Origin of the sequence: Streptomyces sp. NPDC005485, from assembly GCF_040606085.1 — a bacterium.
Taxonomy (GTDB): domain Bacteria; phylum Actinomycetota; class Actinomycetes; order Streptomycetales; family Streptomycetaceae; genus Streptomyces.
Genome location: NZ_JBEXDZ010000056.1, coordinates 1 through 52463, shown reverse-complemented (window position 1 = coordinate 52463; position 52463 = coordinate 1). Strand labels below are relative to the sequence as shown.

38 protein-coding genes are annotated in these 52463 nt (G+C 73.9%); 20 read left to right on the top strand and 18 right to left on the bottom strand.

The window, feature by feature from the left end:
* Window positions 1–60: 60 nt before the first annotated feature.
* Together ABZS97_RS20395 and ABZS97_RS20390 are read right to left on the bottom strand one after the other, a co-directional pair.
* Entirely contained in the window at window positions 61–987 is a 927-nt protein-coding gene (locus tag ABZS97_RS20395) for an ornithine carbamoyltransferase (protein ID WP_356139679.1), read from the bottom strand.
* A gap of 49 nt (window positions 988–1036) precedes the next feature.
* Complete coding sequence (locus ABZS97_RS20390; protein ID WP_356139678.1) at window positions 1037–2398, bottom strand: helix-turn-helix domain-containing protein; 1362 nt, start codon at window positions 2396–2398, stop codon at window positions 1037–1039.
* A 278-nt stretch (window positions 2399–2676) separates the two neighbouring features.
* Between ABZS97_RS20390 and ABZS97_RS20385 the strand changes: the two genes are divergently transcribed.
* Window positions 2677–5694, top strand: a complete 3018-nt coding sequence (locus tag ABZS97_RS20385; protein ID WP_356139677.1) for a BTAD domain-containing putative transcriptional regulator — start codon at window positions 2677–2679, stop codon at window positions 5692–5694.
* Window positions 5695–5848: 154 nt separating this feature from the next.
* On the opposite strand, the gene ABZS97_RS20380 is transcribed toward ABZS97_RS20385, so the two are convergent.
* Both ABZS97_RS20380 and ABZS97_RS20375 read right to left on the bottom strand, forming a co-directional pair.
* Complete coding sequence (locus ABZS97_RS20380) at window positions 5849–6064, bottom strand: hypothetical protein (protein WP_356139676.1); 216 nt, start codon at window positions 6062–6064, stop codon at window positions 5849–5851.
* A 179-nt stretch (window positions 6065–6243) separates the two neighbouring features.
* Window positions 6244–6687 carry a hypothetical protein gene (locus tag ABZS97_RS20375; RefSeq protein WP_356139675.1) on the bottom strand — a complete coding sequence of 148 codons (444 nt, stop codon included), beginning with the start codon at window positions 6685–6687 and terminating at the stop codon, window positions 6244–6246.
* Between the two features lie 212 nt (window positions 6688–6899).
* On the opposite strand from ABZS97_RS20375, the gene ABZS97_RS20370 reads away from it, so the two are divergent.
* The 8 genes from ABZS97_RS20370 to ABZS97_RS20335 all read left to right on the top strand — a co-directional run bounded on the left by ABZS97_RS20370 (window position 6900) and on the right by ABZS97_RS20335 (window position 27849).
* Entirely contained in the window at window positions 6900–8324 is a 1425-nt protein-coding gene (locus ABZS97_RS20370; protein ID WP_356139674.1) for an MFS transporter, read from the top strand.
* On the top strand, window positions 8308–12105 hold the full coding sequence (locus ABZS97_RS20365) for an amino acid adenylation domain-containing protein (protein WP_356139673.1): 3798 nt from the start codon (window positions 8308–8310) through the stop codon (window positions 12103–12105). Before ABZS97_RS20370 ends, ABZS97_RS20365 begins: the two co-directional genes overlap by 17 nt.
* Complete coding sequence (locus ABZS97_RS20360) at window positions 12090–13154, top strand: MupA/Atu3671 family FMN-dependent luciferase-like monooxygenase (protein WP_356139672.1); 1065 nt, start codon at window positions 12090–12092, stop codon at window positions 13152–13154. The genes ABZS97_RS20365 and ABZS97_RS20360 overlap by 16 nt, the downstream gene beginning before the upstream one ends.
* Window positions 13151–17893 carry an amino acid adenylation domain-containing protein gene (locus ABZS97_RS20355; protein WP_356139671.1) on the top strand — a complete coding sequence of 1581 codons (4743 nt, stop codon included), beginning with the start codon at window positions 13151–13153 and terminating at the stop codon, window positions 17891–17893. Before ABZS97_RS20360 ends, ABZS97_RS20355 begins: the two co-directional genes overlap by 4 nt.
* On the top strand, window positions 17890–22017 hold the full coding sequence (locus ABZS97_RS20350) for an amino acid adenylation domain-containing protein (RefSeq protein WP_356139670.1): 4128 nt from the start codon (window positions 17890–17892) through the stop codon (window positions 22015–22017). The genes ABZS97_RS20355 and ABZS97_RS20350 overlap by 4 nt, the downstream gene beginning before the upstream one ends.
* A gap of 3 nt (window positions 22018–22020) precedes the next feature.
* Window positions 22021–25314 (top strand): amino acid adenylation domain-containing protein, encoded by a 3294-nt coding sequence (locus ABZS97_RS20345; protein WP_356139669.1) that lies wholly within the window; start codon window positions 22021–22023, stop codon window positions 25312–25314.
* Window positions 25311–27362 carry a beta-ketoacyl synthase N-terminal-like domain-containing protein gene (locus ABZS97_RS20340; protein ID WP_356139668.1) on the top strand — a complete coding sequence of 684 codons (2052 nt, stop codon included), beginning with the start codon at window positions 25311–25313 and terminating at the stop codon, window positions 27360–27362. Before ABZS97_RS20345 ends, ABZS97_RS20340 begins: the two co-directional genes overlap by 4 nt.
* Window positions 27363–27450: 88 nt before the next feature.
* Window positions 27451–27849 carry a DUF4440 domain-containing protein gene (locus ABZS97_RS20335; RefSeq protein WP_356139667.1) on the top strand — a complete coding sequence of 133 codons (399 nt, stop codon included), beginning with the start codon at window positions 27451–27453 and terminating at the stop codon, window positions 27847–27849.
* A 20-nt stretch (window positions 27850–27869) separates the two neighbouring features.
* Here ABZS97_RS20335 and ABZS97_RS20330 read toward each other — a convergent pair whose 3' ends face one another.
* The 3 genes from ABZS97_RS20330 to ABZS97_RS20320 all read right to left on the bottom strand — a co-directional run bounded on the left by ABZS97_RS20330 (window position 27870) and on the right by ABZS97_RS20320 (window position 29509).
* Window positions 27870–28625 (bottom strand): alpha/beta fold hydrolase, encoded by a 756-nt coding sequence (locus ABZS97_RS20330; RefSeq protein ID WP_356139666.1) that lies wholly within the window; start codon window positions 28623–28625, stop codon window positions 27870–27872.
* Between the two features lie 127 nt (window positions 28626–28752).
* Window positions 28753–29244: a hypothetical protein gene (locus ABZS97_RS20325; RefSeq protein WP_356139665.1), complete on the bottom strand. Its 492-nt coding sequence runs from the start codon at window positions 29242–29244 to the stop codon at window positions 28753–28755.
* Window positions 29245–29263: 19 nt separating this feature from the next.
* On the bottom strand, window positions 29264–29509 hold the full coding sequence (locus ABZS97_RS20320; protein ID WP_356139664.1) for a hypothetical protein: 246 nt from the start codon (window positions 29507–29509) through the stop codon (window positions 29264–29266).
* 298 nt (window positions 29510–29807) lie between these two features.
* On the opposite strand from ABZS97_RS20320, the gene pssA reads away from it, so the two are divergent.
* The gene (gene pssA / locus ABZS97_RS20315; protein ID WP_356139682.1) at window positions 29808–30638 is read left to right on the top strand and encodes a CDP-diacylglycerol--serine O-phosphatidyltransferase; all 831 of its coding nucleotides are present in this window, start codon (window positions 29808–29810) and stop codon (window positions 30636–30638) included.
* Here pssA and ABZS97_RS20310 read toward each other — a convergent pair.
* A complete protein-coding gene (locus ABZS97_RS20310) occupies window positions 30613–31068 on the bottom strand; it encodes a (2Fe-2S)-binding protein (RefSeq protein WP_356139663.1) in 456 nt (151 codons plus the stop codon). The two genes, pssA and ABZS97_RS20310, sit on opposite strands and share 26 nt — an antisense overlap.
* A 41-nt stretch (window positions 31069–31109) precedes the next feature.
* Window positions 31110–33221, bottom strand: a complete 2112-nt coding sequence (locus ABZS97_RS20305; protein WP_356139681.1) for a molybdopterin cofactor-binding domain-containing protein — start codon at window positions 33219–33221, stop codon at window positions 31110–31112.
* A 212-nt stretch (window positions 33222–33433) separates the two neighbouring features.
* Here ABZS97_RS20305 and ABZS97_RS20300 point away from each other — a divergent pair, with 212 nt between their 5' ends.
* The 3 genes from ABZS97_RS20300 to ABZS97_RS20290 all read left to right on the top strand — a co-directional run bounded on the left by ABZS97_RS20300 (window position 33434) and on the right by ABZS97_RS20290 (window position 38302).
* Window positions 33434–33871 carry a DUF3052 domain-containing protein gene (locus ABZS97_RS20300; protein ID WP_356139662.1) on the top strand — a complete coding sequence of 146 codons (438 nt, stop codon included), beginning with the start codon at window positions 33434–33436 and terminating at the stop codon, window positions 33869–33871.
* 55 nt (window positions 33872–33926) lie between these two features.
* Complete coding sequence (locus tag ABZS97_RS20295; RefSeq protein ID WP_356139661.1) at window positions 33927–34835, top strand: glycosyltransferase; 909 nt, start codon at window positions 33927–33929, stop codon at window positions 34833–34835.
* A 365-nt stretch (window positions 34836–35200) separates the two neighbouring features.
* Window positions 35201–38302, top strand: coding sequence for a BTAD domain-containing putative transcriptional regulator (locus tag ABZS97_RS20290; RefSeq protein ID WP_356139680.1), 3102 nt, complete (start codon window positions 35201–35203; stop codon window positions 38300–38302).
* Here the strand turns inward: ABZS97_RS20290 and ABZS97_RS20285 are convergent, their stop codons facing one another.
* The 5 genes from ABZS97_RS20285 to ABZS97_RS20265 form a co-directional block, all read right to left on the bottom strand.
* Window positions 38303–40030 (bottom strand): bifunctional 3'-5' exonuclease/DNA polymerase, encoded by a 1728-nt coding sequence (locus ABZS97_RS20285; RefSeq protein ID WP_356139660.1) that lies wholly within the window; start codon window positions 40028–40030, stop codon window positions 38303–38305.
* Between the two features lie 72 nt (window positions 40031–40102).
* Window positions 40103–40840 (bottom strand): Clp protease N-terminal domain-containing protein, encoded by a 738-nt coding sequence (locus ABZS97_RS20280; protein WP_356139659.1) that lies wholly within the window; start codon window positions 40838–40840, stop codon window positions 40103–40105.
* Window positions 40841–40910: 70 nt separating this feature from the next.
* Window positions 40911–41537: a LysE family translocator gene (locus ABZS97_RS20275; RefSeq protein ID WP_356139658.1), complete on the bottom strand. Its 627-nt coding sequence runs from the start codon at window positions 41535–41537 to the stop codon at window positions 40911–40913.
* Between the two features lie 70 nt (window positions 41538–41607).
* Window positions 41608–43728 carry an FtsX-like permease family protein gene (locus tag ABZS97_RS20270; protein WP_356139657.1) on the bottom strand — a complete coding sequence of 707 codons (2121 nt, stop codon included), beginning with the start codon at window positions 43726–43728 and terminating at the stop codon, window positions 41608–41610.
* Window positions 43722–44462: an ABC transporter ATP-binding protein gene (locus ABZS97_RS20265; protein ID WP_356139656.1), complete on the bottom strand. Its 741-nt coding sequence runs from the start codon at window positions 44460–44462 to the stop codon at window positions 43722–43724. Before ABZS97_RS20265 ends, ABZS97_RS20270 begins: the two co-directional genes overlap by 7 nt.
* Before the next feature lie 113 nt (window positions 44463–44575).
* Between ABZS97_RS20265 and ABZS97_RS20260 the strand changes: the two genes are divergently transcribed.
* On the top strand, window positions 44576–45691 hold the full coding sequence (locus tag ABZS97_RS20260) for a DUF2786 domain-containing protein (protein ID WP_356139655.1): 1116 nt from the start codon (window positions 44576–44578) through the stop codon (window positions 45689–45691).
* A gap of 12 nt (window positions 45692–45703) precedes the next feature.
* Here the strand turns inward: ABZS97_RS20260 and ABZS97_RS20255 are convergent, their stop codons facing one another.
* A complete protein-coding gene (locus ABZS97_RS20255; RefSeq protein WP_356139654.1) occupies window positions 45704–46264 on the bottom strand; it encodes a DUF4232 domain-containing protein in 561 nt (186 codons plus the stop codon).
* Between the two features lie 150 nt (window positions 46265–46414).
* On the opposite strand from ABZS97_RS20255, the gene ABZS97_RS20250 reads away from it, so the two are divergent.
* Window positions 46415–48637: an FUSC family protein gene (locus ABZS97_RS20250; protein WP_356139653.1), complete on the top strand. Its 2223-nt coding sequence runs from the start codon at window positions 46415–46417 to the stop codon at window positions 48635–48637.
* On the opposite strand, the gene ABZS97_RS20245 is transcribed toward ABZS97_RS20250, so the two are convergent.
* From ABZS97_RS20245 to rpmB, 3 genes are all read right to left on the bottom strand, one after another.
* Window positions 48615–49154, bottom strand: a complete 540-nt coding sequence (locus tag ABZS97_RS20245; protein ID WP_356139652.1) for a hypothetical protein — start codon at window positions 49152–49154, stop codon at window positions 48615–48617. The two genes, ABZS97_RS20250 and ABZS97_RS20245, sit on opposite strands and share 23 nt — an antisense overlap.
* Before the next feature lie 152 nt (window positions 49155–49306).
* Window positions 49307–49612 (bottom strand): 30S ribosomal protein S14, encoded by a 306-nt coding sequence (rpsN, locus tag ABZS97_RS20240; protein ID WP_356139651.1) that lies wholly within the window; start codon window positions 49610–49612, stop codon window positions 49307–49309.
* Window positions 49612–49848: a 50S ribosomal protein L28 gene (gene rpmB / locus ABZS97_RS20235; RefSeq protein ID WP_356139650.1), complete on the bottom strand. Its 237-nt coding sequence runs from the start codon at window positions 49846–49848 to the stop codon at window positions 49612–49614. The genes rpsN and rpmB overlap by 1 nt, the downstream gene beginning before the upstream one ends.
* 72 nt (window positions 49849–49920) lie before the next feature.
* Here rpmB and rpmG point away from each other — a divergent pair, with 72 nt between their 5' ends.
* From rpmG to ABZS97_RS20210, 5 genes are all read left to right on the top strand, one after another.
* The gene (gene rpmG, locus ABZS97_RS20230) at window positions 49921–50085 is read left to right on the top strand and encodes a 50S ribosomal protein L33 (protein ID WP_093835800.1); all 165 of its coding nucleotides are present in this window, start codon (window positions 49921–49923) and stop codon (window positions 50083–50085) included.
* Between the two features lie 5 nt (window positions 50086–50090).
* Window positions 50091–50348, top strand: coding sequence for a type B 50S ribosomal protein L31 (locus tag ABZS97_RS20225; RefSeq protein WP_356139649.1), 258 nt, complete (start codon window positions 50091–50093; stop codon window positions 50346–50348).
* Window positions 50349–50352: 4 nt separating this feature from the next.
* On the top strand, window positions 50353–51498 hold the full coding sequence (locus ABZS97_RS20220) for a GTP-binding protein (protein ID WP_356139648.1): 1146 nt from the start codon (window positions 50353–50355) through the stop codon (window positions 51496–51498).
* Window positions 51499–51501: 3 nt separating this feature from the next.
* The gene (gene rpsR, locus ABZS97_RS20215; protein WP_356139647.1) at window positions 51502–51738 is read left to right on the top strand and encodes a 30S ribosomal protein S18; all 237 of its coding nucleotides are present in this window, start codon (window positions 51502–51504) and stop codon (window positions 51736–51738) included.
* A 287-nt stretch (window positions 51739–52025) separates the two neighbouring features.
* Window positions 52026–52289 carry a DUF397 domain-containing protein gene (locus ABZS97_RS20210; RefSeq protein ID WP_356139646.1) on the top strand — a complete coding sequence of 88 codons (264 nt, stop codon included), beginning with the start codon at window positions 52026–52028 and terminating at the stop codon, window positions 52287–52289.
* The last annotated feature ends 174 nt before the right edge of the window (window positions 52290–52463 follow it).

Genomic DNA, 52463 nt, shown 5'->3' with positions numbered 1-52463 from the left:
GGGCTGGAGGAATCCAGCCCGTCAGGCGTTTGTGCGTGCTTTTGCTTGCTGCGTTTTCCGTCAGCCCTCGGAACCGACCACGCACCACTCCAGCACAGCCATCGCGGCCGTCATCTTGTGGTACGCCTGCCGCCAGGCGATGCTGCGCGGGCCGTCCAGCACCGCGTCGGTGACCTCCTGGCCGCGCACCGCGGGAAGGTCGTGCAGAAACACGGTGTCGGGGCCGCCGAAGCGGTCGAGGAACGCGTCGTCGATCCGGAACCCGGCGAAGTCGTCGAGCCAGTTCGGGTTCGCCTTGGGGACACCCATGGTCTGCCAGCGGCTGGTGTACACCGCGTCGGCCGCTCCCTCGACCTCGTCGAGACTCGCGACCTGGGTCACCTGCGCCTTGCCGCCCGCGAGTTCGTCGGCGAGGTCCAGCTTGTCCTTGGGCACCTCGTAGCCGCTCGGGCACAGCAGGGTCAGGCGCAGGCCGGGGGTGAGGGCGGTGGCCAGCGCGAGGGCGGCGCCGGAGCTGTTGCCCTCGCCGACGGCGAGCAGATGCAGCCCGTCCAGCGAGCCGAACCGCTCGGTGAGCGTGGCGAGGTCGGCGATCGCCTGGGTGGGGTGCTCGTCCAGGCTCAGCGCGTTGACGACCGCGAGGTCCGGGCTGCTGCCCAGCCGGCGTATCTCCTCGACGTCGCCGTTGGTGCGCACCACGAGCGCGTCCAGGTACTGCCCGAGCACCCGCGAGGTGTCCTCCACCGTCTCGCCGGTGCTGAGCTGGAGCTCGTTCGGCCCGTACGTGATGGTGTCGGCGCCCAGCCGGGTGGCGCCGCTCCAGAAGGAACTGCGCGTGCGCGTCGAGGACTTGGCGAAGTAGATGCCGACCTGCTTGCCGTCGAGGGACCTGCGGTCGACGCCGTCCTTGCCGAAGGAGGCGGCCCGCCGCACGATCCGGTCCAGCTCGGCGGGCGTGAGGTCGGCCAGGGAGATCAGGTTGCGCATGGGTGAAGTGCCTTTCATGGAGGAGGGGTTGAAGAGCTGGTGCGGTCTTTCAGTCGGCGGCGCCGACCAGGTCCGCCGTGGCGGGACGGTGGTCCTGGAGCAGTTCACGGACCAGGTTGAGGACGGCGAACCCGACGGGTCCGCCCGGCTCGGTGGGCAGTTGGCGGATCAGACCGCGCAGCAGCAGGCAGTGCACGTCGCGGGCGGTCTCGGCGAGCGTCGCGGCGCTCGCGCGGGTGGCGGCGTCCACCGTCCACGGGTCGGGGAGCGCGGCGAGCCGGGTCAGCAGGTCGGCCGCGCGGGGGTCCAGGCCGGCAAGGGCGGCGCCGAGCAGTTCGCTGAGCGCCGCGCCGCTCTCCGCGGTCTCCGGGGTGACCCCGTCGACCAGGAGGAGCGGGGTGGTCAGGGCGATGTCGAGGAGCTGCTCGGGGGAGTAGAGGAGCAGCCAGGAGGCGGCCGCCTCCAGTGCCTGCGGAATGCCGTCCAGGCAGTGGCAGATGTGGGCGAGGGTGGCGGTGACGGCGTCGGTGGGCAGGACGTCGGGGCGCATGTGGCTGACGTAGGACAGCATCAGCTCGGTGGCGGGGCGGCCCGGCAGGAGAGTGTCGCCCGGCCGGGCGGACGCGGTGTCGGGGAGCAGGGGCGCGGGCAGCGGGGCCAGCGGCAGCAGGCGTCCGCCCAGCGGCCGGCCGACCTGCCGGGTGGTGATGATGATCTTCAGCCGCTCGCAGGCGCGCAGCAGGTTCAGCAGCGCCGGTCCGGCGGCCGGTGACGCGTCGTGGCCGTCCAGCACGATCAGGGTGGGCTTGGAGCCGATGACGGAGGTCAGCTCCTCGTACCGCTCGCCGTCGCGGATCAGCGAGCGGACCCAGTCGGTCATCGTGGACTGCGGGCCGCGCTCGATGCCGGTGCCGGGTGCCTCGTCCAGGGCGACCCACAGCACGGGGATCCGGTCGCGGGTGTGCAGCAGCAGAGCCGCCTCCTGCGCGAGCCGGGACTTGCCCACGCCGGGCAGGCCGACCAGGGTCAGCAGCCGGTCGTGCTGTCCGTCCAACCGGCCGGTGAGCGCCTCCAGTTCGGCCCGCCGGCCGACCAGCGGGCGCAGTGGGGTGGGCGGCGCGGCCAGCTCCGCGCTGTAGAGGGACTGGAATACGCGCCCCGCCGAGTGGGCGTCGGCGGCGAGTTCGAGTTCGACACGGCGGGCATCGCTCATGCGCATGGCATTTGCCAGCAATTTGAGAGTCTCTTTACGAGGGTTCCGCACCCGGCCCTGTTCCAGGTCGCGTATGGCGCGCACGCTGACCGTGGAAAGCCCGGCGAGCTGTTCCTGAGTGAGGCCCGCCCGCCGCCGTGCATTCTGCAGCAGTCCATCAAGAGCGAGACTGAGACCGGGCGCAGACTCGGAATTCATTGTTGTCTCCTTGGTCCCCAAATGTCGTGGAAATGTATGGGCAGGCGACCGAGCTGCCGGGACATCCGGAACGGATCGTGTCCGGCCGGAATTTTCCCGGCGTGCGCACCCTTTCGAGCCTGTCGGCGAGGCTGGTGGCCCGCTGACGGAGTTGAGCTTCCGGTAAGGGGTTCCCGAACGATTCCCGGTGCAGTACCGCACCGTTACGCATCCGGCTACCATCAGCTCCGACCAGGCCAGAGCTGTGTGGGGACGCGGCGTCGAAGGGGGAGCGGTCGGTGACGACGGCGGCAGGGGAACAACTTCGGTTCAATATCCTCGGTCCGATCGAGGGGTGGTCGAATGGGGCGAGGCTGAGACTCGGCGGAGTCATCCAGGAACGGGTTCTGGCCACTTTGCTACTGGAGCCGGGAAAGGTTCTTCCGGTTTCCCGGCTTGTCGAGGCCGCTTGGGACGACGACCCCCCGGCGACCGCATCGCATCAGGTCCGCAAGGCAGTTGCGGACCTGCGAAGACGTATCCCGGACGGTTCCGAAGTCCTGCAGACCGAGGGCCCCGGCTATCGCGTAGTGATCGAGGAATCCCAGAACGACCTGTCCGAATTCGGTCTTCTCGTGCGGGCGGCCAAGGCGGCCGTGGCCGAAAACCGTTTCACCGAAGCCGTTGAATCGCTGCGCGGTGCCCTCGCGTTGTGGCGCGGCCCGGTGCTTTCCGGCGTGGGCGGCCCGGTGATCGACGCCGCCGCCACCAGCATCGAGGAACGGCGGCTGACCGCCTCCGAACAGATGCTGGAGCTGCGCCTCGCACTCGGTGAGGCCGTCGAGGTCATTCCGGATCTCCGGGAGCTGGTCGGCCGGCACCCGCTGCGCGAGACCCTGCGCGGCCAGCTGATGATCGCCCTGTACCGCGCCGGGCGGCAGGCCGAGGCGCTGGAGGAGTACGGCAAGGTCCGTGAACTCCTCGTCGAGGAACTGGGCGTCGACCCCGGCCCGCAGCTCACCAGGCTGTACGAGGGGATCCTGCGCGAGAGCCCCGAGCTGGCCGGACCCCCCGTGGCCGCGCCCGCCCCGCCACCGGCCCCGCTCCCGGCCGAGCCGCCCTGCACCCTGCCCTACGACCTCGCGGACTTCACCGGACGCGACCGCGAGCTGGGCGAACTGCTGCGCTGCGCCACGGAGAGAAGTGAGCAGGGGCCGCGGATCGTGGCCATCGACGGCATGGGCGGCAGCGGCAAGACCTCCCTCGCCGTACGGGCCGCGCACCGGCTCGCCGACGAGTACCCGGACGGTCAGCTCCACATCGACCTGCGCGGCTACACCCCGGGCGACCAGCCCGTCTCCGCCGGTACCGCGCTCGACAGCCTGCTGCGCGCGCTCGGTATCCCCGGGGACCGAATACCCGACGAGGTGGCCGGGCGCACCGCCCTGTGGCGCGCGACCTTGACCGGGAAGCGGCTCCTGATCCTCCTCGACAACGCGGCCGACGCGGACGGGATCCAGCCCCTGCTGCCCGTCTCCCCCGGCTGCCTGGTCCTGCTCACCAGCCGCGCCCGGCTGGTGGACCTCGACGGCGCGCAGTGGATCTCCATCGGCGTGATGCCCCCCGGGGAGAGCGCCGCGCTGGTCGCCGAGACGCTCGGCGCCGCCCGCGTCGCCGCCGAACCCGAGGCCGCCGCCGAACTCGCCCGGCTCTGCGACCACCTCCCGCTCGCCCTGCGGATCGCCACCGCCCGGCTGCGCAACCGGCCCCGCTGGACCCTGCAGTATTTGGCGGAACGTCTGCGCGACGAGACCCGCAGGCTCGACGAGCTCAGCTCCGGCGCCCGCAGCGTCTCCGCCACCCTCCGTCTGTCGTACCAGGCCCTGGACGAGGAGTGCCGTACGGCGTTCCGGACCCTCGCCCTGCATCCGGGCGGCGACATCAACGTCCACGCGGCGGGCGCCCTGCTCGGCTCCGGCATCTGGGACGCCGAGGACCTTCTCGAACGGCTCCTCGACGTCCATCTTGTCCAGCAGCCGGAGATCGGCCTCTACACCTTCCACGATCTGGTCCGCAGCTTCGCGCAGAGCCTCTTCGACCCGGCGGGCGACACCGCCGGCGAGGACGGCAGCGCGGTCGAGCGGCTGCTCGGCTACTACCTGACGGCGACCGAGACGGCCTGCGACGTCCTCTACCCCGGCCGCCGCCACCGCCCCACCGGCATCGACCACTCCACCGCCGAACTACCGGACCTGCGCGACGCCGAACGTGCTCAGGACTGGTTCACGCGGGAGCAGACGGCGTTGCTGGCGGCGGTCACCCTGGCGGAACGGCGAGGTCAGGACCGGTACGTGGTCTGCCTCGCCCGCAACCTCGTCTTCCAGCTCAACGCGCGTGGACAGCTGGAGGAGTTCGGCGCGCTCGGCCGGGTCTCGGTGGCCGCGGCGCAACGACTCGGTGACCTCGCGTTGCTTGGCATGAGCCTGTCCAACCTGGGGGTCGCCTGCTGGCGGCTGGGCCGGTTCACCGAGGGACTCGAGGCGGCCCGGGCCGGCCGCGACGTCGCCGCCCGGCTCGGCGACCGGCACACCGAGGCGCACAGCGAGAGCACGCTCGGCCAGTTCAACAGCCTGCTCGGCAACTTCCCCGAAGCCCTCGTCCACCTGGAACGGGCCACGGCCTACGAACGGGAGCTGGCCATTCCGCGCGCGGAGGCCGACAGTCTGACCCTCCTCAGCACGCTCTACGAACAGTGGGGGCGCTACGAGGAGGCCAAGGCGGCGGCCCTGCGCGCGGTGGAGCTGCGCAGCGGACTCGGCCAGTTCGAGAGCGTGTTCAGCGCACTCACCGACGTCGCCTTCGCGCAGATCGGCCTTGGTGAGTACGAGGAGGCCGCCCGCAGCCTGGAAAAGGCCCGGGAGTTGTCCGCGGACGAGGGCGATCCGGGCGACGTGGCGCTGATGCTGGCTCTGCTGGCCGACGTGGACGAGCATCTGGGCCGGCCGATCCGCGTTCCCGATCTCGCCGAGCGGGCCCTCGGCCTGGTCGCGGCCAACGCCTCACCGCTGCGCCGGGCCAAGGTGGAGAACATCGTGGGCCGGCTGCGCCGCAGACAGGGCGACCGGCAGGCCGCGCTCGCCCTGCACGCCCACGCCCACGAGCTCGCCTTCGGGATGAGCTACCGCATCGAGGAGGCCTACGCCCTGGCCGGTCTCGCCGACGGTACCGAGGATGCCGACGCCGCCGCTCGTCATCGTGCCGAGGCCGAGGAGCTCTTCGCCAAGCTGGGGGTCGCGGTGGACCGCCGTCGGCGCTGACATCGCTCGCCGCATATGCCGGAACGATTCTGCACCGGCACGGTACGGACATCGCACCGCACAGCACAGTGCCCCCGCCCGGGAGTTCGGGCGGGGGCACTGTGCTGTGTGTCGGGAAGCGGAGCGCCGGAGGCGGTGTGCCGAGGCGGTGGGATCAGCCGGCGACGATGACCGTGGGGCCCTGGCTGTCGGCGAGGACGACGGTCGGACCCTGGCTGTCGGCGAGGACGCTCGTGGGGCCCTGGCTGTCGGCGAGCTGGTGCTGCATGCCCTGCTGGATCTGGGTGACGCCCGCCTCGACCGAACCGCCGAGACCGAGGACCAGCGTCGCCGCGACGAGACCGATGAACCCAGCAAGCTTGCGTCCCATGATGTCCGCCCCTAAGTGGTGTTTGTGGAGTTTGCGGTGTTTTCCGCTTCCCGACACCACTGATGTTGCTGGCGGCCGTTCCCGGGCCGTTCCCCGTGCGTTACCGCCCCGCGGGAACGCATGCGGGAACGGCCCGGGAACCCCCACGGGATCGCCCCAGGAACGCCTTTGACCTGTGGTTACTCGCCCAGGCTGCAGCCCACCACGCGCGGCCCCGCCGCGGTCATGACCACCCGGGTACGGGCCGGTCCCGACTCATGGCCCGCCAGATCGAGCAGGGATCTGACGAGGGAACGCACTGCGGCCCGCGCGGACTCGTCCAGCGCCACCGCGGCGCCCTCCTCGCCCGCCGCAGCGGCCTCCCCGCCCCCCGCGACGGCGTCCCTATCCGCCGGATGCGCGGCGATACGGGCCACGCTGTGCATGCCGTTCACCGTCTCCGTCTCGACGCTGAACTCGGGCCCCTGCGGGGCCTCCTGATCCTGGGCGACGTCCGGCGGGGCCGGGACGTCACCGTTCGCACGCTCGGCCCACCGCTCCACGGTGGACAGGTCATGGAGCGCGTGCGACAGCTCCGCCCGGTCTTCCGCCCGATCCGGCGAACGGTCCCGTGTGTGCTTCACGGAAGTACTCCTTCTGCAGACAACGACCTCGCGACCGTGGCGCGCGAGCGTCCCGATCCCGTCCCGTTCCGTTCCCGCCGAATTCCCGTTCCGCCGTTCGCGATGGGAACGCGTCGGGAATCGACCGCCCCATCATGGCGCCCAATCGAACTCGGAAACGGACCACGACGGCCCGTATCCGACTGGCATGCGACCGTCCTGGGGGCAGCGCAGTGACAGCAACTCCACCCGTCGAACCTCCCGGCCGCTTCGCCGGCATGGGGCCGCTCATGCTGGTCTGGTCGGGGCAGGCGGTCTCGCTCGTGGGCAGCGCCGCGGTCCGGTTCGCCTTCGTCGTCGACGTCTGGTCCGCCGGTGAGCGGGCGAGCGCCGTCACCGTCCTGTCCCTGTGCGCCGTACTGCCGCAGGCCGTCCTCAGTCCCATTGCGGGTGCAATCGTCGATCGCATGCGCAAGCGGTCGGCGATGCAGCTGGCGGACGCCGGGGGCTTCCTCGTGGTGGGCCTGCTGGCGCTGCTCCACTACCTCGGTCAGCTGCAGTCGTGGCAGATCTACCCGGCCACCGTGCTGCTCGGCGCCTGCGCGGCCTTCCAGCTCCCGGCGCTCGCCTCGGCGGTGCCGCTGCTCGTTCGCAAGGACCAACTCGGCCGGGCCAACGGCCTGCTGGCCGGCGCCAAGAGCGCCGCGGGCATCTGCGGTCCCGCGCTCGGCGGGGTCCTGCTCGCCTTCTGCGGAATCGGCCCGACTCTCCTGATCGACCTGGTGAGTTACGCCTTCGCCCTGGTCGGCGTACGGCTGGTGCGGCTGACCGGGGACCGGCCCGCGCCGAAGCCGGAACCGGGCGCGCCGCGCCGCCGGATCACCGCCGAGGCCGGGGAAGGCCTGCGTTACCTCTTCCGGATGCCCAGCCTGCGCGACCTGATCGTCAACTTCTGCGTCGTCAACCTGGTCATGGTCTTCGGCTTCGCCCTCATCCAGCCCATGGTGCTGCTGCGCGCGGACAGCACGGCGCTCGCCGCGGTCAACACCGCGATCGGCGTCGGCGGGGTCGCGGGCGGTGTGCTGATGGCAGCCTGGGGAGGGCCGCGCAACCGGGGCCGCGGCATGATGCTCGGCATCGTCGGGATGTGCCTGTCCGCGCTGGTGGGCATGGCGTTCGCGGACGGTGTCGTCGCCTGGTCGATCGCGGTGCTGATCGGCGCGCTGCTGACGACCGTCGTCAACTCCCAGATGCACGCCATCGTGCAGACCAAGGTCCCCCAGGAGTGGCAGGGCCGGGTCTTCGGCGCGGTGATGTTCCTCGGGTACATCTCCGTCCCGCTCGCCACCGGCCTCGCGGGTCCGCTCGCCGACCACGTCTTCGAGCCGGCCGCAGCGCACGGCGGCGGACTGTTCACCGTCCTCGGCCCGCTCCTCGGCGACGGGCCCGGCAGCGGCATGGCGGGGATGTTCCTCCTCGCGGGCGTCGCCGGTATCGCGGTCGCCGTGTGGGGGCTGGCCAGCCGATCGATCAGGGACATCGACGTGCTGCTGGCGGACGCGGACACCCCCACGGATGACGAAGCCGAAACCGAAGCCGAAACCGCAGCCGCGGCCGAAGCGACTCAGGAAGGAGACCGGCATGAAGTGCGTGCATGAGCTCGTCGAGGAGCGGGTGCGGGCCTTTCCGGACGCCACCGCCCTGATCGACGGCGACGACCACCTGAGCTACGCCGAACTCGATGCGCGGGCCGCCCGGTTCGCCGGTCTGCTCGCCGGGCACGGCGTACGGCACGGCGACACCGTCGGCGTGTACCTGGAGCGCTCCGCCGAGCTGGTCGTGACCGTCCTCGGCATCCTCAAGGCGGGCGCCGCCTATGTGATCCTCGACCCCGGCTTCCCGGCGGCGCGGCTGCGCGCCATGGCGGCCGACGCGGCTGTCGGCGCGGTGGTGGCCCGCCGCGACACCCCCCTCGACGGGGTCGAGGGCCGCCCGGTGCACCCCGAGGACGCCCCGGCGGCGGCCCCGCTCCCGCCCGGCGCGGTACGGGTCCACCCCGACGACCTCGCCTGCGTGATGTTCACCTCCGGCTCGACCGGGCGCCCCAAGGGCATCGCCGCCCCGCACCGGGCGGTCGTCGCCACCCTCACCGGCCAGGACTTCGCCTCCTTCGGCCCCGGCGCCGTATGGCTGCAGTGCGCGCCGCTGTCCTGGGACGCGTTCGCCCTGGAGCTGTGGGGTCCGTTGATGAGCGGCGGCACCTGCGTCCTGCATCCCGGACGCCGGCCCGAGCCGTTCGTGATGGCGCGGCTCGTCGCCGAGCACGGCGTCACGTCCATGTACCTGTCCTCGTCGCTGTTCAACGTGATCGTCGACGAGTACCCGACCGCCCTCGCCGGTCTGCGCGAACTCCTCGTCGGCGGCGAGGCCTTGTCGCCCCCGCACGTGGCCCGCGCTCTCGAACGCCGCCCGGACCTGCGCCTCGGCAACGGCTACGGTCCCGTCGAGTGCATGGTCTTCCTCACCGTCCACCCGATCACCCCCGAGGACCTGCACACCGGCGGACCCCTGCCGATCGGCCGCCCGCTGGCCGGCAAGCGCCTGTACGTCCTCGACGAGGGCCTGCGCCCCGTCCCGGACGGCGAGCCGGGCGAGCTGTACGCGGCCGGCGCGGGCCTGGCCCGCGAGTACTGCGGCCGCCCCGGCCTGACGGCGGAACGCTTCGTCGCGGGAGGCGGTGAGACGCATCCGAGCTCGCCCCCGGCCTCCGCCTCGCCTGCGGCCTCCGCCTCGGCCGAGGGTCGTGGCGCGGCCACGGACTCCCGTTCGGCCTCCGTTGCGGATTCCGGACCCGGCTCGGGTTCGGGGTCGGCTGCCGGCTCAGGTCGGGGCTCGGCCTCCCGCTCGGGCTCCGGCACCGGTCCGGCCCCCGCCGCGGCCCCTGTCCCGGGCGAGCGCCTCTACCGCACCGGCGACCTCGTACGCCGACGCCCCGACGGTGTGCTGGAGTATCTCGGCCGGGCCGACAGCCAGGTCAAGATCCGGGGCTTCCGGGTGGAGCCCGGTGAGGTGGAGAGTGTGCTCGCCCGGCACCCCGGCATCGACCGGGCCGCGGTCGTCGCGCACGACCACCCGGCCGGGGACCGCCGGCTCACGGCCTACGTCGTCCCGCGCGCCGACACCCAACAGCCGCCCACGGCCGAGGAGTTGCGCACCTACGCGCAGACGGTCCTCGCCGACTACCTGGTCCCCGCCGCCTTCGTCGCCCTCGACGCGCTCCCGCTCACCCCGAGCGGCAAACTCGACCGCGCGGCCCTCCCCGTGCCCGTCGACACGGCACGCGGGCCTGGGGAGAAAGCCTCCGCCCCTGCCGTGGAGAGCGACACCGTACGCGCCCTGTGCGCCCTCTTCTCCCAGCTCCTGGACTCCGGCCGGGAGACAGACCCGGACGAGGACTTCTTCGAACTCGGCGGCCACTCCCTGCTGGCGGCCCGTCTGCTGGGCCGGGTCCGCTCGGTGTTCGGCGTCGAGATCGACATCCGTACGCTCTTCGAGGCGCGCACCCCCGCCCGGCTCGCCCCGCACGTCGACCGCGCACCCGCCGCCCTGCCCCCGCGGGCACCCGAGTCGGCGTCGGGCCCCCTGCCGGTCTCCGATGCCGAGCAGCGCCTGTGGTTCCTGGACCGGATCGGTGCGGGCGCCGCCTACAACCTGCCGATGCTGGTCCGGCTGCGCGGCGCCCTCGACCCGGTCGCCCTGAGCGACGCGCTGGCCGATGTCGCCGACCGCCACGAGGTCCTGCGCACCCTCTTCGACGAGGCCGACGGCGTGCCCGTACGGCGGGTGCTGACCGGGCCGGACGCCCGGCCGCCGTTCGCCCATCTGCACGTCGGGGCGGCCGAGTTGGACGACCGCGTCGAGCAGGCGGCACGCCGTCGCTTCGACCTGCGCACCGAACTCCCCCTGCGGGCCGTCCTCTTCACCGTCCGGGAACGCCCGGACGAGCACGCGCTGCTGGTGCTGGTGCACCACATCGCGGGCGACGGCTGGTCACTGCGCCCGCTGTTCGGCGACCTGTCACGCGCCTACGAGGCCCGGGCGCGGAGCAGCGGCCTCAGCGGCACCGACCTCGGCGGCACCACTCTCGCGCCGCTCCCCGTCCCGTACGCGGAGCACGCCCGCCGCCGTCTCGACCGGCTCGGCTCACCGGCCGACCCCTACTCCCTGATCACCAGGCAACTCACCTACTGGAAAGACCAGTTGGCCAATCTGCCCGTCGACGGACCGCTGCTGCCGCGCCGCCCGGAGCGGCCCGCCGTACCCGGCCCGGACGCCGGCGTCGTCGTACGGCGGCTGGACGCGGCGGCCCACGCCCGGCTCGTGGACTTCGCGCGGACCCGCGGCGCCACGCTCTTCATGGCCCTGCACGCCGCCCTGGTCACCGCGCTGGTGCGGGCCGGGGCCGATCCGGACACGGCCATCGGCGCACCCGTCGCCGCCCGGGCCGCCGCGGAGAGCGGCGTGGAGGAAGTGGTCGGGTTCTTCGTCAACCTGCTGACACTGCGCACCGACGCGTCCGGCGACCCCACCGCGGCCGAGCTGCTGCGCCGGGTCCGGGACGCCGACCTCGGCGCCTTCGCCCACCAGGACGTGCCGTTCGAGCATGTCGTCGGTGCGCTCAACCCGGTCCGGCTGCCCGGACGGCAGCCGTTCACCGACGTGGTGCTCGCGCTGCAGAACAACGCCCGCGCCGAGGTCGCGCTGCCCGGCGCCGAGGGCGGCGTCGAGCTGGTGCGCACCGGCGCCGCACGCTTCGAACTTCTCGTGGACGTCTCGGAGTCGACAGGACCGGACGGTGCGCCCGGCGGTCTCACCCTCACCTTCGAGTACCGGGCCGACACCCTGGAGGAGTCCTTCGTCGACTGGCTGGCCGAGGCGCTTCCCCAGGCCCTGGAAGCCGCCGTCGCCGACCCTGACGCCCGTGTCTCCGGGCTGGCCCTGCCCGAGCCGCCCCGCCGGGCGGGCCCGGGCGACCGGATCGCGGCCCGGGAGCGGCCCGCGCGGCCCGCCGCCCCCGGCGAGCCGCTCACCGCCCAGGAGAAGCGCACCGCCGCCGTGTGGTGCGACGTACTGGGCCTGCCCGAGGTCGGCCGGCACGACGACTTCTTCGCGCTCGGCGGCAACTCGCTGCGCGCGGTCCGGGTCGCGGCCCGGCTGAGCACCGACGGCCGGCCGGTGACCGCGGCGCAGATCTTCGCCGCGCCCACCGTCGCCGCCCTCGCCGCCGAACTGGAGCGGGCCGCCGCCGGCCCGGCACCCACCGCGGCCCCCATCCCCCGCCGGGCGCGCGTCCCGCGCAGGCCCGAGCAGCAGACACCCCACACGACACCCCACCGCGGCAACAGGAAGCAGGAGGACAGGCAGTGGACCTCAGCGTGATGTTCTTCGGTGCGGACAGCACCACCGCCGGCCAGACCCGCCACGAGCAGACCTACGAGGACATCCTCACCGTGGCCCGCGAGGCCGACCGGCTCGGTTTCCACGCCCTGTGGACGCCCGAACGGCACTTCCAGCAGGTCGGGCAGGTCTTCCCGAGCCCGCCGGTGCTCGGCGCGGCCCTCGCCGTCGCCACCGAGCGGATCGGTATCCGCGCGGGCAGCGTCGTCCTGCCGCTGCACCATCCGCTGAAGGTCGCCGAGGACTGGGCGGTCGTCGACAACCTCTCGCACGGCCGGGTCGGCCTGTCCGTCGCGACGGGCTGGCACTCCACCGACTTCACCCTCGCCCCCGGCATCTACGCCGACCGCCGCGCCCGCACCATGGACACCGTCCCCGCACTGCGGTCGCTGTGGGCGGGCGAGAGCGCCGAGTACCCGGACGGCACCGGGCGGCCCGTGAGCGTCGTGACGCAGCCGCGCCCCGTCCAGGACACCCTGCCGCTGTGGATCACCACCTCCGGCAACCCGGAGACCTGGGAGGCGGCCGGCCGGCTGCGCTGCGGGGTGCTCGGCGCGACCGTCGGACAGAGCCGCGACGAACTCGCCGACAAGATCGACCGCTACCGCGCCGCCTGCTCCGCCGCCCCCGACCAGCGGGGCACCGACGCGCACGGCCGCGTGACGCTCATGGCGCACACCTACGTCGGCGCCGACGACGCGGAGGTACGCCGCCTGGCCGCCGCCCCCCTCAAGAGCTACCTCGCGTCCTACCTGCGCCAGACCGCCGCCAACCGCACCGCGGATGCCGGCACCGCCGCGCTCACCGAGGAGAAGACCGCGATGCTCGCCGAGTTCGCGTTCGAGCGCTATCTGAGCTGGGGCAGCCTGCTGGGCTCGCCCGGCCACTGCGCCAAGATGCTCGCCGACCTCGCGGAACTGGGCGTCGACGAGATCGCCTGCTTCATCGACTTCGGCCTCGGCCGCGACGACGTACTCACCGGCCTGCGGCGGCTCGCCGAGCTGGCCGAGCTGAAAGAGGCCCTGCGATGACCGCCCCCGTTTCCACCGGCCCGCCCGCGTCCGTGCGCCCCCAGGCCCGCCCGTCCGCCGCCCCTTCCCTCGCCGACCGCTTCAGCGCGCTGGGCGGCGAGCAGCGCGTCCGGCTGCTGCGCCGCATGGTGGAGACCGGCCGCGTCCGCGAGATACCCGCAGTCGTCCCGCCGCGCGACCCCGCCCGGCCCGTGCGGCTCAGCCCCGCGCAGCAGGACCTGTGGGTGTACGAGTCGCTGTATCCCGGCACCCCGGCGCTCAACCTGTGCTGCGCCTACCACTTCGACGAACCCGTCGATCCGGCCCACCTGGAGTCCGCGCTCTCCCTCATCCAACGCCACCACGACATCCTGCGCACCCGCGTCACCGAAGGCCCGGACGGCGAACTGCACGTCGACTTCCCCGACACCGGCGCGTTCGTCCTGGAACGCGAGGACCTGCGCGGCACCGGCACCACGGTCGGCCAGGCCTTCGACACCTTCCGGCGCCGTCCCTTCGACCTGGGGCAGGACCGGCTGATGCGCGGCCGCTTCGTGCGCGTCGACGAACGCCGTACGACGCTGATGCTGAGCGTGCACCACGTCATCGCCGACTGGTGGTCCTTCGACGTGCTCCAGACGGAGTTCGCCGAGGCCTACCGGGCCGTGCGCGAGGGCACCGCGCCGCGACTGACCCGGCCGGCCGTGCAGTACGCCGACTTCTCCTCCTGGCAGGGCGAGCTGGAGGAGGCCGGGGTCTTCCGCGAGCGGCTGGACTTCTGGCGCCGCTACCTGGCCGACCTGCCCGCACCGCTCACCGCCCCCGGCTACGGCGCCGCCGCGGACGACCCCGAGCGGGACCTCGACGGCATCGTGCACGTCGAGTTCGGTCTCGACGCGCCCACCGCGGCCGCGATCCGCGCCCTCGCCCGAAACTCGGGCACCACCGTCTACGTCGTCCTGATGGCCGCGTTCGCCGTGCTCGCGCACCGGGTGACCGGCGCCGAGGACATGGTCCTGGGCACGCCGGTCGCCAACCGTTCCGCCAAGGGTCTGGAACGGGTCATCGGGTACGTCATGAACGCCGTGCCGACCCGTTGGCGGGTGCGCCCCGACAGCGCGTTCGCCGATCTGCTCACGACGTTCGCCGCGGACTTCCCGGACCTCGTGGCCAACGCCGACCTGCCGGTCGGCCGGATCGTCGCGGCCACCGCTCCCGAGCGCAGCATCGGCCGCTCCCCACTGTTCCAGTGGGTGTTCATGCACCTCAACCAGCAGCCCAGCGTGTCAGCGGTACGGGAGTTCGCCGAGCCGGAGCGCATCCACACCGGTGGCGAGCACGACCTCGTCGGCGTCGTGAAGGACGACGGCGACGTCATGATCGGCAGCTTCGAGATCCGTACCGACACCTTCTCGCCCGACGCGGTGACCCGCTGGGCCGAGTGCTACGTCGAACTTCTCCAGCGCATCACCGCCGAACCCGCCCTGCGCGTACGGGACATCGACCTGGTCCCGGCCGCACTGCGTGACCGTCTGCTCGACGCCTCGGCCGGACCCGCCGCGCCCGCGCCCGCCTCCCTGCCCGAGCTGGTGGCCCGCCAGGCCGCCCGCACCCCCGACGCACCGGCCCTCGACACCGGCACACAGATCCTCACGTACGCCCAACTGGCCGCCCGCGTCGACCGGTTGGCAGGCGAGCTCGCCCGGCGCGGCGCGGGACCCGGGCACCTCGTCGCGCTCGCGCTGCGCCGCGGCAGCGACTGGCCGGTGGCCGCGCTGGCCGTCCAGCGCACCGGCGCCGCCTATCTGCCGCTCGACCCCGACCATCCCGCGGAGCGGTTGCGCCGCGCCCTGGCCGACGCCGGGCCCGTGCTGCTGATCACCGAGGCCGGGTCCCCGCCTCCTGAGACGGATGTGCCGGTGCTGGTGCTGGACGACGCCGACGAGGGCGCTCCGTACGACGGCCCGTACCCGGACCCGGCCACCGCCGCCTACGTCATCCACACCTCCGGCTCGACCGGCGTACCCAAGGGCGTCGTCGTCCCGCACTCCGGGCTCGCCGCGCTCGCGCAGACCCTCGCCGGCCGCTTCGCCCTGGCGGCCGACAGCAGGGTGCTCCAACTCGGCCCGCCCACCTTCGACATCTCGGTCGCCGACCTGTGCATGGCCTTCGGCTCCGGCGGCACGCTGGTCCTGCCGCCCGACGGGGTCCTCGTCGGCGCCGACCTCGGGAGCGTGCTCACCCAGCGGCGCGTGTCCTGCGCGATGGTGACACCGTCCGTGCTGGCGACCGTGCCCGACGGGCCCTACCCCGACCTGCGGGTCCTCGCCGTCGGTGCGGAGGCCTGCCCGGCGGACCTGGTGGCCCGCTGGGCGGTCGGCGGACGCCGCTTCCACAACGCCTACGGGCCCACCGAGGCCACCGTCGCCGCCACCCTCTCCGGGCCGCTGGCCGCCGACGGCACACCCCCGCCGCTGGGCACCCCGGTGGCCGGCGCGGACGTACGCCTGCTCGACGCGCGGCTGCGCCCGGTGCCGCCCGGCGTGCGCGGCGAGCTCTACCTGTCGGGGCCGCTCGCCGACGGCTATCTGCACCGGCCCGGCCAGAGCGCCGAACGGTTCGTCGCCGACCCCTACGGGCCGCCCGGCAGCCGCATGTACCGCACCGGCGACCTCGCCTGGCGAGACGACGACGGCACCACCCACTACCTGGGCCGCACCGACGACCAGGTGAAACTGCGCGGCCTGCGCATCGAGCCCGCCGAGATCACCGCCGCGCTCGTCGAACACCCCGGCGTCAGCCGGGCGGTGGTCGTCGTCCGCGAGGGAGCGGGCGGCAGGCGCCGGCTCGTCGGGTACGTCGTCCCGGTCGCCGGGCACGTCCTGGACGCGGACGCCCTGCTCGGGTACGCCGCCGAACGGCTGCCCGCCGCGTTCGTCCCGGCCGACGTGGTGGTCCTCGGCGCCCTGCCGCTGACACCGCGCGGCAAGATCGACCGGGCCGCCCTGCCCGCACCCGCACCCCGGACCCCGGCCGCCGCGCCGAACGGTCGCAGCGCCTCCGCGGCCGCCCTCGCCGGTCCCGTGCGGACGCTGTGCGCGCTGTTCGCGGAGGTCCTCGGCGTCGAGCGGACCGACGCGGACGGCGACTTCTTCCGGCTCGGCGGCGACAGCATCATGGCCATCCAGCTCGCCGCCCGCGCGGTGGCCGCCGGTCTTGTCCTCGCCCCGCGCGACGTCTTCACCGCCCGCACCCCCGTCCGGCTGGCCGCCCTGGCCCGCCCGTCCGCCCCCGAACCGCACGCCGAACCCGACATCGCCGAGGGGCGCCTCCCGCTCACCCCGGTCATGCACTGGTGGCGCGAACAGGGCGGCCCGCTCGGCGCGTTCACCCAGTCCATGGCGGTTCCGGTCCCGGCCGGCACCGACCTGGAGCGGATCCGCTCCGCCGTGCGCGACCTCGCCGAACGGCATGCCGCCCTGCGCCTGCGGCTGCTGCGCCACGACCACGGCGGCTGGGAGCTGGAGGTGGGCCCCGGCGACGGCGGCGCGGCTGCTCGCACCTCGCGCCTTGCCGTCCCCGAAAGCGCGGAACCGGCCGTGACTGCCGCCGAGCTGGCGCGCACCGCCGTACTCGACCCGGAACAGGGGGAGATGCTGCGGGCGGTCTGGCTCGACGCCGGCCCCCGTCGTGCCGGGCTGCTGCTGCTCACCGTGCACCACCTGGCGGTGGACGGGGTGTCGTGGCGGGTGCTGGGGCCGGAACTGGCCAAGGCGCTGGAGACCGGGGCCGGGGGGTCCGCCGCTTCGGCCGGGTCCTCGGCGGCCTCGTTCACCCGGTGGGCGCGGCTGCTGCCTGCCGAGGCGCACCGAGCGGTCGATGAACTGCCCTGGTGGAAGGCGCAGTTGGCCGACACAAGGGCAGGGATCGCCAAGGCGGTCGGGGCCGGTGCGCACCGGTCGACCGTCACCGTCGAGCTGGACGCCGAACTGACCAGGAACGCGCTCGTCACCCTTCCCGGAGCCTTCCACTGCGGTCCGGACGCCGTCCTGCTCACCGCGCTGGTGCGGGCGGCCGTCCGCCGGCGCGGGAACGGATCGGCGCTGCTCGTGCATCTGGAGGGCCACGGCCGCGAGGCGCTGTCGGCGCCCATTGACGTCTCCGGGACCGTCGGCTGGTTCACCACGCAGTACCCGGTGCGGCTCGACCCCGGTGCCGCGACGGACGGGCGCACGGCGACCGACGCGCTCAAGCGGGTCAAGGAGCAGCTGCGGGCGGTACCGTCCGGCGGCCTCGGCTGGGGTCTGCTGCGCTACCTCCACCCCGAGGCGGGCCCCGAACTGGCCGCGCTCACCGCACCCGACGTCCGCTTCAACTACCTGGGCCGGTTCGCCGACGGGGACACCGCGGGCGGCCGGCTGCTCGACCCCGGCCCCGACGCGGTCCCGCTCGCGCACGCCCTGGAGATCGACGCCCTGGCCCGGGAGACGGACGGCGAACTCCGCCTGGAAGCCACCTTCTCCTACGCGGACGGCGTGTTCACCGAGGCGGCGGCGGGCGAACTGGCCCGGCTGTGGATCGAGGAGCTCACCGCCCTGGTGGCGGACTCCGCGGACGGCGAGGACTCCGGCCACACGCCCTCCGACTTCCCGCTCGTCGACCTGACCGTGGACCAACTCACGGCCCTGGAGGACGACTTCGGGTTCGACGGTGACGAAGCTTTCGAGTTCGACGCCGGGGACGGGGTGAGCGCCCGATGAGCGGAAACGTCGTGGACGTCCTGCCCCTCTCCCCGGCGCAGGAAGGACTGCTGTTCCACACCCTCAAGGACACCGCCGGACCCGACCCCTACCTGGTCCAGGCCCGGTTCCGGCTCGGCCCCGGCGTCGAGCCGGCAGCGGTACGGGCCGCGGTGACCCAGCTCCTCGGGCGCCACCCCAACCTGCGCGCCTGCTTCCGTCACGAACGGCTCGACCGGCCCGTGCAGATCATCCCGCGCGCGGTCAAAGTGCCGTGGCGGGAGACGGACCTGAGCGGTCTCGCCCCTGCCGAGTCGGCCGCACGGACCGAGGAACTGCTGCGCGAGGACGCGGCCCGGCGCTTCGACCCGGCCCGGCCGCCGCTGGTGCGCGCGGTGTTCGCCCGCCACGACACGGGCGCCGAACTCCTGCTGTCCTTCCACCACATCCTGCTCGACGGCTGGTCGATGCCGGTCCTGGAGGAGGACCTCGCCGCCCTGATCGCGGGCCGCCCGCTGCCGCCCGCCGCGCCCTACCGCGACTATCTGGCATGGCTGGGCCGAAAGGGCCAAGAGGGGCAGAACAAGGCGGAGACCGCGTGGGCCGAGGCGCTGGAGGGCCTGGAGCGGCCCGCGCTGCTCGCCCCGCCCGCGTCGTACGACGTCCCCGAGGGGGCGGATACCTCCTTCGACCGCGCCCAGGTGCGGCTGCCCGCCGACCTGACCGCGGCGCTCACCCGGCGGGCGGCCGACGTGGGCGTGACCCTCAACACCCTTGTGCAGGCCGCCTGGTCACTGGTGCTGGCCCGCATGACCGGCTCCCGTGACCTGGTCTTCGGCGCGGTCGTCTCCGGCCGCCCGCACGACCTGCCCGGCGTGGAGAGCATGATCGGGCTGTTCGTCAACACACTGCCGGTGCGCGTACGGCTGCTGCCGGACGAGACCGCGGGGGAGCTGCTCGTCCGCCTCCAGGGCGAGCAGTCCGGCCTGGTCGACCACCATCACGCGCGCCTCGCCGCGGTGCAGCGCGCGGTCGGCGCCGGGGAGCTGTTCGACTCGGTCCTCGCCTTCGAGAACTTCCCGCAGCGCGCCGAGGACGACACCGGCCCCGACGAGCTGCACCTGGTCCGGGTCACCGACTCGACCCACTACCCCGTCACCCTCGCCGTCGTCGCCGGTGAGCGGATGCTGCTCTCGGTCGGCTGCCGCCGGGGCCCCGCCGCCTCGGCCGTCACCGCCCGCATGAGCCGGGCCCTGGAACAACTGGCGGGCGATCCAAGCCGGTTGGTGGACGACATCGACGTACTGCCGCCCGACGAGCGCCGACTGCTGCTCGACCTCGCCGCCGGACCGGCTCGACCCGTCGCCGAACCGGCCACCGTCACCGGCCGTTTCGCCGACCGGGCCGCGCTGACCCCGGACGCCCCCGCTGTCGAGTGGGACGGCGGGATCCTGACCTACGCCGGCCTGGACGCGGCGTCCGGCGCGCTTGCCGCCCGGCTGACCCGGGCGGGCGTGGCCCCCGGCGACACGGTGGCCCTGCTCCTGCCGCGCTCCGCGTCCGTCGTCGTGGCCCAGCTGGCGGTGCTCAAGGCCGGCGCCTGCTGGCTCCCGCTCGACCCGGCCCAGCCGCCCGCCCGGCCGGCCCGTACGGCGGCGGAGTCCGGGATCCGGGTGGCGCTCACACAGCGGGGGAGCGAGCCCCGGCCGGGGCAACTCCCGGAGCACATACGTCTCCTGGACGTCGCCGAGCCGGACCCGGCCCCCGGCCCCGTCCCCGCCCCCGCGGAGCACACCCCGCCCCCCTCCCACCCCGAGTCACCCGCCTGCGTCCTCCACACCTCCGGCTCGACCGGCGAACCCAAGGGCGTCGTCGTCCCGCAGCGGGCCGTCGTCGAGCTGGCCGCCGACGCCCGCTTCCGGGGCGGTGCGCACGGGCGGGTGCTGCTGCACGCCCCGTACACCTTCGACTCCTCGACGTACGAGGTGTGGATACCGCTGCTGAACGGCGGCACGGTCGTCGTCGCCCCGCCCGGGCCCCTCACCCCCGCCGTCCTGCGCCGCGTGATCCCCGAGCGGCGGATCACCGCCCTGCTCCTCACCCCCGAACTGCTGCGCACCGTCGCCGAGATCGCGCCCGACGCACCGGCCGGGCTGCGCGAGGTGTGGGCCGGGGGCGACGTCCTCGCCCCCGAGGCCGTGGCCCGGATCCGGGAGCACTGCCCGGGCATCACCGTCGTCAACGGCTACGGCCCCACGGAGGCGACCGTGTTCGCCACCGCCCACACCGCCGGCGAAGCCCCGGGCAGGGTCCCCGTCGGGCGCCCGCTGGACAACACCCGCGCGCACGTCCTCGACGCCCGGCTGCGACCGGTGCCCGTCGGCGGCACGGGGGAGCTGTACCTCGCGGGCACCGGGCTCGCCCACGGCTACCTCGGGCGGCCCGCCGCGAGCGCCGAACGGTTCGTCGCCGACCCGTACGGGCCGCCCGGCACCCGTATGTACCGCACCGGCGACCTGGCCCGCTGGACACCCGACGGCACCCTGGACTTCGCCGGTCGCGCCGACGATCAGTTCAAGGTCCGCGGCTTCCGCATCGAACCCGCCGAGGTCGAATCCGTTCTCACCGGCTGCCCCGGCATCCGCCGAGCCGTCGTGGCCCCCCGCCCGGACGCCACCGGCGGCAAGCGCCTCGCGGCGTGGCTCGTACCGGACGAGGCCGCCGGCCCAACCGACGACGTCTGGCACCGAACCCTCGCCCGCGTACGGGAGTTCGCGGCCGACCACCTCCCCTCCCACCTCATCCCCTCCGTCTGGGCCCGCATCGACCACGTACCGCTCACCCGGCACGGCAAGACCGACCGGGCCGCGCTGCCCGAGCCGGTGGCCATGGCCCGCCCCGCCGTTGCCCGGGCGCCGCGCAGCGCCCGTGAGGGGGAGCTGTGTGCCCTGTTCGGGGAGGTGCTCGGGATGCCTACGGTGGACCCGGACACCGACTTCTTCGCGGCCGGCGGGCATTCCCTGACCGCGCTGCGGCTGGTCTCGAAGGCGCAGAACGCGTTCGGGGTGCCCGTACCGCCTGCCGCGCTGTTCGCGGCGCCGACACCGGCGGCCCTCGCCGCCCGGCTCGACGAGACGGCCACCGTCACCCGCCCGGGGCCCGGCGGAACCGAGGCCGCCTCCGCGGACCACCTCGCCCCGCTCCTCACCCTGCGGGCGGAGGGCGACCGCATCCCCGTCTTCGGGGTGCACCCCGGGCTCGGACTCGGCTGGTCCTTCACCGGACTGCTGCCGCACCTCCACCGCGACCGGCCGCTGCACGTCCTGCAGAGCCAGGCGCTGACCGAGGGCGCGAGCGGGCTGCCGGACAGCGTAGGGGAGTTGGCCGAGGCATACGCCGAACGGATCCGCGCCGTACGGCCGCACGGCCCGTACGTCCTGGTCGGACAGTCCTTCGGCGGCCCGATCGCACACGAGATCGCCGTACGCCTCCGCCGCGCCGGCCAGGAGGTACGCCTCCTGGCCGTCCTGGACTCCATGCCCCACCCACCCGGCACCCCCCGCCTCCCGGCGGACGTCGTCGAGCGAGAGGTACTACGAATCCTCCTCAACAGCCACGCCCCGACGACGGCTGCGCCGCCTGCCGGGTCGCGCACCGACGCGAAGGCGTCGTCGGCGGGGCTGCCTGCCGGGTCCCCCGCCGCGGCGTCCGGAGCGCCGTCCGTCGGCACGCCTGCTGAGCAGGCTGCCACGCCGCCTGCCGGGCCGCCCGCCCAGGCGAAGGCGCCGGCGGCTGGGCCGTCCGCCCCGCCGCCCACCCGTGCCGAGGCCTTCGCCCTTGTGCGGCGGGCCGGGAGCCCGCTGGGTGTCTTCGGCGACCGGGTGCTCCATGCCATGGCCGACGCCGGTACCCATCACATCCATCTCTCGCGCAGCTGGCGCCCTTCGCCGTACGACGGGCGGCTGACCCTGTTCTCCGCGGCGCGCGACGCGTGGCCCAGCACCGAGGAGCTGACCGAGGCCTGGCGGTCGTGCACCGCCGGGGTCGACACGCACGAACTGGACTGCACGCACAGCGACGTACTCCGACCGGACCCCGCGGCCCGCATCGCCGCCGTCCTCGAAACCGTCCTCCAGGGGGACTGACCGATGACCACCGAGACACTTGACCTCATCGACCCGGCCGTCGGCCCCGATCCGGCGTACGAGGCGACCGGCGAAGGCGGTGACGAGTACGAGTTCCCCGTCTCCGACGCCCAGGGCCGGCTGCTCGTCCTCGACCAGCTGAACCCGGGCACGGCCCAGTACAACGTGCCCGCCGCCTTCGCCGTACGCGGACCCTTCGACCTCCCGGCGTTCGCCCGCGCCCTGGACGCGCTCGTGGCCCGCCACGAGTCGCTGCGCACGGTCTTCCGCACCGCCCCCGACGGCACCCAGACCCAGCTCGTCCGGGCCGCCGCACGGGCCGCGCTCACCGTGGAGCGCGGGGTGCCCGCGGACCGGGTGGACGCGCGGATGCGGGCCGAGGCGGCCCGCCCCTTCGACCCGGCGACCGGACCGCTGCTGCGCGGCACCGTGTACGCCGTCGCCGACGGCACCCACCGGGTGCTGCTCGTCGCCCACCACCTGGTCTGCGACGGCTGGTCGCTGGGCGTGATGCTGGACGACCTCGCCACCGGCTACCGGGAGGAGAAGGCGGGAGGACAGCTCGTCGCCCGTGAACTGCCTTTGCAGTTCCCGGACTTCGCCGTCTGGCAGCGCGAGCGGCTCGCCGAGGGGGCGTACGGCCCGGCGGTCGCGCACTGGGTGGGACGGCTGCGCGGCGCACCCGCCACCGTAGAACTGCCCTCGGACCGCCCGCGGACCGGCGCGCGCTCGACGGCCGGCGGCAGCGAGCGGTTCCTGCTGGCGGCGGCCACCCGGGCCCGGCTCGCCGAGACGGCAACCGCCTGCGGCGCCACGCCGTTCATGGCCCTGTTCGCGGTCTACGCAGCCTTCCTGGCCCGACTCACCGGCCGTGACGACCTCGTCGTCGGCTATCCGGCATCCGGCCGGGAGCGCCCCGAACTCCAGCAGACCGTCGGCATGCTCGCCAACACCCTCGCCCTGCGCGTGGACCTGCGCGGCGACCCCTCCCTGCGCGAGCTGACCGGCCGGATCCGCGCCGCCCTGGCGGCCGCCGCCCCCTACCAGGACGCCCCGTTCGAGGCGGTCGTCGACGCACTCGCCCCGGACCGCGAGACGGGCCACGACCCCGTCGTCCAGGTCGTGTTCGCCTACGACGACGACACCGCGCTCACCCTTGACCTGGCCGGCGCCACCACCGAGCGCGTCGAACTCACCCTGGACACCGCGAAGTTCGACTTCCACCTGCACATGGAGCGGTGGGGCGAGGACCTGGCCGCCCAGTTCATCTACCGCAGCGACCTCTTCGAGGCGGCGACCGTACGACGCTGGACGGGCACCTTCGCCACCCTCCTGGAGGGCCTCCTCGACGACCCGGACGCCCCGCTGTCCGCCGTGGAGGCGGTGGCGCACGACGAGCGGCGGCTGCTGATCGCCCAGAACGACCGCCTCGCCGACGCCGCCGCCCCCGACCGCCTGGTCCCCGACCTGATCGCCGACGTGGCGGCCGCCCGCCCCGAAGCCACGGCGCTGGTGTGCGGCGACGCACGTCTCAGCTACCGCGAACTCCTCGCGCGAGCCGACGCGTTGGCGGCCCGACTGCGCGCCGCCGGCGTACGGCCCGGCGTCCGTGTCGGGCTGCTGCTGCCGCGCTCCGCGGACCAGGGCGTCGCCGCCCTCGCGGTGCTGCGCGCGGGCGGCGCCTACGTCCCCCTCGACCAGGCCCACCCGCACGACCGCCTGCGCTACATGACCGAGTGCTCCGGCACCGCCCTGCTGCTGACCTCCGAGGCCACCGCCGACCGGGCCGCGGAACTCGGCGTGCCCTGCCTGCGCGTCGACCGACCCGACCCCGCCGAGGCGCCACCCGTCCCGCACGGCCCGGCACCCGGCGCCTGCGACCTCGCCTACGTGCTGTTCACCTCCGGCTCCACCGGCCGCCCCAAGGGAGTGGCCGTCGAGCACCGGGCGCTGGTCAACCTCACGATGGGCGCCCGCCACTCGTTCCCGGTGACCGCCGAGGACCGGGTGCTGCAGTTCGTGGCGTTCGGCTTCGACGTCGCGGTGTCCGACCTGTTCTTCCCCTGGGTCGCGGGCGCCGAACTGCACGTGCCGCTGGAGGACGAGCGGATCGGCGAGGCGCTGCTGCACCGGCTGCGCGACTCCCGCATCACCTACGTGTTCCTGCCGCCGTCCGCCGCGATGCTGCTGCCCGACATCACCGGCCGACTCCCCGACCTGCGCACCCTCGCGGTCGGCGGTGAGGCCTGCCCGCCCGAACTCGTCGCGCGGCTGCACGAGCCCGGACGGCGGATCGTCAACGCCTACGGGCCCAGCGAGGTCACCGTCTACTCCCACACCGCCGACCTCGAACCCGGCGACCCCGTCGTCCTCGGCCGGTCCGTCGCCGGAGCCCGCTTCTACGTCCTGGACGAGCTGCTGCGCCCGGTCCCCGTCGGTGTCACCGGCGAGATCTACATCACCGGCGCCGGTCTCGCCCGCGGCTACATCGAGCAACCGGGCCTGACCGCGGAACGGTTCGTCGCCGACCCGTACGGCGCCCCCGGCACCCGTATGTACCGCAGCGGCGACCTCGGCCGGATCGACGCGCACGGCGCGCTGGCCTACCTCGGCCGCAGCGACCTCCAGGTCAAGCTGCGCGGGGTCCGCCTGGAACTCGGCGAGATCGAGTCGCTGCTCGCCCGCCACCCGGACGTCGTCATCGCCGTGGCCGCCGTACGCGGCACCGGCCCCGAACAGCGGCTGGTCGCCTACGTGGTGGGACGCGACGGGGCCGCGCCCGACGACACCGCGCTGCGCGCCCACCTCGGCGCGGGGCTCCCCGCCTTCATGGTGCCCGAGGTGTTCGTCCGCCTCGACGCGCTGCCGCTCAGCAGCAACGGCAAGATCGACCGCTCCCGGCTGCCCGAGCCCACCGTCACCCGGCGCACCCCGGACGCGACCTGGACCGAGGCAGGCACCGCCACCGAGCGGCTGGTGGCGGACGCGTGGGCGCGGGTGCTCACCGTCGACCGGGTCGGCGCCCACGACAACTTCTTCGAGCTGGGCGGCAATTCGACCCGACTGCTGCGGGTGCTGGTCGCCCTGCGCGAGGCCGGTGCGGACGGCGGACTCTCGCTGATCGACCTGTTCCGCCACCCCACGGTCGCCGCGCTCGCCGCCCGCCTCGACCAGGCCACGAGCGCCCAGGACCCGCCCGACGACATCGACACCTCCGCCGTACGCGGCACCGAACGGCACGCCCGGCGCACCGCCGCCGCCCGACGACTCCGCTCCCGGAAAGGCACGCCCCGATGAACGAGACCACGACCGACACGTCAGAGACCCTCGACTCCGCCATCGCCGTGATCGGCATGAGCGGCCGCTTCCCCGGCGCCCCCGACCTCGACGCCTACTGGCAAAACCTGGTGGGCGGGGTCTGCTCGATCAGCGACTTCACCGAGGAGGAACTCCTCGCCGACGGCGCCGATCCGGCCGAGACCGGCGGCCGTGACTACGTCCCCTCCAAGGGATACCTGGCCGGCGCCGACCGCTTCGACCCCGCCCTGTTCGGCTTCAACCGCGCCGAGGCCGCCGTCCTCGACCCGCAGCACCGGCTGCTCCTGGAGACCGCCTGGGCCGCACTGGAGGACGCCGGGCACGATCCGCTCGACGCGCCGCCCCGCACCGGCGTCTACGTCGGGGGCGGCGTCACCGAGCACATGCTCGCCGCCCAGACCGACCCGAAGCTGGCCGCGCAGATCGGCGCGCTCCAGGTGCGCATCCTCACCGACCGCGAGTTCCTCGCGCCCTGGGTCTCCTACCGCCTCGGCCTGGACGGCCCGAGCCTGAACGTGCAGACGGCCTGCTCGACCTCACTCACGGCGATACACCTCGCCGCGCAGGCCCTGCTGCTCGGCGACTGCGACACCGCACTGGCCGGGGGCGTCGCCGTGGACACCGTGCGCAAGCGCGGATACGTCCACTACCAGGGCGGGATCTTCGCGCCCGACGGCCGCTGCCGGCCCTTCGACGAGCGGTCTGGCGGCACCGTGCCCGGCAACGGCGTCGGTGTGGTCGTACTGCGCCGGCTGGCCGACGCGCTCGCCGACGGCGACCCGGTGCGCGCCGTCATCCGCGGCAGCGCCGTCACCAACGACGGCTCCGCCCGGGTCGGCTTCACCGCGCCCGGCGTCGACCAGCAGACCGCCGCCGTCGTCGAGGCCTGGACGGCGGCGGGCCTCGACCCGGCCGACGCCCAGTACGTGGAGGCGCACGGCACGGCCACCGAACTCGGCGACCGCATCGAGGCGAGCGCCGCGACCGCCGCGTTCAAGGGCGCGCTCGGCACCGGCTCCATCGGCCTCGGCTCGGTGAAGGCGAACATCGGCCACCTGGACGCGGCCGCGGGCGTCGCCGGACTCATCAAGACCGTCCTCATGCTGGAGCACGCCACCCTGGCCCCCACCGCCGGTGCCGGCCGCCCGCACCCCGAACTCGCCCTGGAGGACTCACCGTTCCACGTCGTCGACAGCGCCCGGCCGTGGCCGCAGCCCGAGCGCGGCCCCCGCCGGGCCGGCGTCAGCTCGGTCGGCATCGGCGGCACGAACGTCCACGTGGTCCTGGAGCAGGCCCCGCAGCGGCCGGCGTCTCCCCGCCCCCCGGCCGCGACGGGCCCGGAGATCCTGCTGCTGTCCGCCCGCACCCAGGAGGCCCTGCGGGCCGTCGCGGGCCGGCTCGCCACCGCGCTGCGCGCCCCCGGCGCCCCCTCCCTCGCCGACACCGCGCACACCCTGCGCTTCGGCCGCACCCCGCAGCCCGTACGCGCCTACGTCCTGGCAGCCGACCACGCGGAAGCGGCGTCCCGGCTGGCCGAACTGGCCGAAGGGCGCGCCATGTCGACCCCGGCCGGCGCCGACGAACTGAACGCTCTCGGCGAGGCCTGGCTGCGCGAGGAGCACAAGCCGTGGCCGGGTCAGGGCCGCCGGACCGCCCTGCCGACGTACCCCTTCGAGGGCGAGAGCTTCGGCGCCCTCGGCCTCGACACCCGGCGGCAGGAGCCCGCCGCCCCCGCGCAGCAGGAGGTGCCCGGCGACGACCTGGAGCAGTCCGTCCGCGCCCTCCTGGCCGACGCACTCGGCCTGGATGCCTCCCACGACCCGGAGTTGACGTACTTCGCCGCCGGCGGGGACTCCCTGACCGCCGTCCACCTGGTCGGCTGCCTGCGCGACGACTTCGACCTCGACGTCCCCCTCACCCTCTTCCTGGAACAGCTCACCCTCCACGAGATGGCACGCCAGATCGTCGCCGGCCGCGACCCCGACGAGTCCCTGGACGCCCTGCTCAGCGAATTCGAGGCGGAGTGAGCGGTTCCGCGCGGCACACGCAGGGGCCGGCGGTTCGCCCGAACCGCCGGCCCCTGCGCCGTACCCGGCCCGGTGCTACCGTCGCCCGATGTCAAAGATCGAGATCGACTCGGTGACCGCCGACTTCTTCGGTGCCTTCGACAACCGGGGCGGCAAGGCCGCCGACGTGGGACGCATCAGGCGGCTGATGCTTCCCACAGGGGTGATCGTCAGCGCCGGGCCCGCGTTCACGGTGTACGGCGTGGAGGAGTTCATCGAGCCCCGGCAGCGGCTGTTGAGCGACGGTCGGCTGGTGGAGTTCTCCGAGTGGGAGACGTCCGAGCGGACCGAGATATCGGGGGACATCGCGTCGCGCTTCGGCGAGTACCGCAAGTCCGGGATCCTGGACGGCGCCCCGTTCGAGGGCGGCGGGACCAAGACCATCCAGTTCGTGCGCACGCCTGAGGGCTGGCGCATCACGGCTTTCGCCTGGTACGACCAGCCCTGATCCCGCGCGCCGCCCGTATGTCAGCCGTGTGCGCCCGTCACGGCTCCCGACACGGCCGCCGTGATCACCTCGGTGACGTACGGCAGATGGTCGTCGAGGTAGAAGTGGCCGCCGGGCAGGACATGCGCGGTGAACGAGGCCGCGCTCTCGCGTTCCCAGGCCGCCACGCCCCCCACCGCGACCCGGGGATCGTCGTCGCCGGTCAGCGCCACCAGCGGGCAGCGCAGCCGGGGGCCGGGCCGGTGGGTGTGCGTGAACAGCATGCGGTAGTCCGCGCGCAGCGCCGGGAGGATCAGCTCCAGCAGCATCGGGTCGGTCAGCAGCTCGTCCACGGTGCCGGCCAGCAGGCGCATCTCCGCGATCAGTTCGGCGTCCGTGGGGTCCGACGGCCACCGCAGCGCGGCGGGCAGCGAGGGGCCCTCGCGGCCCGACACGAACAGCACGGCGGGCGTCTCGCCGCGCTCCTGGAGCCGTCGCGCGGCCTCGTACGCCATGACCGCGCCCATGCTGTGCCCGAACAGGGCCGTCGGCCGGCCCGCCGGGTCCGCGGGCAGTGCGTCCAGTACGGCGTCCACCACGTCGTCGATGCGCTCGGCGAACGGCTCCGTGAAACGGTCGTGCCGGCCCGGGTACTGCACGACCAACGGCTCCAGCGGGCCCGCGAGCGCGGCCGACAGGGCGTGGTACGCGCCGGCCGCGCCGCCCGCGTGCGGGAACACCAGCAGCCGCGCCGGGGCCTGGGGCGCGGGGTGGAAGTCCCGTATCCAGTTGTCCATGTCCGCAGCGGTCCTTTCGTCACGGGTGTCGGGAGTTCTGTGGGGTGTGGGCGCGGAGGGCAACGGGCAGTGCCCCGGTGCCGGATGGTCCGGCCCGGGGCCTGTGTCGCGCCCGCGCGAGGGGGGTTCAGTCCTCGGCCGCGGCGATCCAGCTCTCCAACTGGTCCAGCGTGGTGTTCGGATCCGCGACCAGGGCGTTCAGCTCGTCCTCGTCCGAGCTGAGGGTGACGACGGCGGGGCAGCGGTGGCAGCCCTCGACGCCGACCTGGTTCCACCACTTGCAGTGCGGGCGCAGGTGGCACCGTGGTACGGCACCGGCCGCCGCCTTCGCCGGCACGGCCCGTATGCGCTCGATCAGACCACAGGCCGTACCCACCCGGTTCGCACAGTCCGACACGCAGTGCGAGGCGAACCGCAGGACCCGGTTCGGGGCGATGCCTTCCGGGATGCTGCCCAGGACGTCGGCGGCGGGTACCGGATCGGCGAGGTACACGACCTCACCGCCGTCCCCGGACCGCACGCCGAGGACCACGGACTCCGGGCGCTGCGCTTCGCCGCTGGGACACCAGTCGAGTGTCTGCTGACCCGTGCCCGGGGCCAGGTCGGTCGAGCTGTCCACGGTGCTCACCTCCGCGCCGTCAGCAGGGAGCCCGGAGCGGGCTCGCGCTGTTGGAGGCGGTCACCATTCCGGCGATGACGGGGCCGCCGGCGACGGTACCGCTGTCCTGCTCGGCGGCGACTGCCTTGGCGATGCTCGCCGCGAGCTGTTCCTGCGAGGTGATCCGCTCGGACCGGGGAGCGGCCGAGGCGGTCACGGTGCTGCCCGCGACGAGACCGGTGACCAGAGCCGCGGCCGCAGCCGCCTTACGAAGACCGTTGTTCATGCGTGTCCCTTCCGAAGTCGCCCAAGTGCTACGGGACTTGACGCTAAAAGCGCGGGACGGCCGCGATCGGCAGTAGGGGCGGCAGCTTCGCGGGGATCCCGGCCCGCCGAGCCCGGCCGGCACCCGCCCGCACACCGGACCGGGCGTGCGGGCGGGAAACCGGACCCGGCTGCCGGACGCATCGCGATTCTGCGATGATGCTGCGCCTATGCTCGGCCAGACACGCGTGCAGGAGAGTGCCTTGACCCTTACCGAACCCGAGGCGCCGGCATCCCGGGACGAAGCGGCGCCCACGGCGGTGCCCGATACGGAGCCTGATACGGAGCCCGAGGCCGCGGCCCGGGAGTTCTCCCCCGCGCGGCTCTCGGCGGCCGACGTGCTGACGCTCGGCAACGCGGTCTGCGGATTCGCCTCCATCTACTTCATCACCACGGCCGTTCTCGTTCCGTACCTCACACACGGCCGGGGCGGCGACGGCTCGGTGCGGCAGGGCGCGGCGACGGCCGTCATGCTCATCCTGATGGCTTCGCTCTTCGACCTGTGCGACGGACTGGTCGCCCGCAGGTTCCGCAGCTCCGGCATGGGCGCGGAACTCGACAACCTCTCCGACCTGGTCAGTTTCGGACTCGCACCGGCGTACTTCGTCCTGGTGTGGGGGCTGGTCACCGAGGACGCGCAGCTGCGGCTGGTCGTCGCGGCCGCCGTCGCGGTGCTGCTCGGCGGGCTGCTGAGGCTCGCGCGGTTCTCCGTCACCACGATGCAGGACGGCATGTTCCAGGGCATGCCGATCCCGTTCGCCGCGCTCACCGTCGTCTCCGTCGTCCTGCTCGAACTGCCCTTCAAGGTCACCCTGATCGCGGTGGTCGGCGTCGCCTGGCTCATGGTCAGCCGCATCGAATACCCCAAGCCCACCGGCAGGCTCGCCACCGCCACCATCGGCTGGGCCGCGGTCAACATCGGCTGCCTGGTCGCCTGGGCCGCCGACGCCCCCGGCGCCGAGACCCTCCTCGTCACCGGCTGCGCCCTCCAACTCACCCTCGCCGCCGTGCTTCCGCTGTTCGCCGCCGCCCGCCGCCTCACCGGCGTGCGCGCGGGATCCGGCCTCAACTCGCCGCGGAAGCCTTCTTGATCGCCTCCCGGATGCGGGAGTAGGTCCCGCAGCGGCAGACGTTCTCGATGCGGTCGATGTCGGCGTCGGTCGGCTTCGGCGTCGAGCGCAGCAGCGCCGCGGCGGCCATGATCTGGCCGGGCTGGCAGAAGCCGCACTGGGCCACGTCGCAGTCCAGCCAGGCCTGTTGCACCGGGTGCAGGTCGTCGCCGTCGGCCAGCCCCTCGATCGTGGTGACCTTCCGGCCCGCGCAGTCCGCGACCGGGACGACACAGGGCTGGATCTCGGCGCCGTCCAGATGGCTCGTGCAGGCCCGGCAGACGCCCACCCCGCAGCCGTACTTGGGGCCGGTGACGCCGAGCTTGTCGCGCAGCACCCACAGCAGGGGCATGTCCGGCGGCGCGTCCACGGTGACGGGCGCTCCGTTGAGGACGAAGGTGTGGCGGGGCATGGGAATCCCTCCGGGTAGGAAGAGTGAGGAAGCGGGAGGCGTCAGAACGTGAGCGGGAAGCGGCGCGGACTCCTTCCGGTCGCCCGCGCGTAGGCGTTGGCGACCGCGCCCGCCGCCGCGGGAACGCCCAACTCGCCTGCTCCGCCCGGCTCCTCGGTGGACGGCATGAGGTGCGCCTCGAAGTGCCAGGGGCTGTGCCGCTGGCGCGCGTAGTGGAAGTCGGAGAAGCTGCCCTCGCGAACGGCACCCCGGTCGATGTGCAGGCCCGCCCGCAGGATCGTGGAGATGCCGTCGATCGCCGCGCCCATGAGCTGGGCATCGAGGCCGCGCGGATTGACGACCGTGCCGACGTCCGCCGCCATCACCACCCTCGTCACCCGGGGGTGGGCCGGATCGCTCGCGTCGATCTCGGCCAGCGCGGCCACACAGGAGCCGTACTCCTCGTGCACGGCGACCCCCTGGCCGTGCCCGGCGGGCAGCTCCCGGCCCCAGCGGCCCGCCGCGGCGACCTTGTCCAGTACCGCCCTGACGGACTTGCTGCGCAGCGTCGTACGGCGGAACGCGACCGGGTCCCTGCGCAGGCTGCGCGCGACCTCGTCGACGACGATCTCCTCCGCCGTCCGTGACGTACCGGAGTCCACCGAACGCCAGGCCCCGAGGGGCATCGCCAGCTCGATGCCGCCCCAGTCGCCTTTGACGGAGCCGAAGTTGTAGAGACCCTCGTTGCTCGGCAACGGGGCGGCCGCGCCGGGCCTGGGGGCTCGGGGGTGTTGGCGGGCTGTCGTTGCGACCCCGCTGCCGGCCGACTCGTTCACCGACGCCATGTGGTGGGCGAACGCCACCACCCGGCCGTCCTTGTGGCTGGCCCGGATGAGGTGGTGGCTCGCCGGGCGCATCCGGCCGTGCCGCATGTCGTCGTTGCGGCTCCACATCAGCTTGACCGGGAGGTGCGCCTTCTTCGATATGAGGGCGGCCTCGAGCGCGGCGTCGTGGTTCAGCCGCCGCCCGAACGAGCCGCCGCCGCGCACCACATGGACCTTGACCGCGGACTCCGGCAGCCCGACCGTCGCCGCGATCTCCGCCTGCGCGTACCCAGGGCTCTGCGAGGAGAACCACAGCTCGGCCCGGTGTTCGCGGACATCGGCGATCGCGGTGAGCACCTCCATCGGCGCATGGCTGACGAACGCGAACTCGAACTCGCCCTGCACCTGCCGCGAACCGTGCGGCGGAGCGGCGAGATCCGGCACGGCGGCCCGCAGCCTGGAGCGGATCGCGGTGTCCGACAGGGCGGCGAGCGGGCCCGGCGTCCAGGTGATCCGCAGCGCGTCCCTGGCCCGGAAGGCGTGGTGGAAGGACTCCGCCACCACGGCCACGCCCCCGGGAACCCGCACCACCGCGCGGACGCCGGGCAGCGCGCGGGCCGCCGCCGCGTCGAGGGCGGAGACCTTGCCGCCGAGCGTCGGCGGACGGGCCACCACGGTCGGCAGCGCCCCGGCGACGTGCAGGTCACCGGCGTACGTCGCCTTGCCGGTGACGATGTCCCGGGCGTCGATCCGGGTCGTCGGGTGCCCGATCACCGTGTGCCTGCTCGCCGGCTTCGGCCAGGCGGGCACGTCCGCGTGGCGGAGGCGGGCGGCGGCCGCGGACAGCGACCCGAAGGTGGCCGTACGGCCGTCCGGGGCGACCACCGTCGTGTCGTGGGTGCGCAGCGTCCGCGCGGGCACCTTCCACTGCCGGGCCGCCGCGGTGACGAGCCGGGCGCGTGCGGTGGCGGCCAGCCTGCGGGCCGGGTCGTACAGCGAACTGACCGAGCTCGAACCGCCGGTGAACTGGTTCTCCAGGCGCGGGTCGGCGTCGGCGAGCGGGATCTCGACGTCGGCCAGCCGGGCGTCCAGCTCCTCGGCGATCATCATGGCGACCGCGGTCGTGATGCCCTGCCCGACCTCGGCCCGCGGCAGCCGTACGACGACCTTGTTCGCCTCGGTGACCTCCAGGCCCAGCATCTCCCGGCCCCGGTTCGCGACGATCACGCCGGAGGAACCGCTGCTGACCGCGGGAGTTTCCGCCGCTCGGGGCAGGGCGTCCGCGGGCAGCGCGTCCGCCGTCGCCGGGGTGGCCAGCGTCAGAGTGGTCGCCGCCAGCGCGTACACCATGACCCTCCTGCGGGAGAGTCCCTGGCCCTCGATGTCGATGTCGTCCTTGTCGTCGTTGTCGCTCAACGGACGCGCCCTTCGGCTGGGAACGGGTGTTCTGGTGCTCCGGTCGGCTCGTGAGACGGCTGGTGCGCGGGCTGGGTTGCGTGCCCGGGGCCGGTGCGTGCGCCACGGGAGAGGCGGGCGGGGGAGAGCGGGGTCAGGATGAGGCCATGAGCGGAGTCGACACAGCCAGGGGAGCGGGCGGCGGCGGGTACTCCGCAACGCCCCTCGCGAAGAAGATCGGCATCAAGCCCGGCCACCGCGTCGGCCTCCTGCACGCCCCGCCCCGCTGGGACATCCCGGGGTTGCCGGAGGGCTGCGAGGTCACCGGCTCGGGGCCGCGGGGCGAAGACGTCACTGTGGCCTTCTACCGCGAGCGGGAGGCGCTGGCCGCCGAGGCCCCTGCCCTGGTCGAGGGGCTCGACGACCGGGCCGTGCTCTGGATCGCCTGGCCCCGCAAGGCGGCCGGACACGTCAGCGACATCGCCGAGAACGACCTGCGGGACCTGTTCCTGCCTCTCGGCGTCGTCGACGTGAAGGTGGCCGCACTGGGGGAGGACTGGTCGGGCCTGAAGTTCGTACGACGGAGGGAGAACCGGCGTACGTGAGGCGCCCACATGGTGAACGGCTAGCATCGCGGGCACAGTTGTTGGCCGGAATGAGGTGGGCGTTGTGTCGCAGGCGGAGCCGAGGGTCGCCGTAGCCGTGGTGACCATGGGGAATCGGCCCGCCGAGGTGGACGCGCTGCTCACCTCCGTGGCCAAGCAGGACGTCGCCCCCGCCCGGATCGTGATCATCGGGAACGGCTGCCCGCTGCCCGACTTCGCCGACCGGCTCGGCCTGCCCGGCGAGGTCACCACCATCGAGGTCGACGAGAACCTCGGCTGCCCGGGCGGACGCAACGTCGCCCTGCGGCGGCTGCGCGAGTTCGGGGACGTCGACGTCGTCGTCGAACTGGACGACGACGGGCTGCTCGTCGACGCCGATGTGCTGCGGCGGGTGCGGGACCTGTTCGCCGGGGACCCGCGGCTCGGCATCGTCGGCTTCCGGATCGCCGACGAGAGCGGCGAGACACAGCGCCGGCACGTGCCCCGGGTGGGCGCCAAGGACCCGATGCGCGGCGGCCCCGTGACCGGCTTCCTCGGCGGCGGCCACGCCTTCTCGCTGCCGATGCTCGCCGAAATCGGGGACTGGCCCGCCGAGTTCTTCTTCGCGCACGAGGAGACGGACATGGCCTGGCGCGCCGCCGACGCCGGCTGGACCGTCCTCTACGCGCCCGAACTGCTCCTCCAGCACCCCAAGACCTCGCCCGCCCGGCACGCCATCTACTACCGGGTGACCGCACGCAACCGCGTCTGGCTGGTCCGCCGCCGGCTGCCGCTGCCGCTGATCCCGGTGCACCTGGCGGTCTGGATCGCCCTGACCCTGCTGCGGACACGGTCCGTCGGCGGGCTGCGCGCCTGGTTCGGCGGGTTCGTGGAAGGGCTGCGCACCTCGGGCGGGGAGCGGCGTCCGATGCGCTGGCGCACGGTGTGGCGGCTGACCCGGCTGGGGCGTCCGCCGGTGATCTGATCCCCACCGGTTTTGGCCGCCGCCCGTGGAGACACGTCCGCGGGGGCCGCTCGGGGACGTAGGGACGGACAAGGGCCCCGGTCGTTCACCTCCGACGACCGGGGCCCTCTTGCGTCCCCGGATCCGGCCGCGGCGGCGACACTCCCCCGAGTTACGCGTCATACGCGCGCACCGTCGGGCCAGATCCGATGAAGTGATCACATCAGGCCACACCAACGGATCGCTAACATGAGGCCAACGGTTTCGCGAGGAGTCGCGAGCCCGGCGGCAGAAAACCGCCGAAATGCGGCGTGAAGGTGCCGAACGGCGGCACCCGGTCGGCGTCCGATGGTCGCGCGAAGAGCGGAAAGGCAGTGGGCGGCACGATGCGGAACGAGCTGCGGTTCGGGCTGCTGGGTCCGCCGGTTCTGTACGACGCCGACGGCGAGATCCGGCCAATCCGCAGCGCCAAGGTGCGCGCCCTGTGCGTCGCGCTGCTCCTGGAGCCCGGCCGCGTCGTCTCCGTCGACGCGCTCAAGGACGCCCTGTGGGGCGGCACCCCGCCCGCCTCCGCACAGGCATCCCTGCACAACCACGTGACCCGGCTGCGACGGCTGCTCGGCGAGGACGGCACGGAGCGGCTGCGGGCGGTGCCGCCGGGGTACCTCCTGCGGGTCGACGAGGGCGAGTTGGACGTCCGCGTCTTCGAGCGCCACGTCATGACCGCACGCGCCGCGCACGCCGACCGCGACCGGGAGCGGACGCTGCGCGCGTCCACGGCGGCGCTCGCCCTGTGGCGCGGAGCGCCGCTCAGCGGCGTCCCGGCCGAGCGCGGCGGACTCGCCCTCGTCCAGCGCCTGGAGGAGGCGCGGCTGCTCCTACTGGAGTGGCGCTACGACGCCGAACTGCACCTCGCCGGGGCGGCGGCCGCCGCGGGCGAGGCGGGCGACCCCTCCGTCGGCGCCGGTCGACTGGCCGCTCTGGCACCCGGGTTGGCCGCCCTGGTCGCCGAGTATCCGCTCCGCGAGTCCTTCCACCGGCTGCTGATGCTCGTCCTGCACGGCACCGGCCGCCAGGCCGAGGCCCTCGCCGTCCACCGCGATCTGCGGGCCCGTCTCGTCGACGAACTCGGCGTCGAACCCGGGCCCGCCGTGCGCGACGCACATCTGGAGATCCTCCGGGCGGGCGAGGAGGAGGGCAGCGGGGAGTACGCGCGGCTGGCCGCACCCGGGGAGCCGGGGGGCGCCGCCGCCGAAGGCCGCGGACACCGGCAGCGCACTCCTCCCGAGCGCTCGCCCCGGCCCGCCCAACTCCCGCCGCCACCTGCCCACTTCACCGGCCGGGATGACCTGCGCGAAGAACTGCGACGGCTGGTGTCGACGGCGACGTCCGCCCCGGCCGTGGCCGTCCTCAGCGGCATGGCCGGCGTCGGCAAGAGCGCGCTGGCCCTGCATGTCGCCCACGGGCTGAGGGAACGCTTCGACGACGGCCAGCTGTACGTCAACCTGCACGGCGCCACGCCCGGCATGACCCCGCTCACCCCCGGCCAGGCGCTCGCCGCGCTGCTGCGCGACCTCGGTGCCGAGCCGCGCGGCATCCCCGAACACCCGGACGCAGCGGCCGCGTTGCTCCGCTCCATGCTCGCGCCCACCCGCACGCTGATGGTTCTCGACGACGCCGCGAACGCCGCGCAGGTGCGGCCACTGCTGCCCGCGGGCGCCGGGTGCGCGGTGATCGTCACGAGCCGCTCGCCGCTCACCGCCCTGGACGGCGCCCACCGCTTCCCGCTCGCTCCGCTGTCGGACGAGGACAGCGCGGCGCTGCTGCGCGCGGTCTCCGGGCGCCGTGAAGGCCTCGACGGCACCCACCCCCTCGTCGAACTGACGGGACGGCTGCCGCTCGCCCTGCGGGTCGTCGCGGCCCGGCTGGCCGCCCGCCAGGCACTCACACCGGACGTCCTCGCCGGTCAACTGACCGCCACCGAAGGCCGGTTGCACCACCTCGAATACGACGACCTGAGCGTCCGCAGATCCCTCGCCGTCGCGCACGACGCGCTGCACGCCTCCGAGCGCGAGGCCGACCGGGACGCGGCGCTCGCCCTGCGCCGGATCGGCACGCTCGACCTCCCCGCGTACGGGGCGCCCCTCCTCGCCCGCCTCACCGGCACCGGCGAACGCCGCGCCGAGGCCGCCCTCGACCGCCTCGTCGACGTCGCCCTCCTGGAGGAGACGGCATACGGCCGCTACGCACCCCACGACCTCGTCCGCGACTTCGCCCGGGAGATCGCGGGGAGCACAGAGGCGCAGGGCGCCGCGAACCCGGCGGAAGCCGGTCAGGAGACCCCGGCCCAAGGCGAGGGCGGGTGCGTCGCCGAGCAGGCCCTGCGCTGGTACACCGGCGTCGCCGCACGCGCGCTCGCGGCGATCGTCGAACCGGGCCTCGACCGCGAGGACCGCAGCCGCCCGACCACCACCCAGCCGTCGGCGCACACGGCGGACGTCGCGGCCGCGCCGCCGTTCGCCTCCGCCGAGGAGGCCTTCGCCTGGGGCGACACGGAGCTGGAGAACGTGGTGGCGCTGGTCGAGCGGTACGCGGACTCGTCCGCCTATGTGCCCCTCCTGGTGCGCCTGCTCGGCCCCTACCTCCAGCGCCGGGGCCGTGTCGCCGAGACGGAGCTGCTCACACGGGCCGCGCTCGGGGCGGCGCGGCGGCTCGGGGACGCCGCCGCCGAGGCGTACGCGCTGGGCGACCTGGCCGGAATGCACTTCATGACGGGCCGCGCGGGCGAGGCACTCGTACTCAATGACGAGGCACTGCACATCTGGCAGCGGCTCGGCGTCCTGTCCTGGGTGCGCCGGGGGCTCAACAACCGGGGCATGCTCCTCGAAGGCCTCGGCCGCCACGCCGAGTCCAGCGAGGCGCTGCTGCAGAGCCTCGAACTCTCCCGGACGCTGGGCGACCCGCACACCGAGGCCATCACCTACAGCCATCTCGGCAACCTGTACGAGCACACCGACCCGCGGGTCGCCATCGACCACCACAAGCGGAGCCTCGCGCTCGGCGAGCGGCTGGACGACGTGATCATCCGGCACTCCGCCCACTGCAACATCGGCTACGCCCACCTCACCCTCGGCGAACCGGTCGCCGCCGTACCGCACTTCGAGGAGAGCCTGCGCATCCTCGGCGCCCACGGCGACTGGCACGGCGAGACGCAGACCCGGCTCGGGCTGGTGCGGGCCCTGTCCGGAGTGGGGCAACGCGAGCAGGCCGCCCGCGAATGCGACCTGCTGCTGTGCCGCGCCAACCAGCGCGCCGACCGCTACACCGCGGGGCTCGCCCGCCACCAGCGGGGGCTGCTGCTGCACGCGGAGGGCCGGACGGAGGAGGCGTACGGGCTGTGGGAGTCGGCCCTCGCCGCACTGGACGGGACGGACAGCTCGGTGCTGGGGGAGCTGCGGGAACTGCTGGCGGGGACACCGGAGAAGTAGTCACTTGGCGTCCGCGTAGCACTCCACCACCGCCGTCGTGAACGGGAACCGGACCGGTGTCTCGCCGAACGTCAGCCGGCCCGCCAGGTCCGCGGCGTCGCGGATCGCGGCGACGACGGTCTCCGCCTCCTCGGCCGGACAGTGCACGATCACCTCGTCGTGCTGGAAGAAGACCAGCTCGGCTTCGAGGCCCGCGCAGGTGCGCCGGAGCGCGGCGAGCACGAGCAGCGCCCAGTCGGCGGCGCTGCCCTGGACGACGAAGTTCCGGGCGAAACGGCCGCGGGCGCGGGTGTTCGAAGAGGCGTACCCGGGCACCCACCCCTGGTCACTGCCGGTCCCGGATTCGGTCCCGGTTTGGGTGCCGGTTTCGGTGCCGTCGAGGGGGTCGTCCTGCGGGATGCCCGCCTCCTCCCCGGCGGCGTCGGACGCACCGGCCGCCGGTGGACACGTACGCCCGAGCCAGGTCCGCACGAGACGGCCCTCCTCACCGGCGCGGGCCGCGTCGTCGACGTAGGCGACGGCCTTGGGGAAGCGGCGGCGCAGCGCGGCCAGGTTCTTCAGCCCGTCCCCGGAGGTCTGTCCGTACACCGCGCCGAGCACGGCGAGCTTGGCCTGCGCGCGGTCGCCGGAGAACGCCTTGTCCGAGACGGACTGGTACAGGTCGCTTTCGCGGCCCGCGACCTCCATCAGGCCGGGGTCGCGCGAGATCGCGGCCAGCACGCGCGGCTCCATCTGGTCGGCGTCGGCCACCACGAGCCGCCAGCCGGGGTCGGCGACCACCGCGCGCCGGATCACCTTCGGGATCTGCAGCGCACCGCCACCGTTGGTCACCCACCGCCCGGTGACCGTCCCGCCCGCGAGGTACTCCGGCCGGAAGCGTCCGTCGCGCACCCAGTCCTGGAGCCACGACCAGCCGTGGGCGACCCAGATCCGGTACAGCTTCTTGTACTCGATCAGGGGCTTCACGGCGGGGTGGTCGAGGGTCTCGATCTCCCATCTCCGGGTGGACTTGATCCGTATCCCGGCCTGGGTGAAGGCTTTTATGACGTCGGCGGGGAGGTCGGGGCGGACCCGGCGGCCGAACGCCTGCGACACCTCGTCGGCGAGCTCGGCCAGCCGCCGGGGCTCGCCGCCCGCGTACCGCTCGCCGAGCAGTTCGTGCAGCACCTCGCGGTGCACGTCCGCGCTCCACGGCAGCCCCGACCGGTTCATCTCGGCGGCGAGCAGCATCCCCGCCGACTCGGAGGCGGTCAGCAGCCGCATGCGCTCGGGGTGCGCGGTGGCGTCGTGCCGGCGCTGCTGGTCCGCGTACACCTCCAGGAGATCTTCCAGGGGCACGTGGACGGGGCGCGGCTCGAACAGGGACGACTGGGAGCCGGGTTCGGCGGAGCGCTGGGGCGGGTCGGGCGGTACGGGGCCGCCGCGCAGCCGGGCGAGGGCGGCGGCCGCGGAGCGGGGTTCGCCGAGCCGCCCCTCGTGGCCGAGCAGCAGGGTCTCGGCGTCCTCCATGTCGTAGCACCGCTCGACGCGCACGCCCGCGGCGAGCAGTCGCGGATAGACCTCGGCCGTCGACCGCCAGACCCACCGGGTCACCTCGGGCCGGGACCGTACGGCCTCGGCGAGGTCGGCTTCCCGCAGGACCGGCCCGGCGGGCAGCCCGCCGAGGCCGAGGGGGGCGACCTGCGCACCACCGTCCTCGGCCGGGGCGAGAGCCCAGCGCTCGGTCATGGTTCCGAGTCTCGCAGGGAGGTCTGACAACGCCCCGCAACCGGAGGCCGAGGCCCCCTCCTGCCCTCCTCCTCAGACCTCCTCGGTTTTCCCCGCGGCCACCACGGCCTTCAGCATCTCCACGACCCCGGCCTCCGCCGTGGACTTGTCGACGCCGAGGCCGCTCAGTACGCCCTCGCCGTTCTCGAGCTCCAGCAGGGCCAGCAGGATGTGCTCGGTGCCGATGTAGTTGTGGCCGAGGCGCAGGGCCTCGCGGAAGGTGAGTTCCAGGGCCTTCTTGGCGGCGGGACCGTACGGGACGAGTTCGGGGGCCTCGTCGGCAGCCGGGGGGAGCGCTGCGGTCGCGGCCTCGCGTACGGCGTCCAGGGTGACGCCCTGCGCGACGATCGCCTTCGCGGCGAGCGCCTCGGGGACGGCGAGGAGCCCGAGCACGAGGTGCTCGGGCAGGCCCTCGGCGTTGCGGGCGGCCTTCGCCTCGTTGTGCGCGGCCATGACGGCCTGGCGGGCGCGCGGGGTGTAGCGGCCGAAGCCCTGGCTGGGGTCGAGGTCCGACTCCGCCTTCGGGACGAAGCGCTTCTGGGCGGCCTGCCGGGTGACGCCCATGCTCTTGCCGATGTCCGTCCAGGACGCGCCCGAACGCCGGGCCTGGTCCACGAAGTGGCCGATCAGGTGGTCGGCCACGTCGCCCAGGTGGTCGGCGGCGATCACCGCGTCCTGGAGCTGGTCGAGCGCGTCGGTGTGCACTGTCTTGATGGCTTCGATGAGGTCGTCGAGGCGTACGCGTGCCGTGCCGGCTGAGTTCGAGGTCATGTGTCAACGTTAGGTTGACACTCATGGGGTGTCAACCCGAAGTTGACATCATCTGTTCTCTCTTCTTCTGCTACTGGGGCGAGGCCGCCAGGCGCACGGCCAGCCCCGTGAACACGGTCCCGCTGAAGAGGTTCAGGCCCCTGGCCACCCGCCGACTGCGCCGCAGCAGCGCCGACAGCCGCCCGGAGAGCAGCCCGATCGATCCGTCGACCGCGAAGCCCATCACCACCATGGTGACGCCGAGGATCATGAACTGCCCGGCCACATGCCCCAGTTCGGGGTTCACGAACTGGGGCAGGAACGCGATGTTGAAGAGGATCACCTTGGGGTTGAGCAGATTGGTGACGGCCCCCTGCCAGAACGCCCGCCACCGCCCCGGCCCGGCCTCCCCGCCCGCCTCGACGGGCACCGCACGATCCCGGAACGCCTTCACCGCGAGGTAGAGGAGGTACGCGGCGCCCACCCAGCGCAGCACGTGGTAGAGCGTCGGCAGCGTCGTGAAGAGCGCCGACAGCCCGAGCATCGCGGCCACCGCGTGCACCAGCATCGCGGAGGCCACGCCCAGCGCGGCCATGACCCCCGCCCCGGGCCCTCCCCGCCCGCCCATCGCCACGATGAACATCATGTCGGGCCCCGGCGTGACACAGAGCGCAAAGCCGGCGACGAGAAACGCTGCGTACAGGGATGTGTCGACCATGGCCGCCATGCTCGACGCGCCCGCCCTCCCCGGCGACCCATTTCCAAAGCGTGAGACGCCCACAACCGCCTCACCCCCGCCCCCGCCCCCAAGCCCCCACCCCCGAAGCCCCCGCCCCGATCACCACACACACCCCCACACACCCGCCCACCACCTCCCACGGCACCACCACCCCCACCGGTGCCGACAACCGCCCAAGCGCCGCCGCCACCCCCGCGAGGTTCACCCCGGTGACCACGCCCCCGAGCCCCGCCCCGACGCAGACCCCCAGCACCGCCTCCCCGGCCACCACCCGCAGCACCTGCCCCCGCGTGGCCCCCGCCAGCCGCAGCGAGCGCAGTTCGGACCCCCGCGCCGTCGTGGCCATCAACAGCGTTCCGGCGAGGGAGATCCCGGCGTACACGAGCGCGATGCCGAGCACCACGAAGAGTCCCAGGCGGGTCTGGGGACCGGTGCCCGGCCGGGTGGCGGCCAGCCACGCGGACGTAGTCCGGACCGTTCCGCCGGACGTACGCAGGGCAGCAGCGACGCCGGCCCGGTCCGTCCCGGGAGCGACCCGCACCTCCAGCCGGTCGACCCCGGCCCCGGCGCCGTTCGCGGCGGTGACATACGCCCCGTTGTCGCCCGTACCGCGCCCCAGCACCGCGACGATCCGCAGCCGCGCGGGCCGCCCGTCGCCGAGCCATACGTCGACCCAGGAGCCGACGGTGTGCCGCTCCCACTCCTCGTTCACGACGATCGAGCGGTCGTCGAGATCGCGTACGTCTCCCGCGACCACCGGAAGCCGGGACACGGCGGCGAACGCCGCCACGTCGCGTACCGCCCGCGCGTCGGACCGGATGAGCGCGGTCCCCTCCTCCCGTACGAAGACGGCGGTGGACGCGGTCGCGGACACCGTGGCCCCGCTCACCCGCGGCACCCCCAACGCGTCCCCGGTGACGACGAACTGACTGTGCGTCCGCTCACGCGCCTCCGTCGCCTTCGCCCCCGCCACGGTCGCCGCCGAGCCGAGCAGCGAGCCCGCCAGCGCGACGACCACGAGGGCGGGAGCGGCCACGGCGGCCGTACGCCGTACCGAGGCGGACGCGTTCGCACGGACCAGCAGCCCGCTCGCACCCGGCAGCCGCACCAGGCGTACGACGGGACGGACCAGGACCGGAGCGAGCGCGGCCACGGCCGTCACCAGGAGCATCGGCTGGGTCGTGTACGTCTTCCGCTTCAGCAGGTCGGCGGGCTGCGACCCCAACTTCCAGGCCAGCAGCCCGAGTCCGCCCGCAAGAAGGGCGCAGCCGATCGCGCGCCGCGACCACGGCATCACGTCCGTGTCGACGGACGCTTCGCGCAGCGCCTCCACGGGACCGATCCGCCCCGCCCGCCGCGAGGCCGCAAACGCTCCGGTGAACGCCACCGACACGCCTGTCCAGAAAGCGACTTGATACGGCCAGGCCGCCGCCCCGCTCACGGCGAACCACGTCGGCGCCACCCCGCCGTCGACCAGTACGCGCCCGAGCCAGGGCGCCCCCCGGCCCCCCGCGGCGCACCCCGCCGCCGAGGCCACGACCCCCACCGCCAGGGCCTCCCCGAGCAAGAGCCGGCGCACCTGCCCGGGCGTCGCCCCCGCCATCCGCAGGAGCCCGAACTCCCGCCGCCGCAACGCCACCACGAAGGCGAACGTCGACGCCGTCACGAACACCGACACGAACACCGACACCCCGGCGGCCGTGCCCAGCAGCGCGTCGACCCCGACGAGTGCCTCGGCGTCCCGCTCGGTCGCCGGGTCGACGAGCCGACGGTCCGCGCCGGTGAGGACACGGGCGCGGTCACCGACGACCTCGCGCACGGCCGCGGCGGACGCGTCGACGCCGACCGCGTCCCGCCGCGAGCCGTCCAGCCGAACCGGGCCCAACTTCCAAAGCTCCCGGACGAGTTGGCTGTCCACAGGGTGTGGACGGTCCAGCTTCTTCGACACGTGCGCGGTGCCCGGCCCCCGCCGCACCTCCACCGTGAGCGTGTCCCGCCCCGCCACCACGACCGGCGAGGAGGCGAACCGCTGCGGCTCGCGCACGGGCGGATCGAGGGCGGCGGCCAGCCCGAGCCCCATCGCCGCCATCACGGCGACCCCGAGCCCGACGGCCACGAACGCCCCGAGCAGAGAGGCCCAGCGCGCCCGCAGGGAGGAGAGGATCAGCACCGCACACGCTCCAGCGCCGTCATGTGCGCCGCGACGCGCTCCGCGGACGGTGCCGTCAGTTCCCCGTTGACCCGGCCGTCGACCAGGAAGACCACACGGTCCGCGTATGAGGCGGCCACCGGGTCGTGGGTGACCATGACTGTCGTCTGTCCTTCCCGGTCCACCAACTCGCGCAGCAGGAGCAGGACTTCGCGGCCCGTCGTGGTGTCCAGCGCCCCCGTGGGCTCGTCGCCGAAGAGCACGGCCGGGCGGGTGATCAGGGCTCGTGCGAGGGCCACTCGCTGCTGCTGTCCGCCCGACAGCTGCGAGGGCCGGTGCCCGGCGCGGTCGGCGAGACCCACGCGGGCCAGCGCCTCGCGCAGCTGCCCGCGGGACGGACGGCGTCCGGCGAGCCGCAGTGGCAGGGCCACGTTCTGGGCGGCGGTCAGTGACGGCAGCAGGTTGAAGGACTGGAACACGAACCCGATCCGCTCCCGCCGCAGCAGGGTCAGCCGCCGCTCGCCCAGCCCGGCCAGCTCGACCCCGTCCACGGCCACGGTCCCCGAACTCGGCCGGTCGAGCCCTGCCGCGCACTGCAGCAGGGTCGACTTCCCCGACCCCGACGGCCCCATCACGGCGGTGAAGGTCCCGGCGGCGAAGTCCAGGTCGACGCCGTCGAGGGCGGCGACGGCACCGTAATGGCGGCGCAGGGATCGAATACGTACGGCGGCCGCAACGGCCGTGGTGGTGGTCATGTCCCCAGCGAACCGTCCGGCGGCCGCCCGCACACGACCACCAGAGGGCGTCCCGGTGGTAGGGCAGGCCCTACCCGGGCGAGCCCCGCCAGGCCGCGTGGCACGATCGGGGAATGAGTACGCCCAGCACCGTTGAGCGCGCCTTCGAGGCCGCGCTCTACGCCGACTCCGACGCGGCCCTCGACACGGGCGCCTCGCTGCTCGCCGCCGACTCCTCGGCCGACGCCGAACTCGCCCGCCGAGGCGAGGAGTTCGTCGCCGGGGCCTGGCGGCGCGGCTGGCAGCCAGCCGACGTCGTACGGATCGTGCGGCGCGAGCTGGCGGACATCCACGTACAGCTGGCGTCGGCCCTGGTCGTGGCGCAGGCGAAGGACGACGGGCCGCGCGGCCCGCGCTGGGCGGCCCAGCTCGCGGAGCTGGACGCCGAGCCCCCGCGCACCGACCGCTTCTCCCACGCCACCGCCGTCCTGGAGCTGTACCGCCTGCTGCTCCGCCTCCCCTCCATCGAGCCCGTGGACGTACCGGGAAAGGCCCCCCAGGAGCCGCACAAGGACTCCCGCATGCTCGGCCGGATCCGCGCGCTGCTCGCCAAGGCGGAGGCGACCGGGTTCCCGGAGGAGGCGGAGGCGCTGAGTGCCAAGGCGCAGGAGCTGATGGCGCGGCACTCGATCGACGAGGCGCTGCTCGCCGCCCGCACGCACGCGAAGGACGCGCCCGGCGCCTGCCGCATCGGCATCGACGCGCCGTACGAGACGGCGAAGGCGGTGCTGCTGGACGCGGTGGCCGGGGCGAACCGCTGCCGGGCGGTGTGGAACGAGGCGCTCGGCTTCTCGACCGTCGTCGGCTTCGAACCCGACCTGGAGGCCGTGGAGCTGCTTTACACCTCGCTGCTCGTGCAGGCCACGGCCGCGATGACGAAGGCGGAGGCGCAGCAGCGGGCGGGCGGCCGCAAGCGTACGAAGACCTTCCGGCAGTCGTTCCTGGCCGCGTACGCGCACCGTATCGGGGACCGGCTCGCGGCGGTCGCCGAGGGCCAGGTGGATGTGTCCGGGGGCGAGTTGCTGCCGGTCCTCGCGGCCCGTGACGTGGCGGTCGCGGACCACATGGAGCAGATGTTCCCGGACACCGTCACCACCCGCCTGCGCGGGGTCACGGACGCGGCCGGATGGGAACAGGGCGCCGCAGCGGCGGACCGCGCCCAGGTCAGGGCGCGCCCGCCGCTGCGATGACCGCGCGGTGGGTCAGTCGCCGGCCTGCTGGAAGGAGCTCACGGAGGCGTCGGGCCTCCCGCCGGACTTGAGCGAGACATCGCCGTACTTCCACGAGTAGCCGGCCTGGGCGTCGCTGCCCGGCAGGCTGATGTTCATGTCCGTCACCGCGGCGCTGTTCCTGCCGCCCGAGGCGCCGCGCACGTACGTGACGGTGAAGGTCGCCGTCTCGCCCTTCTTCAGGGTCAGCTTCAGCGGCTTCGCCCGCTTGTCCCCGGCGACGTCGTAGGACGCGTCGCCGGTGGTCAGCTCGATGCCGGGGAAGTCCTGCAGGGTGCACGTGGCGCCGCGGTTGGTGAGGGTGACCGGGACGATGCCGGTGTCCCCGGCGGCCGGCGCCTCGCCGGCGGGGCCGACCTGCACGCCGACTCCGTCGAGACGGCAGCCGGTGCCGGACTTCGAGCCCGCCGTGCTTCCCGCGCCGGCTGTGCTCGTGGCGGTCTTGTCGCCACCTCCGTCACCGCCGCTGTCGTCGCAGGCGGTCAGGGCGAAGGCCACCGCGAGTGCGGTGACGGCGATGGGAACGACGCGCATGGGATCCCCCGTGAGGTTCGGCGATACGCACCGATCATCACGCACGCGCGCGGCACCCGTTCACGCGCCCCGCCCGTTCCGTTCGCGCGGGACCCACGACCGCGACCGAACCTCCCATGGCACCCGTGACACAGGCCCTACGCTGGCCGGATGAGCTGGCTCCGGGCGCTGAGGGAGACCACGCGCTCGGGTCTGACGGTCGAGCGGAAACGTCTCGAACCGCTGATCGCGGTGCGCGGCGCGGCAGGCCTCGCCCTCGTCATCGGCCTGAGCCTGTGGGCCTTCGGGCCGGGAGCCGCCGCGAGCTCGGCGTTCGGCGCGTTCCAGGCGGCGATCGCCACGTTCCAGCGCAGTTGGCGGCCCCGCCCGGAACTCGCCCTCGCCTCCGGCACGAGCCTCGCCGTCTCCACGTTCCTGGGCTACGTCACGATCTCCCACTTCGTCCTGTTCCTGGCCCTGCTGGTGGCGTGGACGTTCCTGGCCGGGATGAGCTGGGCCGCGGGCCCCACGATCGGCCTGATCGCCTCGTCCAACGTCGCGATCATGCTGGTGACGGTCACCCTGCCGACCTCCGTCGTCGAGGCGGCGGGCCACGGCGCCATGATGATCGTGGGCGGTCTGGTGCAGGCGGCGCTGATCGTCCTCTTCCCCGTACGGCGCTGGGGTGCCCACCGCGACGCCCTCGCCGACGCCCTGGCCGCCGAGGCCGACTACGCGCGCCGGCTGCGCCACGACCCGGTCGCCTCCTTCGACCCGCTCCCGCTGATGGAGGCCCGCAACGCGGCCGCCCTCACCCCGCGCCAGGCCCGCACCCGCCCTTCCGAACTGCACGGAGCCCGAGGCCTCGCCGAACGCATCCGGCCAGTCCTCGCCTCCCTCGCCGACCCCGCGATGGGCGTCCCCGAGGAGGGCCCGGCCCGCGACCGGGTCCGCGAACTCCTCTCCGCCGCGGCCACCCTCCTCGACGCCGCCGCCCGAGCCATCCGCCACGGCGCCCCGGTCACCCTCCCGCCCGGAGCGGTGGCCGCCTTCAGAACCCCGGACACGGGCGCGATCCTGACGGGCCCACCGCACCGGGCGGCGATTCGCCTGGGCAGGCTCCTGGAGGACGTACTGGAGACGGCAGGAAGGCCGTCTCAGCCCGTCCGGCGTTTGAGGAAGAGCGCGAAGCGCGACAGGGGGGAGAGGGGGCGAAGCCCCCAGGAGGACGGGACGGGAAGGGGCGGAGGGGGCGAAAATCCACAGCCCACGCCCACCCCACAGCCCACCCCGACCCCCCTCAGCCGCCCCACCCTCCTGGGCCTGATCCCCGTGGCCCTCCACGCCATGCGCAAGGAGCTGCACAAGGGTTCCCGGATCACCCGCCACGCGACCCGGGTCGCCGCCGTGGCCGCCGCGGGCTACGTGATCGGCACCGCCCTCCCCCTGGGCCACGGCTACTGGGCCCCGCTGACCTCGGTCATGGTCATGCGCCCCGACTTCTCCCAGACCTACAGCCGCGCCGTCGCCCGCTTCGGCGGCACCCTCGTGGGCGTGGCCCTGGCCACCGGCATCGTGCGCGTCGCGACCCCGGGCACGTATCTCTCCGGCACCCTCGCCGTGCTCAGCGCGGCCCTGATGTACCTCCTGATGCGCACCGGCCAGATGGCGGCCCAGGCCTGCGTGGCGGCGTACGTCGTCTTCCTGCTCGGCATGGGCGGCGAGCAGTGGACGCAGACGGTTCCGGAACGGGTGGTCCTCACCCTGATCGGCGGGCTCCTGGCGATGCTGGCGTACGCCGTGTACCCGGCCTGGGAGACCCCACGGCTACGTTCCCGCCTCGCGGACTGGCTGACCACGCAGGGCCGTTACGCGGCGACGGTCGTCATCCACTACGCCGACCCCGCCGGCAGAACCGCCCCGGAGGTCCGCGAGGCCCTGCTCGCCGCGCGCGGCGCCCGCGCGGCCTGGCACACGGCGGTGGCCCGGGCGAAGGACGAGCCGGTACGCCACCGGGGCCTGTCCCGGACGGTCGCGGACGACGCCGAGGACGCCCTCGCACAGCTGGGCCGGGTCGCGATGCTGATGGAGGCCCACCTCCCGGACCGGGACGCGACGCCCGTTCCGGCGGCGGCCCGCTTCGCCGAGGCCCTGCGCACGGCCACCGAGCAGGGCGCGAAGGCGGTACGCGAGCGCCGTGTCCCGCGCTGGGACGCCGTAGGTGCCGCCCTGGAGGCCTGGGACGGCGCCGAAGCCGTCCCCGACGCGGTCGTCCGCCGGGGCGCGGGCCTGCTGCTGGAGTCCCTGGTCGAGCTCTCCGAGGCGCTGGACACCGCCGTACCCCCGATGACGGTGGACGGAACCGGGGAACTCAGGAGCCGAGACTCGCCGTAGGCAGGCCGGTCGGCAGCGTCCCGGTCTCGGATTTCGTGTACGTCTCCTTGCCGGCGCCGCCCGACCACGTGATCTTGAGGGTCGTGGCGCTCACGGAGTCGACCATGCCGGTGGCGCGGTCGTCGCTGCCGTCGGCGCACTTGAGGCGGATCATCTGCATGCCCGACTCCTTGCCGGCGGTGCCGCTGCACACCGTGCCGCCGGTGGTGAAGACGGCGGCCTTCTTACCGGTGACCATCAGCGCGACGGCCTTGCCGTCGGTGGTGGCCAGCCAGCTGCCCTCCAGCGTGCCCTTGGCACCGGAGGTCTCCCCGGAGCCGGAGCCGCCCCCGGTGGCGGCGGTCTCCGTCGCGGTGGGAGTGGCGGACGTGTTCCCGGAGTCACCGTCCCCGCCGCTGTCGCCGTCGCTGCTGCACCCGGTCAGCACGAGCGCGGCCACCACACCGGCGGCCGTGAGCGCGATACGGGCCGTACGGCGGCGCGAGCCGGACGAGAAGGTCGCCGAAGCCGAAGTCACTGGAAGCCCCCAAGGTGTGGCTGCTGAGGCCGTCCCGTCACCGGAACGACCGCAGCAAGCTACCAGGACAACCGATGAGCCCCGCCGGTCGGGACCGCCGGTCGGGACCGCCGGTCGGGACCGCGGCCAGGACCCCGGCCCGGCCCGGGGGACTACCAGGACGACTTGCGCACGCCCGGCAGGAACCCGGCGTGCGCCTGCTGCCGCAGGTTCACCCGGGACAGCCCGAAGGCGCGCAGGTAGCCGCGCGGGCGGCCGTCGACGCTGTCCCGGTTGCGTACGCGGGTGGCGCTGGCGTCGCGCGGCTGCCGGGCCAGTTCTCGCCGGGCTGCGGCCCGTTCGGCCTCGCCCGACGACGGGCGGCGGATGATCTCCTTCAGCTCGGCCCGTCGCGCCGCGTACCGCGCGACGGTCTCCTGACGCCGTTCGTTCTTCGCGATCTTGCTCTTCTTGGCCATCAGATCTTCACTCCCCGGGCACGGATCCGGGCCACGGCGGCCTCGACGCCGATCGTGTCGACGGTCTTGATCCCCTTCGTGCTCAGCCGCAGCCGTACGTGCCGGCCCTCGCTCGGCAGCCAGTAGCGCTTGCGCTGGACGTTCGGGTCGAAGCGGCGGGAGGTGCGCCGGTGGGAGTGGGAGATGGAGTTGCCGAAGCCCGGCCGGGCGCCGGTCAGCATGCAGTGCGCGGACAAGGTGACGCACCTCTCTCGGTCGCCGTTCCGACCGTGGTTGGTAATGGGATTCATTTTCAGTAAGGTACCAGCATGGCACGCAACGAACTCCGTCCCGTCATCAAACTCCGGTCCACGGCCGGGACCGGCTTCACCTACGTCACCCGCAAGAACCGGCGCAACGACCCGGACCGGATGGTCCTGCGCAAGTACGACCCGGTCGCGGGCCGGCACGTCGACTTCCGAGAGGAGCGCTGACCGACATGCGCGAAGGAATCCACCCGCCGTACGGGCCCGTCGTCTTCCGGGACCGTGCCGCGCACCACGCCTTCCTCACTCGCTCCACGCTTGCCGCGTTGTCCGGGGGCAGGACCGTCGAGTGGGAGGACGGCAACGTCTACCCGGTGGTGGACGTCGAGATCTCGAACGTGAGCCACCCCTTCTACACCGGCACCGCACGCGTACTGGACACCGCCGGGCGCGTCGAGCGCTTCGAGCGCCGGTTCGGAAAGCGGAGCTGACGGGATGAGCGCCCTCTGCGTGGCGATCGTCGGCGGTCTGCACACGGACGCGCGGCGGGCCACCGTCGAACGGCTCCTCGCCGAGGTGCCGGGCAGCGTCGCCCTCTACCACGACCTCGCCACCGCCGCGGCCGGCACGGTCGTGCGGACGGTCCGCGACGCCACCGGAATCCTCTCCGTCGGCGAGGCCCCCCTCGTCAACGACTGCGCGTGCTGCGCCCTGCGCGAGGACCTGGTGCCCGAGCTGGAGCGACTGGCCGACGCCGGGCTCACCCGGCTCGCGGTCGTCGAGCTGTGGGACTCGGTCGAGCCCAAGGCGATGGCCGAGGTCGTCGCGTCGAGCGGACTGCGGCTGACCGGCGTGATCACCGCCGTCGACCCGGCCCTGCTGCTGCCCTACCTCGGCAACGGCGACGACCTCGCCGACGGCGGCCTCGCCGCGGCCGCCACCGACCAGCGCACGGTCGCCGACACCTTCGCGCGCCAGCTGGAGTACGCCCCCGTCCTCGCCGTGGCCGACTCGGCGGAGGCCGACGACGAGGACCGCGCCCTGCTCGCCCAACTGCACCCGACGGCCCGCCAAGTGCCCGTCCAGTACGGCGGCTCGACGCGCTCCCCGCTGGCCGCCGCCGCGTTCGCCGGGTTCGACGTCGAGGCCGCGGCCGCCGCCCAGCACCCGGCGTGCGCCCTGCTCCCGGCCGACGCCGACGCGCACGGCGTCGCCACCCTCGTATGGCATCGGTGCCGTCCCTTCCACCCGGAGCGGCTGTACGCGGCGCTGGAGGACCTGACCTGCGCGGCCGCCCGCAGCCGGGGGCGCTTCTGGCTCGCCGACCGGCCCGACACGCTGCTGCACTGGGACGCCGCGGGCGGTGCGCTGTGCGTGGAGAACGCGGGGCCGTGGCTCGCCTCGCTGCCGGACGCGGCCTGGGACATGGTCCCGCCGGTCCGCCGCGCGGCCGCCGCGCTCGACTGGCACCCGGAGCACGGCGACTGCTGCCAGCACCTTGTGTTCACCTCCCCGGGGCTCGACCGCGAGGGGCTCGAACTGCTCCTGGAGTCCTGCCTGCTGACCGACACCGAGTACGCCGCCGGGCGCGCTGCCTGGAAGCGGCTCCCGCCCGCCTTCGACACCCTCCTGGAGGTCTGACCCATGGCCCGCAAGCCCGAGCGCAGGACCGCGTCCAAGTCCCGTCCCAACCCCCTGGGCCGCGACAAGGTCACCTACATCGACTACAAGGACACCGACCTGCTGCGGAAGTTCATCTCGGACCGCGGGAAGATCCGCAGCCGCCGGGTCACCCGGGTGACCGCCCAGCAGCAGCGGATGCTGACACGTGCGATCAAGAACGCGCGCGAGATGGCGCTGCTGCCGTACGGGAGTCGCTGAGCAGACGATCACGCGGACGTTGGAACACGAAGGCCGCTCCATGCGTCTGTTCCTAGTAGACGAGGGAATTCAGGCTCTGGAGCGGGCGCGGAACGAGCTGTAGTCGTTCGGTCAACCGTCGGTAGTCAAAAGGCGGGTAAAAGCTGTAACCGCAGGAACACCCCGCGTGCACGTGCATCTGCACGCGCATCCGCCCATGCATCCGCACATGAACAGAGCTATGATCCGGGGCAGTTGACCAATGCATCAATGGCCACCTCAGCCACTGCACCACCGGGGAGCGACCTGTGGACCACGACGTGTACGACGTGGATGACGTGTACAACGGCATGGCTGCGACAGAGCTGGACGGGATGGCGGCCTGGCAGAAGAGCCGGCACAGCAACTCGCAGGGTTCCTGCGTGGAGTTCGCCAGGCTGCCGGGCGGCGAGGTGGCCGTGCGGAATTCACGGTTCCCCGAGGGGCCCGCGCTGGTCTACACCCGCGCCGAGATCGAGGCGATGCTCCTGGGCATCAAGGACGGCGAGTTCGACCACCTGATAGCGGGCTGACCATGGGCGCCCTAGGCGGGTGACCGAGCGTCCGCGCTTCTCGACAGTGGGTAACGCGCGTAGAACCGCGGCGCCGGAAGGCGCCGCGGTTCATGAATGGGCGGAGGCCCGCGGCGGGAGCCGGCAGAGGGCCCACACCACCTTGCCGCAGAGCGTCCCCGCCAGCGGGGGCCA

Excerpts from the sequence above, each read along its gene's own strand:
- ABZS97_RS20320 (WP_356139664.1), bottom strand. The coding sequence starts at position 29,509 with ATGAACAACGGTCTTCGTAAGGCGGCTGCGGCCGCGGCTCTGGTCACC.
- rpmG (WP_093835800.1), top strand. The coding sequence starts at position 49,921 with ATGGCACGCAACGAACTCCGTCCCGTCATCAAACTCCGGTCCACGGCC.
- rpsR (WP_356139647.1), top strand. The coding sequence starts at position 51,502 with ATGGCCCGCAAGCCCGAGCGCAGGACCGCGTCCAAGTCCCGTCCCAAC.
- ABZS97_RS20300 (WP_356139662.1), top strand. The coding sequence starts at position 33,434 with ATGAGCGGAGTCGACACAGCCAGGGGAGCGGGCGGCGGCGGGTACTCC.
- ABZS97_RS20345 (WP_356139669.1), top strand. The coding sequence starts at position 22,021 with ATGACCACCGAGACACTTGACCTCATCGACCCGGCCGTCGGCCCCGAT.
- ABZS97_RS20380 (WP_356139676.1), bottom strand. The coding sequence starts at position 6,064 with ATGGGACGCAAGCTTGCTGGGTTCATCGGTCTCGTCGCGGCGACGCTG.
- ABZS97_RS20290 (WP_356139680.1), top strand. The coding sequence starts at position 35,201 with ATGCGGAACGAGCTGCGGTTCGGGCTGCTGGGTCCGCCGGTTCTGTAC.
- ABZS97_RS20250 (WP_356139653.1), top strand. The coding sequence starts at position 46,415 with ATGAGCTGGCTCCGGGCGCTGAGGGAGACCACGCGCTCGGGTCTGACG.
- ABZS97_RS20255 (WP_356139654.1), bottom strand. The coding sequence starts at position 46,264 with ATGCGCGTCGTTCCCATCGCCGTCACCGCACTCGCGGTGGCCTTCGCC.
- ABZS97_RS20285 (WP_356139660.1), bottom strand. The coding sequence starts at position 40,030 with ATGACCGAGCGCTGGGCTCTCGCCCCGGCCGAGGACGGTGGTGCGCAG.
- ABZS97_RS20355 (WP_356139671.1), top strand. The coding sequence starts at position 13,151 with ATGACCGCCCCCGTTTCCACCGGCCCGCCCGCGTCCGTGCGCCCCCAG.
- ABZS97_RS20220 (WP_356139648.1), top strand. The coding sequence starts at position 50,353 with ATGAGCGCCCTCTGCGTGGCGATCGTCGGCGGTCTGCACACGGACGCG.
- rpsN (WP_356139651.1), bottom strand. The coding sequence starts at position 49,612 with ATGGCCAAGAAGAGCAAGATCGCGAAGAACGAACGGCGTCAGGAGACC.
- ABZS97_RS20330 (WP_356139666.1), bottom strand. The coding sequence starts at position 28,625 with ATGGACAACTGGATACGGGACTTCCACCCCGCGCCCCAGGCCCCGGCG.
- ABZS97_RS20265 (WP_356139656.1), bottom strand. The coding sequence starts at position 44,462 with ATGACCACCACCACGGCCGTTGCGGCCGCCGTACGTATTCGATCCCTG.
- ABZS97_RS20225 (WP_356139649.1), top strand. The coding sequence starts at position 50,091 with ATGCGCGAAGGAATCCACCCGCCGTACGGGCCCGTCGTCTTCCGGGAC.
- ABZS97_RS20275 (WP_356139658.1), bottom strand. The coding sequence starts at position 41,537 with ATGGTCGACACATCCCTGTACGCAGCGTTTCTCGTCGCCGGCTTTGCG.
- ABZS97_RS20340 (WP_356139668.1), top strand. The coding sequence starts at position 25,311 with ATGAACGAGACCACGACCGACACGTCAGAGACCCTCGACTCCGCCATC.
- ABZS97_RS20365 (WP_356139673.1), top strand. The coding sequence starts at position 8,308 with ATGAAGTGCGTGCATGAGCTCGTCGAGGAGCGGGTGCGGGCCTTTCCG.
- ABZS97_RS20350 (WP_356139670.1), top strand. The coding sequence starts at position 17,890 with ATGAGCGGAAACGTCGTGGACGTCCTGCCCCTCTCCCCGGCGCAGGAA.
- ABZS97_RS20390 (WP_356139678.1), bottom strand. The coding sequence starts at position 2,398 with ATGAATTCCGAGTCTGCGCCCGGTCTCAGTCTCGCTCTTGATGGACTG.
- ABZS97_RS20280 (WP_356139659.1), bottom strand. The coding sequence starts at position 40,840 with ATGACCTCGAACTCAGCCGGCACGGCACGCGTACGCCTCGACGACCTC.
- ABZS97_RS20335 (WP_356139667.1), top strand. The coding sequence starts at position 27,451 with ATGTCAAAGATCGAGATCGACTCGGTGACCGCCGACTTCTTCGGTGCC.
- ABZS97_RS20395 (WP_356139679.1), bottom strand. The coding sequence starts at position 987 with ATGCGCAACCTGATCTCCCTGGCCGACCTCACGCCCGCCGAGCTGGAC.
- ABZS97_RS20260 (WP_356139655.1), top strand. The coding sequence starts at position 44,576 with ATGAGTACGCCCAGCACCGTTGAGCGCGCCTTCGAGGCCGCGCTCTAC.
- ABZS97_RS20310 (WP_356139663.1), bottom strand. The coding sequence starts at position 31,068 with ATGCCCCGCCACACCTTCGTCCTCAACGGAGCGCCCGTCACCGTGGAC.
- ABZS97_RS20305 (WP_356139681.1), bottom strand. The coding sequence starts at position 33,221 with ATGGTGTACGCGCTGGCGGCGACCACTCTGACGCTGGCCACCCCGGCG.